This window comes from Arthrobacter sp. NEB 688 (genome assembly GCF_013201035.1).
Lineage (GTDB): Bacteria > Actinomycetota > Actinomycetes > Actinomycetales > Dermatophilaceae > Phycicoccus.
In genome coordinates this window covers 673,557-729,167 of record NZ_CP053707.1, presented here as the reverse complement: position 1 = coordinate 729,167, position 55,611 = coordinate 673,557, and the positions used below count along the sequence as shown (strand labels likewise).

Genomic DNA, 55,611 nt, shown 5'->3' with positions numbered 1-55,611 from the left:
GGTCGCCGACGGGGTCGCTCGCGCGGTCCCCGTCGTAGACGCTCTCGTCGAGGATGCCCTCGCGCTTGGCGACGATCGTCGGCACGAGCGCCTGCCCGGCGACGTTGGTCATCGTGCGCATCATGTCGAGCACCGGGTCGATGGCCAGCAGCAGGCCGACGCCCTCGAGGGGCAGGCCGAGCGTCGAGAGGGTGAGGGTGAGCATGACGACCGCACCGGTCAGGCCCGCGGTGGCCGCCGATCCGACGACCGAGACGAACGCGATGAGCAGGTAGTCGGTGAGCGACAGGTCCACCCCGAAGAACTGCGCGACGAAGATCGCGGCGAGGGCCGGGTAGATCGCGGCGCAGCCGTCCATCTTCGTCGTCGCGCCGAGCGGCACGGCGAACGAGGCGTACTCGCGCGGCACCCCGAGGTTGCGGGTGGTCACGTACTGCGTGACGGGCATGGTGCCGACCGACGAGCGCGAGACGAACGCCAGCTGCAGGGCGGGCCAGGCGCCGGAGAAGAACTTGCGCGGCGAGAGGCCGTGCAGGCGCAGGACGACCGGGTAGACGACGAGCAGGACGATGGCGCAGCCGACGTAGACGTCGATCGTGAAGACGGCGAGCGGCGCGAGGAGGTCCCAGCCGTAGGAGGCGACGGCGTTGCCGATGAGGCCGAGCGTGCCGAGCGGCGAGAGGCGGATGATCCACCACAGGACGGTCTGGACGACGGCGAGGAAGCTCTCGGAGAAGGCGACGAACGGCTCGGCCTTCTGGCCGGTCTTGAGGACGGCGACGCCGATGAGCAGGGCGACGACGACGATCTGGAGGACGTTGAACCCGAGGTTGACCGAGCCGTCGTCCCCCGTGCTGCCCTCGAGGCCGAGGATGTTCGACGGGACGATGCCCTGGAGGAAGTCGGTCCACGACCCGGTGGTGCCGGGCGCCGCGGCGGCCGAGCGGTCGACGCTCGTGCGCAGGCCGGGGTCGGTCAGGAGGCCGATGGTGATGCCGATGCCGACCGCGACGGCGGCGGTGATCGCGAACCAGAGCAGCGTCTGGCCGGCGAGGCGGGCGGCGTTGGTCACCTCGCGCAGCCGGGCGACGCTGACGACGATCGCGAGGAAGACCAGCGGCACGACGATCGTGCGCAGCAGGCTGACGAAGCTGCTGCCGATGACGTCGAGGGTGGTCGCGAGGCCGTCGACCGACCAGGTCCGGGCGACCCAGCCGAGCAGCGCACCGACCACGAGGCCGGCGATGATCTGCGCCCAGAACGGGAAGCGGGGCCGGCGGTGCGCGCGGGCCGGTGGGGCGTCGTCCGGGTGGCGGGCGTCGGTGGCGGTCGAGGAAGCCACGGGGTTCCTTCCGAGGGATGGTCTGCAGGGAGGTGGCGCGTCGTGGCGCCGGGGGTGCTGCTCGCGCGGTGGTGCTCGCAGGGCGGTGGTCGCACCCGAGGGGCGTCAACAGCGCCCCGGCGCGAGGGATTCCCCCGTCCGGCGTGTCGTCGAGGGTCGGGGCCCCGGCCCCTTCCGCGAACGTGTGTGAACACGCCGGTGATCCCCGGCGAGTTCACACACGTTCGCGCTGCGGGAGGGGGCGGCAGGTCAGGTGAGGGGCGCGAGGGCGGTGACGACGAGCACCGGCTCGCCGGCCTCGTCGGTCGCGGCGAGGTCGAGCTCGGCGGTGATGCGCCAGTCGTGGTCGCCGTCCTCGTCGTCGAGCACCTGCTCGACGACCCAGGTCCCCTCGCCCTCCTCGACCCGGAACAGCCCCGGGCCGCGGGCGGCGGGGCCGGTCGAGAGCTCGCCGTACTCGGCGAGGTACTCCGCCGCGGCGTCCCGCCACTGCTCGGCGGTCAGGCCGCCGTCGAGCGCGGCGAGCGCCTCGTAACGCCGCAGGGACAGCAGCTCGACACGTCGGAACATGCTCTGGCGCACCATGACCCGCAGGGCGCGTGGGTTGTCGGACAGCGCCCGGCCCTCCGTCGAGGGTCGGACCTCGGCGCCGGGCTCCTCGCCGTCGGGGTGCGCGAGGGACTCCCACTCGTCGAGGAGGCTGGAGTCGGTGTGGCGCACGACCTCGCCGAGCCACTCGACGAGGTCGTCGAGCTCCTCGGTGCGCGCGGAGTGCGGCACCGTCGAGCGCAGCGCCCGGTACGCGTCGGTGAGGTAGCGCAGGACGATGCCCTCGGCGCGCGCCAGCTTGTGGTGGGCCACGAACTCCCCGAACGACATCGCGCGCTCGAACATCTCGCGGACGACGGACTTCGGCGAGAGGTCGCGCGGGTCGACCCACGGGTGGCTCTGCCGGTACGTGCGCAGCGACAGCTCGAGCATCTCGGCGAGCGGCTTGGGCCACGTGACGTCCTCGAGGGCCTCCATCCGCTCCTCGTACTCCAGGCCGTCGGCCTTCATCGCGGCGACGGCCTCGCCGCGCGCCTCGAACTGCTGGGCCTGGAGCACCTGGCGCGGGTCGTCGAGGGTGGCCTCGATGACGCTGACGACGTCGAGGGCGTAGCCGGGCGCCGCGGGGTCGAGGAGCTCGAGCGCGGCGAGGGCGAAGGCCGACAGGGGCTGGTTGAGCGCGAAGCCGTCGTGGAGGTCGAGCGCCACCTGGAACGGGCCCTCGTCGTACCGGCGGCCCTCGCGGCGCAGGAAGCGCTCGAGCGGTGTCACCTCGCGCGGCTCGTCGGCCGCGGTCTCCTGCGGCGCGGTCGGTGCGGCGGCCTCGGACGCGGCCGGCGCCAGGCCCGCGGCGGCCAGGGCCTCGCCGAGCGCGCCCATCCCGCCGGCGTCGAGCGGCTGCGGGGCGGGCTCCGGCTCGGGTTCGGGCACCGGTTCGGCTGTGGCAGAGGCGGCCTCGGGCTCGGGCGGCAGCCACGTGTCGACGTGCGAGCCGTCGTCCGGCTCGACGACCCCGGCGCGCACGAGCGAGCCGAGCACCTGCACCGCGCGCTCGACGAGCCGCTCGCGCCGCTCCTCGCTCTCGTGGTTGTCGAGGACGAGGGTGTGCAGCGCGTCCTGCTGGCCCTCCCACTGGTCGAGGACGTTGAGGACCATCGCGTGCGTGACCCGCATCTTCGGCTGGAGCGGCTCGGGCGCCGCGGTCACGAGCTTGTCGAACGTGGCCTCGCTCCACGTCAGCACGCCCTCCGGCGCCTTCTTGCGGACGATGCGGCGCTCCTTCTTCGGGTCGCCGCCGGCCTTCGCGAGGGCCTTGCTGTTCTCGATGACGTGCTCGGGCGCCTGGACGACGACGTAGCCGACGGTGTCGAAGCCGGCCCGCCCCGCGCGGCCCGCGATCTGGTGGAACTCGCGCGCCCGCAGCACCCGCTGCTTGCGGCCGTCGTACTTGCTGAGCGACGTCAGCAGCACCGTGCGGATGGGCACGTTGATGCCGACGCCGAGCGTGTCGGTGCCGCAGATGACCGCCAGCAGGCCGCCCTGCGCGAGGGTCTCGACCAGGCGCCGGTACTTCGGGAGCATCCCCGCGTGGTGGACCCCGATGCCGTGCAGGACGAGCCGGCGCAGCGTCTGCCCGAAGCCCTTCCCGAACCGGAAGCCGCCGACGGCCTCCTTGAGCGCGGCCTTGCGCTCCGACGAGACGACGTCGACCGAGGCGAGGGCCTGCGCCTGCTCGACCGCGCCGGCCTGGGTGAACGAGACGACGTAGACCGGCGCCTTGTCGTCGCGCAGGAGCAGCGCGAGCGCGTCGTGCACGGGCATCAGCGACCACTCGTACTCGAGCGGCACCGGCCGCTGGACGCCGGTGACGGTGACGACCTCGCGCCGGGTGCGGCGCTGCAGGTCGCGCTCGAGCTCGGTGGTGTCGCCGAGCGTCGCGGACATGAGGAGCATCTGGGTGTCGGGCAGGAGGAGCAGCGGCACCTGCCAGGCCCAGCCGCGGTCCGGCTCGCCGTAGAAGTGGAACTCGTCCATGACGACGAGGCCGACGTCGGAGGCGTCGCGCTCGCGCAGGGCGTGGTTGGCGAGGACCTCGGCCGTCGCGCAGATGATCGGGGCGCCGGGGTTGACCGCCGCGTCGCCGGTGAGCATCCCGACGTTCTCGGCGCCGAAGGTCTCGACGAGGGCGAAGAACTTCTCGGAGACCAGGGCCTTGATGGGGGCGGTGTACCAGGAGCGGCGGCCGGTGGCCAGGGCCAGGGCGTGGGCCGCGACCGCGACGAGCGACTTGCCCGATCCGGTGGGCGTCGCGAGGACGACGTGCGCGTCCTGGGCGAGTGCGAGGACGGCCTCCTCCTGCGCCGGGTAGAGCGCGAAGCCGCGCTCGCCGGACCACTCGACGAAGCGGTCGAGCGCGGCGTCGGCGCCGAGGTCGCGCAGCGGGCCGTCGGCGGAGAGGCGGTCGGTGAGCGTCATCGCCGACGATCCTCCCACCTCCGACGGGGGTTCTCGTCGGCGCCCGCGGCTACCGTGACGCAGGACGAACGGAGCACCGATGACCGACGAGATCTTCTCCGCGTACCTCGGCCGCCGCAAGACGGCCTCGGACGCCTTCGTGGCCGGCGACGTCGGCCCGCTGCTCGCGGTCTCGACCGGCTGCGACCCCGCGACGATCCTCGGCCCGGGCGGCACCGTCGTCACCGGCGCCGAGGCCGTCAACGCGGCCAACGCCGACGGCGCGGCGCGGATGGCCGGGTCCGAGCGCAACGACCTCGAGACGCTGCACTCCGGCGAGGAGGGCGAGATCGCCTGGTGGGTGGGGGTCCAGCGTTCCGTCGTGTCGGTGGCGGGGCAGGAGGGGGCGGTGCCGATGGACCTGCGCGTCACCGAGCTCTACCGGCGCGAGGACGGCTCCTGGAAGCTCTTCCACCGGCACGCCGACCGCCTGCAGGAGTCCTGAGCCCGCAGGGACGGCGCTCCCGGATGCCTCAGCGCCGGCGCTCGACCTGCGAGGCGCCGACGTGCTCGGTCATCCACTCGACGACCGGCCGGACCGCCCGCCAGTCGGCGCGGACGTGCTCGAGCACCGCGTCGGTCGTCAGCCAGTCCGGGGCGCCGTGGGGGCGGGAGAGCACGAGGTGCTTGTGCCGCATGAGGTCCAGGCGCGGATGGTCCGCGGGGACGCCGCGCGGCCGTGTCGCGACGGCCTCGCCGCCGGTCTCCCACCCCTGCGCGACGAGCCGGTCGACGAGCGCCTGCAGCGCCTGCCCGGTGGGTGGGGCGTCGACGGCGGCGCGGTAGCGGGCGGTCTGGTCCGGGCCGGTCGGGTAGAAGCCACCGCCGGTCAGGAGGCCGGCCGCCGACACCTGGACGTACCACCCGATGCCCGGCACGGTGGCCGCCAGCGCGCCCTGGTGGTCCTTGTACGGGGACTTGTCGCGGCTGAAGCGCACGTCGCGGTTCGGGCGGTAGAGGTGCGCCGGCCCGAACTCGTCGGTCAGCGCCTCGGTGAGCCACTCCATCGGCTCGCGCACCGACTCCTCCCAGCGCGCCCGGTGCGCCTGCCACCACGGGCGGCTGTTCTCGACGGCGAGCTCCTCGAAGAAGTCGAGCGCGTCGAGCGGGATGCCGTCGCCGCTCACGAGGACGGGCCGTCGCCGCCGCCCGCCCAGGCGCGGACGACGAGCTGACGCAGCACCTCCGTGTCGACGGCCTCGAGCCGCTTGACGTACAAGCACCCGCTGCCGGTGCTGTGCGGTCCGAGCCGCGCGAGGAGGTCGGCCGGCGACCCGTCGGACGTCAGCCCGTAGAGCACGAGGGCGGCCCGGCGCGGTGCGAGGCCGACGGCGAACCAGTCGCGCTCGGTGCCGTCGGCGGTCCGGTAGGGGCGGTGCCCCAGGCCGACGATCGAGGGTCCCCACATCCGGGGGACGGCGCCCGTCGCGTCGACCAGCAGCGCGAGCGCCGCCTCGGCGTCGCGACGCCGGCGCTCGTCGGGGACCGACGCGAGGAACGCGTCGACGTCCCCGCCGTCGTCGGTCGTGCGGCGGTCGGTGACCACGGCTCCTCCGTTCCTCGGGGTGTCGACGGCGGGGATGTCCGGGCCGCGCCGTCGGCTGTCGCGTTGTCGCGCTGTCGCGCTGTCGAGCCTAGGGACCGCCGGCCCCGCTGTCGCCCCCTCCCGGCGAGGATGGACGGATGCCCGAAGGCCACACGATCCACGCGCTCGCCGGGCGGGTGCAGGACGCCTTCGCCGGCACGCCGGTCCGGTTCTCCTCGCCGCAGGGACGCTTCGCCGAGTCCGCCGCTGCCCTCGACGGGGCCTGCGTCGAGTCGGCCGAGGCGCACGGCAAGCACCTGGCGATCCACGTCGAGGGCGAGCAGGTCGTGCACGTGCACCTCGGGCTGTTCGGGCGCTTCGGGGTGCGCCAGCACCGGCGGGTCGACCGCGGCGAGCCGCCGACCGACCTCCCGGTGGCGGGCCAGGTCCGGATGCGGATGGTCAACCGCACCCACGTCGGGGACCTGCGCGGCCCGATCGTCTGCGAGCTCGTGACGCCGGCGGAGTGGCGCGAGGTGCGGTCCGGTCTCGGCGCGGACCCGTTGCGCGACAGCCGTCTCCCGGATGCGGTGCTCGACCGGCTCGGTCGCACCCGGAGGGCGATCGGTGCCGTCATCATGGACCAGTCGCTCGTGGCGGGCGTCGGCAACGTCTACCGCGCCGAGCTGCTGCACCGCCACGAGCTCGACCCCCACACGCCGGCCCGCGACGTGCCGACCGGCGTCGTCACGGCGATCTGGGACGACCTCGTCCGGCTCATGCCGCTGGGCGTGCGGGCCGGCCGGATCCTCGTGTCCGACGGCGACGTCGAGCGCGCCGAGGCCCTCATCGCGAAGGGAGGCGTCGGGCGCGTCCGGCCGCACTACGCCGTCTACCGCCGGCACGGGAAGCCCTGCCCGCGCTGCGGCGAGACGGTCGTCAAGGAGACGATGGCCGGGCGCAACCTCTTCCGGTGCCCCGGCTGCCAAAGCTGAGGTCGTCCTGGACCGTCAGCCGACGTGCGTGACGGTGACCCGGCCGTCCTCGACGTGCCAGCGCTGGTCGAGCCGGACGGTGTCGAGCAGCCGCCGGTCGTGCGTGACGAGCAGCAGCGCCCCGTCGTAGGCCTCCAGCGCCTCCTCGAGCTGCTCGATCGCCGGCAGGTCGAGGTGGTTGGTCGGCTCGTCGAGCACGAGGACGTTGACTCCGCGCGCCTGGAGCAGCGCCATCGCCGCCCGGGTGCGCTCGCCGGGGGACAGCTTGCCGACGATGCTCGCCACCTGGTCGGCGCGCAGCCCGAACTTCGCGAGCAGGGTCCGGACCTCGGCCTGGGTCATCTCGGGGACGGCCGCCTCGAAGGCGTCACCAAGCCGCCGGTCCTCGGCGAGGCCGGTGCGCGCCTGGTCGATGCCGCCGAGGGCCACCGACGCCCCGAGGCTCGCGCGGCCGGAGTCCGGCGCGAGGCGGCCGGTCAGCAGCCCGAGCAGCGTCGTCTTGCCGGCGCCGTTCGGGCCCGTGACGCCGATCCGCTCGCGCGCGGCCACCTGCACCGAGACCGGGCCGAGCTCGAAGTCCCCCAGCCGGATCGCGGCGTCGTCGAGGGTGGAGACGACCGAGCTCGACCGGGGCGCGCTCGCGATGCCGAACTGCAGGCGCCACTCCTTGCGGGGCTCCTCGACCTCGTCGAGCCGGGCGATGCGCGACTCCATCTGGCGGACCTTGCGGGCCTGCTTCTCGGCGGAGTCGGCCTGCGCCTTGCGGCGGATCTTGTCGTTGTCGGGGCTCTTGCGCATCGCGTTGCGGACGCCCTGCGAGCTCCACTCGCGCTGCGTGCGGGCGCGGCCCTCGAGGTCGGCCTTCGTCGCGGCGAACTCGTCGTAGGCCTCACGGGCGTGCCGGCGGGCGACCGCCCGCTCCTCGAGGTAGGCGTCGTAGCCGCCGTCGTAGACCGCCACGGCGTTCTGGGCGAGGTCGAGCTCGACGACGCGGGTCACGACGCGCGAGAGGAACTCGCGGTCGTGCGAGACGAGGACGACGCCCGCGCGCAGGCCGCCGACGAAGTCCTCGAGGCGCTGCAGCCCGGCGAGGTCCAGGTCGTTCGTCGGCTCGTCGAGGAGGACGACGTCGAAGCGGATGAGCAGCAGGGCGGCCAGCGCGGCGCGGGCGGCCTGCCCGCCGGAGAGGGCGGTCATCGGGGTGTCGGTCGGCAGCTCGAGCCCGAGGTCGGCGAGCACCGGGGCGAGTCGCTCCTCGAGGTCCGGGGCGCCGGTCGCCTGCCAGTGGTCGAGGGCGCGGGCGAACGCGTCACCGGCGGACGCGGGCGCGTCGTCGGCCGCCATCGCCGCGGCCGTCTCCTCCATCGCCGTCGTGGCCGCGGCCGCACCGGTGCGGCGGGCCACGTACCCCGCGACGCTCTCGCCGGGGACGCGCTCGTGCTCCTGGGGGAGCCAGCCGACGAACGCGTCGGCGGGGGCGGTGTGCACCGAGCCGGCCAGCGGCTCGAGGTCCCCCGCGAGGATGCGCAGGAGCGTCGACTTGCCGGCGCCGTTCGCCCCGACGACCCCGACGACGTCCCCCGGCGCGACGCTCAGGTCGAGGGACTCGAAGAGGGTCCGGTGCGCGTACCCGCCGGCGAGGCCCTTGGCCACGAGGTCCGCGCTCATGCGCCGATCGTAGGGCGGCGGGGCGGCCCGGCCGACCGCGCGGGTCGGCCGTCGCCCCGTCCTCGCGCCCGTCGCCCGTCCCCCGGCCGCTCTCCTCCGCGCGACCTGCGCTCCTGCGCGTGCGGTCGCACCCGGACCCGCGCAGGTCGCGCGGAGAAGGGGACCCCGGCTCCCCACGACCGGGTCCGAGGGTGTGCACTGGAGGGATGCGAGCCATCCACCTCTTCGGAGCCGGCGACGTCCGCGTCGTCGACGCACCCGACCCCGCCCTGCGCCGCCCCACCGACGCGGTCGTCCGTGTCCTGCGCTCCTGCATCTGCGGCAGCGACCTGCACCCCTTCCACAACGCGGAGCGCGACGAGGCCGGCCACCCCATCGGCCACGAGTTCGTCGGCGTCGTCGAGGAGGCCGGGGCCGAGGTCTCGACCGTCCGGCCCGGCGACTTCGTCATCGCCCCCTTCGTCGTCTCCTGCGGCACCTGCGAGTTCTGCCGCGCCGGCCTGCAGACCTCGTGCGTCCGCGGCGGCTGGTGGGGCGACACCGAGGGCAGTGGCGCGTCCGGCGGCCAGGGCGAGGCCGTTCTCGTGCCCTTCGCCGACGGCACCCTCGTGCCGGTCCCGGGCATCACCGGCGACACCGACGAGCGGATGCTCGCCTCGCTGCTGACGCTGAGCGACGTCTACGGCACCGGATGGCACGCCGCGCTGACCGGCAATGTGTCGCAGGGCAGCTCGGTCACGGTCATCGGCGACGGCGCGGTGGGGCTCCTGGCCGTCCTCGCGGCCCGGCAGCAGGGCGCCGAGCGCATCGTGCTCATGGGTCGGCACGCGTCCCGCACCGACCTCGGGCGCGACTTCGGCGCCACCGACGTCGTCGCCGACCGGGGCGAGGAGGGCATCGAGGCGGTGCGTGACCTCACCGACGGCGGCAGCCACGTCGTCCTGGAGTGCGTCGGGATGATGCCCGCCTACGAGCAGGCGCTCGGCGTCGTCCGCCCCGGCGGCACCATCAGCCGCGTCGGCGTGCCGCAGTACACCGAGGGGCCGGTCGGTCGGGTCCTGTTCAGCCGCAACGTGACCCTGACCGGTGGCGTCGCGCCGACGCGGGCCTACATCGAGCAGCTCCTGCCCGGTGTCCTCGACGGCACGGTCGAGCCCGGCCGGGTCTTCGACACGGCGATGTCCCTCGAGGACGGCCCCGCCGGCTACGCCGCCATGGACGAGCGGCGCGCGCTCAAGGTGATGCTCCGCCCCTGACCGTCGCGGGCCGGCGTCCGCGTCAGGAGGGCTCCGGCAGCCTGCCGCTGCGCGCGACGTCCGGGTCGGTGCACGACGAGAGGTCGAAGCAGCACGGCCGACGCTTGCCGTGGTCGATCTTGTCGATGCTCACGCCGACCCGCTTGGCGCGCGTCTCGGCGCTGCGGGTGGCGCCGACCCAGCGCACCCACTCCCAGCGGGCCATCGGCGTGATGTCCTCCCACACGTCGCGGATGTGCTGCGGCGCCTCGTCGAGCGCGCCGGCGAGGTCGGCGGGCACCTCGGGCTCGGGCCACTCCTCGGCGACGGCGAGCTCGAGCGCGACCGGCGCGTCGCCGGCGTCGGCGGCCCCGGCGGGCAGCCGGACCCAGTGGCCGCGCCGCCCGTCGGGCTCGACGACCGTCTCGAACGGGGCGCCGTCGAGCGTGCCCGTCACGGCGACCTGACCGCGCGAGGGCAGTGCCCGGCTGGCGTCCTCCGGCAGCCGCACGAGCCGGGTGCCGCCCACCGTCTCGGGGGTGCCCGTGAAGCGGACCGTCGTGCCGGTGCTCGTGGTCCTGCTCGTGCTCGTCGTCATGGGGTCATCCTCGCGGCTCCAGGACCTCCACGGCCAGCACCGTCGGCAGGTGCCGCGCCACCTCGGCCCAGCTGTCGCCCTCGTCGCGGCTGGCGAACACCGAGCCGCTGTTGGTCCCGAAGTACACGCCGGCGGGCTCCTGCCGGTCGCCGCTCATCGCCTGGCGCAGCACCGTGAAGAAGCACGACTCCTGCGGCAGGCCGTCACGGCGGGCCTCCCACGAGCGGCCGCCGTCGCGCGAACGCCACACGGCCGCCGCGGCATCCGGCGGGAAGCGACCCTCCATGTCGCCGTTGAGCGGCAGCGTCCACACGGTGTCGACGTCGCGCGGGTGCGCCCAGAGGGGGAAGCCGAACGTCGACGGCAGGCCCTCGGTCGCGGCGCGCCAGGTGGCACCGTCGTCGTCGGAGCGCCACACGCCGTAGTGGTTCTGCTGGTAGAGCACGCCGTCGTCGGCCGCGTGCTCGAGGTGGTGGACGCAGAGGCCGACCTGTCCGTCCGAGGGCCCGGCCGGGTGGTCCGCGGGCTCGTCGTGGGCGACGTCGGCGAGGTCGTTGCGGCGCTCCCACGTCACGCCGCCGTCGGTCGTCGCGAAGACGCCGGCCGACGAGATGCCGACCCACATCCGCTCGGGGTCACGGGGGTCGGCGACGATCGAGTGCAGGACCAGGCCCGCGCCGCCGGGGTTCCAGTCGGGGCGCGAGGGGTGGTCGCTCAGGCCCTTGACCTCGTACCAGGTGCGGCCGTCGTCGTCGCTGGCGAGCAGGACGGCGGGCTTGGTGCCGGCGTACAGGCGCTCGCCGACGCGGGCGAGCGACCAGACCTGCGAGAACCCGTCGCCGAAGGGCGCCGGCTCCTCGGTCCATCCGATCATCTCGGCGAAGCCCGGGTCGTTCGCGGCCCAGGCGTCCATCTGGCCGGTCGTCAGCTTGGCGAGCTCCCAGGTGTGGCCGGCGTCGTCGGAGCGCCAGACCCCGGCTCCGGACCAGTCGCCGCCGCCGCCGGCCCACATCGTGCCGGTCGCCGGGTCGCCGACGACGTGGTTGATCGGCCAGCCGTCGCAGTAGGGGCCGCGGACGCTCCAGCCGACGCGGTCGGCGTCGCCGTCGAGGACGAAGGCGCCCTTGCTCGTCCCCACGAGGAGGTGGATGGGTGCGTCAGGCACGGTCGGCTCCTTCTGCCGGGATCCCGCCCCGGGGGGTGGTGGGGCGGCGCCGTCCAGTGTCCCGAGGACGCGGGAGGGCGGCAAGGGTGGCGGCCGGGCGGCCTCGGTGAGCGCTCATGGACGGTCCGACCGGCGCCGGGGCCGGAACTCATCGGTCCGCCGCGCGATAAACCCGCACGTGCGGGCTTTTCGTGGTCGGGCGGAGGTTCGGACAGCGGTAACCCCGCACGTGCGGGCTTTCCGCGGTCGGGCGGAGGTTCGGACAGCGATAACCCCGCACGTGCGGGCTTTTCGCGGTTGGGCGCCGGTCCGGACAGCGATAACCCCGCACGTGCGGGCTTTCCGCGGTCGGGCGCTGGTTCGGAGCGGCGGATCCCGATATCCCGGCACGTGCGGGCTTGTCGTGGTCGGGGGGAGGTTCGGACAGCGATAACCCGGCACGTGCGGGCTTTCCGCGGTCCGGGGGCGGTCCGGTCAGCGATAACCCCGCACGTGCGGGCTTTCCGTGGGCCAGAGCGGGCACCGGCTCGGATGGCCCGGGCGCTCGGAGCCGATCGCGCGCCCGGCCGGGTGATGATCGGGGGGTGCCCCGGGCCACCGACGTCCCGGGGCACGCCGAGCGACGGGAGCGCACCGCATGGACCTGGACCTGACCGACGACGAGCGTGACATCCGGCAGTGGGTGCGGACCTTCGTCGAGAAGGAGGTGATGCCGCTCGAGCAGGACGTCCTCGCCCGCGAGCGGCGGCACGAGCGCGGCCTGCCCGCCGAGGAGCTCGCCCGCCTCCAGGCGACGGCGCGGGAGTCCGGCTTCTTCGGCGTCCTCACGCCCGAGGAGCACGGCGGGATGGGCCTGTCGGCGGTGATGGCCGCCCTCGTCGAGGTCGAGCTCGGTCGCTCGTTCGTGCCGTTCCGGTTCGCCGGCGACGCCGACAACATCCTCTTCCACGCCTCGCCCGAGCAGCAGGAGGCCTACCTGCGCCCGACGATCGAGGGCACGCGGCACAGCTGCTTCGCCATCACCGAGCCGGGCGCCGGCTCGGACGCGCGCGCCATCCGGACCAGGGCCGAGCGCGACGGGGACGACTGGGTCATCACCGGTGAGAAGACGTTCATCACCGGCGGGCACGAGGCCGACTTCGTCATGGTCTTCGCGGTGACCGACGCCGAGGCCCACCGCGAGGGGCGCACCGGCGAGTCGGTCACCTGCTTCCTCGTCGACCGCGAGCGCGGATGGACCTCGCACCCCATCGACACGATGGGCGAGTGGGGCCCGGCGGCGCTGACGTTCGACGGGGTGCGCGTGCCGTCGTCCGCGGTGCTCGGCGAGGTCGGCAAGGGCTTCGCGCTCGCGATGCAGTGGATCGGCAAGGGTCGCTACCTGCTGCCGGCGCGCGCCCTCGGCGGGTGCGAGCGGATGGTCGAGATGGGGATGGAGTGGGCGCGCAACCGCGTGACCTTCGGGCAGCCGATCGCCGAGCGGCAGGCCATCCAGTGGATGATCGCCGACTCCGCGCTGGAGATCGAGGCGCTGCGCTGGCTCGTCCTGTCGGCGGCATGGCAGGTGGATGCCGGGCGCGACAGCCGTCAGGCGCAGTCGATGGCCAAGCTCTTCGGCGGGGTGCGCGCCAACGAGATCGTCGACCGGATGCTCCAGGTCCACGGCGGCATGGGCTACACCCGCGAGCTGCCGCTCGAGCGCTGGTACCGCGAGCTGCGGCTGCTGCGCATCTACGAGGGCACCGACGAGATCCAGCGCCGCACCATCGCCCGCAACCTCCTCAAGGGTCACGCGAGCGTCCGCGGCCACCTCGGCTGACGCCGCGTCCCACCCGCACCACGCGTATCGGGTCACCCGATACGACCGCGCCTCACCCCGGAACCGTTCCGGGGTGAGGCGCAGGCTTCTCGGGTCACCCGATACGCGTGGGGTTCGCGAGGGGGGTCAGGCGGCGGAGAGGCGCTCCACCTCGTCGGGGGTCAGCCGCAGGTCGGCGGCCTTGACCGAGTCGGTGATGGACTCCGGCCGCGACGCCCCCGGGATCGGGAGGACGACGTCGGCCAGGGCGAGCTCCCACGCCAGCGCCACCTGGTGCGGCGAGACGCCGTGCGCCTGCGCGACCTCGGCGAACGCGCCGTGGTCGTCGCCGAGCCCGGACGCCTTCTTGATGCCGCCGAGCGGGCTCCACGGCAGGAACGCGATGCCGAGCTCGGCGCAGTGCCGCAGCTCGTCCAGCGAGGAGCGGAACGCCGGCGAGAACTGGTTCTGCACCGACACCAGGCGCCCGCCGAGCACCTCGTTCGCCTCGTCGATCTGGGCGACGGTCGCGTTGGAGATGCCGGCCATCCGGATGACGCCCTCGTCGAGGAGGTCGCGCAGCGCGCCGACGGACTCGGCGTAGGGGACCTCCGGGTCGGGGCGGTGGAACTGGTAGAGCCCGATCGCGTCGACGCCGAGGCGCTGCGCCGAGGCCTTCGCGGCCTGCTTGAGGTACTCGGGGCGGCCGTCCTGCGTCCACGAGCCGTCGCCGGGGCGCAGGTGCCCGCCCTTGGTCGCGACGAGGATGCTCGAGGCGTCGCCGCCCCACGAGCCCAGCGCCTTCGCGATGAGCGACTCGTTGTGGCCGACCTCGGTCGCGTCGCGGTGGTAGGCGTCCGCGGTGTCGACGAGGGTCACGCCGGCGTCGAGCGCCGCGTGGATGGTGCGCACCGAGCGCTCCTCGTCGGGGCGTCCCTCGATCGACATCGGCATGCCGCCGAGGCCGATCGCACCGACCTGCAGGTCTCCGAGCGTGCGCTGCTCCATGTCACCAGCTCCTTCGGTTCGGGGTGGGTGCGCACCGGTCGGGCGCGCACCACGTCACCCTTGGGCCAAGGAAGCGGCCGCGCTCGATGTTCCCGGCCGTCGAACCCGGGCTCTCAGCCGTGGAGCAGCCGCAGCAGGCGCGCCACCTCGGCGGCCAGCGCTTCCCGCCCAGGGCCGACGTACGTCCGCGGGTCGACGACGCGGGGGTCGGTGGCGAGCACGTCGCGGACGGCGGCGGTGAACAGGGCGTTGAGGTGGGTCGAGATGTTGACCTTCGTCATCCCGGCGCGCACGACGGCCGCGAGGCCCGCGTCGTCGAGGCCCGACGAGCCGTGGAGCACGAGGGGGACCGGCACCGCCGCGGCGATGCGCGCGACGAGGTCGGTGTCGACGGCGGCGTCGCGGGTCGTCATCGCGTGCGAGGTGCCGACGGCGACGGCGAGCGAGTCGACGCCGGTGGCCTCGACGAACGCCGCGGCCTCGCCCGGGTCGGTGCGGACGCCCGGGGCGTGGACGCCGTCCTTGCCGCCGACCTCGCCGAGCTCGGCCTCGACCCGCACGCCGGCGGCGTGGCAGTGCTCGACGACGGCGCGCGTCGTGGCGACGTTGTCCGCCCACGGGAGCCTCGACCCGTCGAACATCACGCTGTCGACGCCGAGCGCGACGGCCTCGTGGACGAGGTCGACGTCCTCGGCGTGGTCGAGGTGCACGACGACGGGGACGGACGCGTGCCGGGCGAGCGAGAGGGAGGCGAGGGTCACCGGCTCGAGCGCTCCGTGGAAGGTCGCGGTGTTCTGGCTGACCTGGAGGACGACCGGCAGCCCCGCCTCCTCGGCGCCGCGGACGATGCCCTCGGCGTGCTCGAGCAGGACGACGTTGAACGCGCCGATGCCGTGCCCGCCGGAGCGGGCGTGCGCGACGGCGTCGGTCATCCGAGGACGACCGAGCGGGTCAGCGAGCGAGGATGGTCGGGGTCGAGCCCGCGCCGCTCGGCGAGGGCGACCGCGAACCGCTGGGCCACGACGAGCGCGGCCATCGGGTCGAGGTCGTGGTGCACGAACCGGGCTCCGGTGGAGGCGACCTCGTCGGCCAGGCCCGTCGGTACGTCACCGAACGCCCAGACGAGGCGCCCGGGCTGCGCGATGGAGACCGGGCCGTGGCGGTAGTCCATCGCCGGGTAGGCCTCGGCCCAGAACTGCGCGGCCTCGCGGGTCTTCAGGGCGGCCTCGGAGGCGAGGCCGACGGTCCAGCCGCGGCCGAGGAAGGTGCACTGGTCGACGTCGAGCAGGTCGTCGACGTCGAGGTCGAGGGCCGCCCGGCAGTGCTCGACGGCAGGCGCGAGGTCCTCGCCGAGGTGCGCGCGCAGCAGCGCGAGGGCGCTCGTCGCGAACCGGGTCTGGACGACCGACTCCTCGTCGGCGAAGGCCATCCCGACGACCTGGTCGGCGGCCGCGGCCGCCGGGGAGTCCTCGACGGCGGTGACCAGGGTGGCCGGGGTGCCCTCGAGGGCGGTGAGCAGGTCGACCACCTCGGTCGTCGTGCCGGAGCGCGAGATGGCCAGGACGCGGTCGTAGCGGCGCCCGGTGGGGAACTCGCTGCCCGCGAAGGCGTCGGTCTCGCCGTGGCCGCCCTGCTCGCGCAGCGCCGCGTAGGCCATCGCGACGAACCAGCTCGTGCCGCAGCCGACGACCGCGACGCGCTCGCCCTCGCGGGGGAGCCGGTGGGCGACGGTGCCGGCCAGCGTCGCGGCCTCGAGCCAGCAGTCGGGCTGGGAGGCGATCTCGGTGGCGACGTGCGTGGTGGGCATGCGGGTCCCTTCGGCCGGGCGGCGGACGAGCGGATGTGCGCGAACGCCCGCCCATTCGATCAGAACCGCTCACGCGAGGGCAAGCCGACGCCGACGCGACACCGATCGCCCCCCTGGATGGCGTGGCCCCCGGTCGCGCACAGGGCGACTGACTGCCCATCCACCACCTCAGGAGGTCCGGGTCGGGCCCCGGGAGGTGGCGGATGGGCAGGAAGTCGGCGACGGGTCAGCCGCCGTTGCTCTTCCGGTTGGCCCAGCGCTCGCCGGCGTCTCCGCCCCAGGCGTCCCAGGCGACCCGGCCGGGGCTGGGGTAGCCCTCCGAACCGCGCCGGAAGCCCTTCGCGTCCTTGTCGACGCCGTGGCGCGAGAAGTAGTCGCGCATCCGCTTCAGGACGTCGGCGCTCACGTCCTCGCCGTCGGCGAGCTGGTGGGCGCGCTTGCGGCCGGTGTCGGTGAAGCCCTTCCCGGCCTTGCCGTCCTCGATCCACCGGACCGCACGAGCGGCGGCCCGCTGGACGTCCCGCGGGGGGACCGGGCTCACGAGTGCTTCTTCAGGGCCGACTCCTTGTGCGCCGCGGTGGCGCCGGTCTTGTCGGACTCGACGATGTAGTACGGGTCGTCGTCGGTCGGCTTGAACTTCTGCCCGTCGTGCTGGAAGTCGGAGGTCTTCTTCTCCTTGACCTTCCCGTGGGTCGTGCCCTGGGAGGTCCCCCAGGACACCTTGTCGCCGGTGCTGTAGGCCATGTCGGTCCCGTCCGCTCGTGTGCCGTCAGTGCTGTCGGTCTCCCGACCGTAGTCACCTCCACCGACAGGCGGACCGGGGCTGACCTGCTGCTTCGCACCTTCGACAGACGGTGTGCGAGAGGCCGCGCCAGTCACCCGCTCGATGCGCGCGCGGCGCGTCGCACGGCGTTCGCCGACCGTTCACGGATCGGCCCCGCGCTCCGGTGGCCGAGGTCGGACCCCGGTGTTAGGTTCGCCGCGCGACGGGGGCCGAGGGGCCGTTGACAGGCCGCCCCCCTCCCGTCCTGACCCAGGAGGATGCATGACCCGGACGCCCCTGTGGCGGCTGCTGACGGGGGTCGCCACGGGCGCCCTCGCGCTCGCCGCCCCGGTCGCCCTGACGCCCCCCACGGCGTCGGCTGCCACAGCTGACCTCTTCTTCTCGGAGTACGTCGAGGGATCGAGCAACAACAAGGCGGTGGAGGTCTTCAACGGCACCAGCGCCCCCGTCGACCTCACCGCCGGCCAGTACTCGGTCCAGGTGTTCGCCAACGGCTCGTCGACCGGCAGCGCCCCCATCGCGCTCGCCGGCACGGTCGCCGCGGGCGACGTGTTCGTCCTCGCGAACACCTCGGCCAACGCCACGCTCAAGCCCCTCGCCGACCAGCTGTCGGGCAGCGCGAACTGGAACGGCAACGACGCCGTCGTCCTGCGCAAGGGCGACGCCGTCCTCGACGTCATCGGGCAGGTCGGCACCGACCCCGGCAACGCCGGATGGGGCTCCGGGGACACGACGACCTTCGACCACACGCTGCGCCGGATGGCCACCGTCTGCGCCGGCGACATCGACGGCAGCGACGCCTTCGACCCCGCCGCGCAGTGGGACGGCTTCGCGCGCGACACCTTCGACGGCCTCGGCACCCACGCGGTGACCGGCTGCGGCGGCGACCCGACCCAGGACGAGGCCCCCTCGGTCCTGTCCACGACGCCGGCCGACGGCGGCACCGTCACCCCGCGCCAGCGCCTCGGCGTCACCTTCTCCGAGCCGGTCGCGCTCGCCGCCGACGCCGCGACCCTCGCGTGCTCCACCTCCGGCGACGTCGCCCTCACCGTCTCCGGCGGCCCCACCGACTACTCGATGACGCCCGCCTCGCCGCTGGCGGACGGCGAGTCCTGCACCCTCACCGTGGCCGCCGCCGGCGTCACCGACCTCGACCAGGTCGACCCGCCGGACACGATGACCGCCGACGTCACGCGCCGCTTCACCGTCGCGAGCTCCTGCGACACCGACTTCACGCCGGCCTACGCCATCCAGGGCAGCGGCGCCACGGCCGCCGTCACCGGCCCGGTCTCCACCGAGGGCGTCGTCGTCGCCGACTACCAGGGCCCCTCCCCGACCCTGCGCGGCTTCTACGTCCAGGACCTCGAGGGTGACGGCGACCCCGCCACCTCCGACGCCGTGTTCGTGTTCACCGGCAACGCCGACAACGCCTCCGTCGGTGACGTCGTCCACGTCACCGGCACCGCGGGCGAGAACCAGGGCCAGACCCAGGTCTCCGCGAGCAACGTCGAGGTCTGCGGCACCGGCTCGGTCGCCCCGACCGAGGTCGCCCTGCCCCTGACGAGCGCCGACGACCTCGAGCGCCACGAGGGCATGCTCGTCACCTTCCCGCAGGAGCTGACCGTCACCGAGCTCTTCCAGCTCGGCCGCTTCGGCCAGGTCACCGTCTCCTCGGGCGGCCGCCTCCAGCAGCCGACCAACGTCGTCGCCCCCGGCCCCGAGGCCAACGCCCTCCAGGCGAAGAACGACCTCAACCGCCTCCTCATCGACGACACGACCCAGGCCCAGAACCCGGACCCGATCGTGTGGGGCCGTGGCGGTCGCCCGCTGAGCGCCGAGAACACCCTGCGCGGCGGCGACACCGTCACCCGCGCCACCGGGGTCCTCACCTACACGTGGGGTGGGAACTCGGCCAGCCCGAACGCCTACCGCCTGCGGCCGGTGACGGCCGACGGCGCGGGCATCGAGTTCGCGGCCGCCAACCCGCGTCCGACCGCCGCCCCGAACGTCGGGGGTGACGTCCAGGTCGTCGGGATGAACCTGCTCAACTACTTCAACACCTTCACCGGGTGCACCGGTGGCGTCACGGGCGCCACGCTCGACTGCCGCGGCGCCGAGAACCAGGCCGAGCTCGACCGGCAGACGGCCAAGACCGTCGCGGCGATGACGACCCTCGACGCGGACGTCTTCGGCGTCAACGAGATCGAGAACGACGGCTACGGCCCGGACAGCGCGATCGCCTACCTCGTCGACCGGCTCAACGCGGCGACCGCCCCCGGCACCTTCGCCTACCTCGACGTCGACGCCCGCACCGGGCAGACCGACGCCATGGGCGACGACGCCATCAAGGTCGGCACGATCTACAAGCCGGGCGTCGTGACGCCCGTCGGCACGACGGCGGCGCTCAACTCGGCCGCCTTCGTCACCGGTGGCGACCCCGCCCCGCGCAACCGCGCCTCCCTCGCCCAGGCGTGGAAGGTCAACGCGACCGACGGCGTGTTCGTCACCGACGTCAACCACCTCAAGTCCAAGGGCTCGGCCTGCTCGGCCCCGGACACCGGTGACGGGCAGGGCAACTGCGCCGTCGTCCGCACCAACGCGGTGAAGACGCTCCTGGAGTGGCTCGGCACGGACCCGACCGGGACCGGTGACACCGACGTCCTCCTCGTCGGCGACTACAACTCGTACGCCAAGGAGACGCCCATCCGCACCCTCGAGGAGGGCGGCTTCACCAACCTCGTCGAGAAGTTCCAGGGCGAGGACGCCTACTCGTACGTCTTCGACGGGCAGTGGGGCTACCTCGACCAGGCGATGGGGTCGGCCTCGCTCGTCTCCCAGGTCACCGGGGTGGCGGACTACCACATCAACAGCGACGAGCCGTCGGTGCTGGACTACAACACCAACTTCAAGACCCCCGCCCAGGTCGCGTCGCTCTACGCGCCCGACCAGTACCGCGTCTCCGACCACGACCCGGTCATCGTGGGCCTCAGCCCGCGGGGTCCGCTCGCGGCGACGGCGGCCTTCGCCGACGCCTCGGTGCAGTGCGGCCGCGACAACGCCTCGCTCACCGTCTCGGTGGCCAACGCCGACGAGGCCACGACGGTCACCGTCGACTGGGGTGACGGGACGAGCTCGACCCGCGAGAACGCCTCGGGCGACGTGACGTTCGGTCACACCTACCGCACGGCCGGGAAGCACACGGCGACGGTCACCGTCACCGACGCCGCCGGCACGGTGGTGCGCACGAGCGCCGACGTCGTCGTCGACTACCGGCTCGACGTCCTGCCCCAGGGCACGCTGACCCTGCCCCGCGGGGTCACCGTCCCGGTCATCGCGGCCGTCCGCGACTGCACCGGGCTGCCGGCCCGGGGCATCGCCGCCCCGGTCGTCACGCTGACCGGCGCCGACGGCAGCACGGCCTCCAGCTCGACGATGCGGGCCGTCGGGCCGCTGTGGCTCGACACGGTGCGCACCAAGGGCCTGGCCAAGGGCACGTACACGCTGAGCGTGACCGTGCCGGCGACCGGTCAGACCGAGTCCTCGACGCTGCGCCTGCGCTGAGCGAGGACGGGGCCTGACCGGCCCGGTCCGCACGACGGACCCCCGGGTCGCCACGCAGGTGGCGGCCCGGGGGTCCGGTCGTGAGGGGTGCGGTCGCTCAGGCGCCGCGGCGCGGGCGGGCGCTCTGCGAGAACGACGCCGCCGAGCCACCGGGACGGCCACCGGCCGCCCCGCCACTCGAGGACGCGCGGCGGGGACCCGACCGGGCCGGGCGGCCGGAGGCCTGCCCGCCGGTGCGCGCCTGGCCCTGGGTGCCACGACCGGAGCCTGCGGTGGAGCCACCCCGGCCCGCGCCGGAGGCCTGGCCGCGGCCGGAGCCGCCGCCCTGGCCACCACGGGCGGACGAGGAACCGGTGCGCTGGCCGCGGGCCGGACGAGCGGAGCGCGAGCCCTGCCCGGAGCCACCCCGGCCGGAGCCGCCACGCCCACCGTCGGACGCGGGGGCGAGGACGATCCCGCCCTCGACGAACGAGCGCTCACCCGGCGCGAGCCGGCCGAGCATCGGGTGCTTGGCGTCGACCCGGGTCGTCGTCGGCTTGACGCCGGCCTTGCGGGTGAGGTCGCGGACGTCGCGCACCTGGTCGTCGGTCATCAGCGTGACGACCGTGCCGGAGGCGCCGGCGCGCGCCGTGCGGCCGGAGCGGTGCAGGTACGCCTTGTGCTCGACCGGCGGGTCGGCGTGGATGACGAGGGCGACCTCGTCGACGTGGATGCCGCGCGCCGCGATGTCGGTGGCGACGAGGGTCTTGGCGGTGCCGGCGTGGAAGGCCTCCATCGTCCGGGTGCGCGCGCCCTGGCTGAGGTTGCCGTGCAGCTCGACCGCCGCGACACCGGCCGCGTTGAGCTGCTTCGCGAGCTTCTTCGCGCGGTGCTTGGTGCGGGTGAAGACGACGGTGCGGCCGGGGGCGGCGGTGAGGTCGACGAGCACGGGCAGGTGGTCGTTCGCGTCGACGTGCAGGACGTGGTGGTCCATCTTCGCGACCGGCGACTGGGCCGAGTCGGCCTCGTGCGTGACGGGCTGGTGCAGGTAGCGCCGGGCGATGACGCCGATGCCGGCGTCGAGGGTGGCGGAGAACAGCATCCGCTGGCCGCGCGACGGGGTGGCGTCGAGGAGGCGCCGGACCTGCGGGAGGAAGCCGAGGTCGGCCATGTGGTCGGCCTCGTCGATGACGGTCACCTCCACGGCGTCGAGGGACACGTGGCCCTGGCCCATGAGGTCCTCGAGGCGGCCCGGGCAGGCGACGACGACGTCGACGCCCTTGCGCAGCGCGGTCACCTGCGGGTTCTGGCCGACCCCGCCGAAGACGGTGCGCGAGGTGAGGCCGAGGACGCTCGCCAGCGGCGTCATCGCGTCCTCGATCTGGGTCGCGAGCTCACGCGTCGGGGCGAGGATCAGCGCGCGGGGACGCTTGGACTGCCGACGGGTCCCGCTCTGCGAGAGGCGGGTCAGCAGGGGCAGGAGGAAGGCGACCGTCTTGCCGGAGCCGGTGCGGCCACGGCCGAGGACGTCCCGGCCGGCGAGCGAGTCGGGCAGCGTGGAGGCCTGGATGGGGGTCGGGGTCGTGATCCCGCCGGAGGCGAGCACGTCGACGAGGGGGGTCGGCACGCCGAGCGCGCCGAAGGAGGAGGTGGACACGAAGGGGTCTCCCGGGTGTGGGCGTCGCAGGTCCGCGGGCGGCAGCGACGGGGCTGGATGTTCTGCCGGGCGGGGCTCTGGGGCCGCGGCGCAGGTGAAGTGGACCGGGTCCGTCACGCAGGCATCGACATCGGAGAGAACGAGGGGCCCGAGGCAGAACTGGGCGGGCCGCTGGTCATCAGTCTACCGCCCGGTGGGTGCGTGCCCCGACCACCGGGGTCCTTCGGGGGGTCCCGGTCCGGCTCAACCGGCGTCGTGGAGGTGCGCCGCGCCGATGGCCCCGGCCCAGTCCCCGAGCTCGGCGCCGACGACCTCGAGGGCGTCGTCCGGGCCGCGTGTGCGCAGGGCGGTCCGGAGCGGGTCGAGGAGGACCGGACCGGCCTGGGCCATGCCGCCGCCGACGACGACGCGGCGGGTGCCGGCCGATGCGACGACGGGTGCGAGCGCCCCGGCGAGGACGTCCACGGCGTCGTTCCAGATGCGTTGTGCGACAGGGTCTCCGGCGACGACGGCCTCGGCGACCGTGCGCGCGTCCCCGTCCCGGCCGGCCTCGCGCCAGCGGCGACCGACGGCCCCGGCGCCGGTGAGGGCCTCGAGGCACCCGGCCCGTCCGCAGCCGCAGCGCGGCCCGGCGGGGTCGACGACGACGTGCCCGATCTCGCCCGACCAGGAGGAGCCACGGACGACGCGTCCGGCCGTCATGAGGGCGACCGCGATGCCGGTGCCGAGGGGGACGAACAGCACGTCGTCGGCCCCCCGGGCGGCCCCCAGCAGGTGCTCGCCGAGCAGGCCGGCCCGCACGTCGTGCCCGACGGCGAGGCGACCGGGCACGCGCCCGCGGACGGCGCCGAGGAGGTCGAGGTCGCGCCACCCGAGGTTGGCCGACCACTCCCCGATGCCCGCGCGCTCGTCGACGAGGCCGGGCACGACGACCCCGACCCGTGACGGTGCGGGGGTCGGCGACCCCTCGTTCGCGGCCCCGGCGAGCAGGCGCTGGACGCATCCCTGCACGACCTCGCCGAAGCGACGGGCCAGATCGGTGGGCGTCGGCTGCACGTCGCGCGCGACCACCGAACCACCCTGCACGAGAACGGTCTTGATGCGCGTGCCGCCGACGTCGACGCCGACGGCGCTGCCGTCGCCGCGACCCTCGCCGCTGCCGGTCGAGCGGCCGCGCGAGGCGGGTGCGCCGGGGTCGCTCACCGGGTCCTCCTCGTGCGCGAATGCGATGGGTTGGCGGGCCGATCGAGCATAGACGCACGCGCGGGCGGCGGCCTCGCCCTACGATGACCGCGTGAGCGACGAGGCCGGCGGTACCCGCACGCCGACCGCGCGATGGGCCTCCGTCCTCGACCTCCTGGCGACCCGCGGCCGGCTCTCGGTCACCGAGACCTCGCGCGAGCTCGGCGTCTCGGAGGCCACCGTGCGACGCGACTTCACCGAGCTCGCCCGCCGGCAGCTCGTGACCCGCCACCACGGCGGGGTCGTCGCCACGGCCGTCGCCTACGAGCTGCCCTACCGCTACCGCGCAAGCCAGACCGACGAGGGCATCGACCGCATCGCCGCGCGCGCCGCGGCCCTGGTCGGCCCCGGCGAGGTCGTCGCGCTCAACGGCGGGACGACGACGACGGCGACCGCCCGCGCCCTGACCTCCCGCGAGGACCTGGTCGGTGAGGACGGCCCGACGCTGACGATCGTCACCAACGCGCTGAACATCGCCGCCGAGGCGGTGCTGCGCCCGCACGTCCAGTGCGTCTCCCTGGGCGGGGTCGCCCGGCCGGAGTCCTACGAGGTCACCGGTCCGCTGGCCGCGCAGGTCATCGAGCAGCTGTGGTTCGACGTCGCCGTCGTCGGGGTCAACGCCCTCTCGGCCGTCGAGGGAGCGACCTGCCGCTTCGAGGACGAGGCCGCGGTCGTGCGCTCGATGGTCGAGCGCTCGCGGCGGGTCGTCGTCGTCGCCGCCGCGGCCAAGCTCGGGATGCGGACATTCGCCGCCATCTGCCCCGCGGAGCGCATCGGCACCCTCGTGACGACGGCGCAGGACGACGCCCCGGAGGTGGTCGCGCTGCGCGAGCGCGGCGTCGAGGTGCTCTGCGTCTGACCCCGCGCCGCCCGGGTGGCCGACCCGCCCGAGGTGCTGTTCACTGCTCGGGACAGCAGCCGCGACACACCGGGCGGATGAGCGTTCGTGATCACTTCGTTCACCTATCGCTCACAAACGTGCGCGTGTGTACAGTGGCAGGCGCCCGAGCCGGCGGGTGGTCGGAAGCCACGCGGCGAGCAGGGCCAGCACGCCGGACCTCCGGCTTCTCGACGAGGAGAGCGATGAGCAGCACGCGACGACACATCATGCTGGCCGCGACCGCGGTGACGGGGGCCCTGGTGCTCTCGGCCTGCGGCGGCGGCACGGGGGCCGGGCAGGCCTCCGGGGGCTCGGGGGACGGCGAGAAGGCCACCTCGATCACCCTCATGGCGGCCGAGTACTCCAAGGACAACACCAAGGCGTTCTGGGACTCCTTCGCGAAGGAGTACAAGAGCAAGTACGGCTACACGCTCAACGTCAACGTCGTCAGCTGGGACAACATCGACCAGCAGTCCTCGACGATGATCCAGAACAACCAGCCGCCGGACATCCTCAACCTCAACGCGTACGCCAGCTACGCCAAGGACGGCCTGCTCTACGACGCCGACGCGGTCCTCCCCTCCGAGGTCAAGTCCGACATCCTGCCGACGTTCGTCAAGTACGGCACCTACGACGGCAAGTTCTACGGCTTCCCCGACCTCTCCAGCGCCCGCGCGCTCTTCTACAACAAGACCCTCTTCGAGAAGGCCGGCATCACCGCCCCGCCGACGACGTGGGCCGAGCTCGAGGCCGACGCGAAGAAGGTCAAGGACGCGACCGGCGACGCCGGCTACGCGATGCCGCTCGGCCCGGAGGAGTCGCAGGGCGAGTTCTCGATGTGGCTGTTCAACAACGGCGGCGACTGGAAGACCGACGGCTCCTGGTCGATCAACTCCGAGAAGAACGTCGAGACGCTGACCTTCCTCAAGAAGCTCGCCGACGAGAAGCTCACCCAGTCCAACCCGGCCCGCACCAACCGTGCCGACGCCTTCGACCTCTTCAAGTCCGGCAAGGCCGGGATGGTGGTCGGCTTCAGCCCGCTCGCGGCGGCCCTCGACGCCGACAAGACGGTCGACTACGGGGTCGCGCCCTTCCCGTCCAACGACGGCTCGGAGAGCAAGACCTTCGGCGTCACCGACTACCTCATGGCCTTCAAGAAGAGCGGCAACCAGGACGCGGTCAAGGCCTTCTACGAGCTCTACTACGACAAGGCCCAGATCAACACCTTCATCGAGAAGGAGGGCTTCCTCCCGGTGACGACGTCCGGCCTGGAGTACTTCCAGAAGGACGACAAGCTCAAGGTCTACCTCGACACCCTGCCGAACGCGCGGCTCACCCCGACCGACGACCCCACCTGGGACAAGGTCAAGCTCGCCGTCCAGCAGAACCTCGGCTCCGCGATGACCGAGGACCCGAAGTCGGTCCTCGACAAGCTGCAGCAGTCGGCCGAGGCACAGGGCTGACGTGACGACGACCGACGACGTCCAGGCGCCGTCGGCCCGCACCACCCCCGGCGGTCCGCGCTCCTCGCGCCGGACCGCCGGGGTCGGTCGGGTCAGCGCGCCGGTCGCGCTGCTCTGGCTGGCCCCCGCCATCGCCCTCATCGTCGGCGTGGTGTTCTACCCGGCGGTCATGCTCTTCCGCGCCTCGCGCTCCGAGTACTCCATCACCGGGCTCTACAAGGGTGCGGCCGGCTGGGACAACTACGCCAAGGTGCTGTCCTACCCGGACCTGCCCGTGGTGCTGAAGAACACCGTCGTGTGGGTGGTCGCGGTCGTCGCCATCACGATCGTCCTCGCGCTGGCGCTCGCGCAGCTCCTCGTCAAGGACTTCCCCGGGCGCCGCTTCGTGCGCTGGGCGGTCATCGTGCCGTGGGCCGCCTCGCTCGTCATCACGAGCCAGCTGTTCGTGCTGCTCTACGACAGCAACTACGGCCTCATCAACCACGTCCTGACCGGGCTGCACGTCATCGACGAGCCGATCAGCTTCCTCGGCGACGACCGCTTCACGATGGCCTCGATGATCGTCGTCGGCGTCTTCGTGTCGCTGCCCTTCACGATCTTCGTCTTCATCGCCGGGCTGGCCGCCATCCCGGACGACGTCATGGAGGCAGCCGAGGTCGACGGCGCCTCGCCCTGGCAGCGCTGGCGGCAGATCACCTTCCCGCTGCTGCGCCCGGCGATGCTCATCGCGACGGTGCTCAACACGATCTACGTGTTCAACAGCTTCCCGATCATCTACACGCTCAACGACCGCAACCCGGGCTTCTCGCACGACACCCTCATCACGTTCATGTACAAGCTCGCGTTCAAGAGCCAGGAGAAGGACGTGGGGATGTCGGCCGCGACGGGCGTGCTCAACGTGGCGATCATCCTGCTCGTCGTCCTCGTCTACCTCAAGGTCGTCAACTGGCGGGAGGAGACCCGATGACGAAGACCCGCCGCCCCCGGCTCGTCGCGTTCACCGCGGCCGTCGTCGCGCTCGTCTTCCTCGCGCCGTACGTCGTCATGGTGCTCGACAGCCTCCGCACGAGCACCGACGTCAAGACGACCCCGCCGTCGTTCCTGCCGCGCGTGTGGCAGTGGGACACCTACGCGACCGTCATCGGCGACGGCCGCTTCCCGCACTGGCTGCTCACGTCGCTGCTCGTCTCGCTCGGCGCGACGGCCGTCGTCGTGGTCGTGGCGATCCCGGCGGCGTACATGACCGCGCGGCACCGCTTCCCGGGCCGTGGCGTCTTCCTGCTCGTCGTCCTCGTCACGCAGATGTTCGCGCCGACCTCGCTCGTCGTCGGGCTCTACCGGCAGTTCTTCGAGCTCAACATGATCAACACCTACGGCGCGCTCATCATCACGAACGCGGCGTTCAACCTGGCCTTCGCGATCTGGATCCTCCACGGGTTCTTCTCCTCGATCCCGCTCGAGGTCGAGGAGGCCGCGGCGCTCGACGGCGTCGGCCGGGTCGGGATGCTGCGCCGGATCATGCTGCCGCTGACGCTGCCCGGGCTCGTCACCGCGACGATCTTCACGTTCATCGCGGCGTGGAACGAGTACGTCGTCGCGCTCACCCTGATGATCGACGACGACAAGAAGCCGCTGACGGTCGGCTTCCGCTCGTACGTCACCGGCTACGAGCAGAACTGGGACCAGCTGTTCGCGGCGTCGGTCATCGCCGTCGTGCCGGTCGTCATCCTCTTCGCGGTCATCGAGAAGCACCTCGTCGGCGGCCTCACCGCCGGCTCCGTCAAGTAGCGCCACCCCGCAGCCCCGACCGGTTGCGCATCCACCACTTCCAGGAGCCGTCCGGCGGGGTGCGGAGATGGCGGATGGGCAAGAAGTCGGATCATCCGGGCCCTCACGTCCCGACTCATTGCGAGTTCCGCCGCTCGGCGCGCCGCTCCCACGGCGTGTCGGCGGCGGAACTCGCAACAAGTGGGATGGGTCAGGCGCCGAGGGGACCGGCGCTGCCACTTCGTGCTCCCGATGGTGGGCAACACGCCCACGCGGAGCCAGTCCCCTCTGCGTGTTGCCTCCTCTCGAGACGCGCGGCCCTCCGTCCCAACTCATTGCGGCCTCCTTCCCGACTGATTGCGAGTTCCGCCGCTCGGCGCGCCGCTCCCACGGCGTGTCGGCGGCGGAACTCGCAACAAGTGGGATGGGTCAGGGGCGCAGGGCGGGGAGGACGGCGCCGAGCAGGACCCATGTCGAGGCCGCGAGGACGAGCGCGAAGCTCGCCAGCCAGAGCACGCGCGGCACCCGGGTCAGCTGCGCGAGGACGGCGGGGTCGCTCGTGCCGGGGTCGCGGGCGCCCGCCACCGCCGCGAGATGGCGCCACGCCCCGACGACGAGGACGATCCCGACGCCGACGAGCACCTGTGCCTGCACCCGACCGGCGCCCGACCACCACAGCCAGGCCGTCGCCGCCCCGACCCCGAGCACGACGAGCACGGTGAGCGCCGAGCGCGAGCGCAGGAGGGCGACGACCAGGACGACGAGGACGGCCGCGAGCACCGGCGCCGCCCAGCCGCGCACGCCCAGCCAGGCGAGCGCCGCCCCGACGACCGCGGGCGCCGGGTAGCCGGCCCACGTCGTCGCGAGGCGCCCGGGCCCGCGCGCGGGGCCCACCGTCACCGCGTGACCCGACATGTCGCCGCGCAGGACGAACCCGGTGAACCGCCGGCCGACGAGCATCCCGACGACCGCGTGGCCGAGCTCGTGGACGAGGGTCACCCCGAGCCGCAGCACCGACCACACCGGCCCCACCCCGACGGCGACGACCGCCCCGACGAGGACGACGAGCACCGGCCGGCCGGAGAGGGCCACCTCCCCGACGGGCTGCACCCGCTGCCACACCTCGTCGACGTCCACGGTGACGGACCGTAACCGCCCGACCTGTGCCGCCGGTGGGAGGCCGCCGCCTGCCGGTAGCGTCGGCGGGATGAACGGCCTCGTCGACATCCACTGCCACGGCGCCGCCGGTGCCGAGCTCGGCTCCACGACCGAGGGCTCGCGCACCGCCGCGGCGCACCACCGGGCGGCCGGGGTCGAGCACCTCGTCGCGAGCCTCGTCTCGGCGCCCTTCGACGACCTCGTCGCGCAGGTCGCGACGCTCGGCCCGCTCGTCGCCGACGGCACGCTGGCCGGCATCCACCTCGAGGGTCCCTTCCTCGCGCACGGACGCCGCGGCGCGCACGACCCCGCCGCCCTCACCGACCCCGACCCGGCGCTCGTCGAGCGGCTCGCGGAGGCCGCCGCCCTCGCCGGCGCCCCGGACGCCCTGCGCCAGATGACGATCGCCCCCGAGCGGCCCGGCGCCGACCGGCTGGTCCGCGCCCTCGTCGAGCACGGGGTGCGGCCGGCCGTCGGGCACACCGAGGCAGACGCCGCCGTCACCGCGCGCACGCTGGCGACCGTCGCCGACCTCCAGGGCGCCCCCGCCCTCGTCACGCACCTGTTCAACGGGATGGCGCCGATGCACCACCGGGCCGGCGGGCCGGTCGCGGCCGCGCTGGCCGCGGCGGCCCGCGGCGACGCCGTCGTCGAGCTCATCGCCGACGGGGTGCACGTCGCGCCCGAGGTGGTCCGGATGGTCTTCGAGACGGTCGGGCCCGGCGGCATCGCCCTCGTCTCGGACGCGATGGCCGCGACCGGGCTCGGTGACGGGCGCTACCGGCTCGGGGGGCTCGAGGTCGAGGTGCACGAGGGCACGGCGCGCACGACCGACACCGGCTCGATCGCCGGCAGCACCTCGACGCTCGCCGACTGTGTCCGGTGGTGCCTCGAGGTCGTCGGCCTGCCCGAGGACGACGTCCTCGCCACCGCGAGCACGACCCCGGCGCGGGCCCTCGGGCTGCTCGTCTGACGGCGGCCCGCCGCGGCCCTCGACGCCCGCGCGCAGGGTGCGGGTGCATCAGGTGCCGGGGCGCCGGGCGTGCCTACAGTGGGGCATGGACTCGCTGCCCATCTTCCCGCTCGGCGGGGTCCTGCTGCCCGGCTCCCGGATGCCGCTGCAGCTCTTCGAGCCGCGCTACCTCGACCTCGCCCAGCACCTGGCCGCCGAGCCCGAGGAGGAGCGCCGCTTCGGCATCGTCCGGATCCGCCAGGGCCACGAGGTCGGCGAGGGCGCGGCGACCGACCTGCACGAGATCGGCTGCGAGGCCGTCGTCGACGCGATGGCCGTGGCGCAGGGCTCGGCCGGCGCGGTCGTGCACCTCGTCGCCCGGGGCGGCCGGCGCTTCCGGCTCGACGGCCTCGACGAGGGCGCCGGCACCTCGTTCCTCACCGGCCGGGTCTCGTGGCTGCTCGAGCCCGCCGCCGCGTCCGACCCCGACCTCAAGGCGCTGAGCGCGCGGGTGCTCGCCGCGCACGCGACCTACCTCGCGTCCCTCGGCGCCACCGCGGACCCGGTCGAGGAGGGCCGGGCGGTCGACCTCGCCTACCGCGTCGTGGAGCGGATGGTCCTCGAGCCGAGCGACCGCCAGCGGGTGCTCGACTCGGCCGACGCCGTGACCCGGCTGCGGCTCGTGCTCTCGCTCCTGACCCGCGAGACGGCCATCGTCCAGCGCTTCCGGGCGGTCCCGACGCCGACCGACCTCGGCGGGGCGTCCCTCAACTGAGCCGACCCCCGGCTCGTAGGCTGCCGGGCATGGACCTCGGGCACCTCCAGCGCGTCATCGAGCAGACCTACGGCGAGCGCGACCGCGCCCGGGGTGTGCCGAGCACCGTCGCGTGGCTGGCCGAGGAGGTCGGCGAGCTCGCGCAGGCCGTCCGCAAGGGCACGCACGCGCAGTGCGAGCACGAGTTCGCCGACGTCGTGGCGTGGGTCGCCTCCCTCGCGAACCAGACGGGGGTCGACCTCGACGCGGCGCTCGCGCGCTACGCCGACGGCTGCCCCAAGTGCCACGCGATGCCCTGCGCCTGCGCCTGAGCGAGCGGCTCCCGGGGTCGGGTCAGCCGGTGGGCAGCACGCGCGCCAGGTAGTCCTCGGTGCGCGACCACGCCGCGGCGGAGGCCTCGGCGTCGTGGTTGACGAAGTCGGGGTTGTCGAACGCGTGGTCGGCCCCGGGGTAGGTGACGACCTCGGTCGGTGCGTCGCCGCTGGTCACCGCGGTCGTGATGCGCTCGACGACGTCCATCGGGAGGTAGGCGTCGGACTCGCCGAAGACGTGGAGCGAGGGGGTCGACACGGACGGCACGGCCTCCACGAGCTGCGGCAGCGCCGACCCGTAGAACGAGACGAGGGCATCCGCCGGCGACTGCGCGACCACGGCGTACCCGAGCCCGCCGCCGAAGCAGAACCCGACGACGCCCACGCCGCCGGTCACGGCGTCGTCGTGGCGCAGCGCCCGCAGCGCCTGGGTCGCATCGGCGACGGCGGCGTCCCAGTCGAGGCGGCCGAGCAGCCCCATCGCCTCCTCGAGCATCGCGGGGCCGTCGGCGACCTCCGCGACGCCGAGGCGCCAGAAGATCTCGGGCGCGAGGACGACGTACCCCTGCGCGGCGAGGTCCTCGGCGCGGCGGCGGATGTAGGGGCTGACGCCGAAGATCTCCTGCAGCAGGAGGATGCCGGGGCCGCTGCCGCCCTCGGGGAGCCAGCGGTGGGCCGGCATCGTGCCGTCGGGGAGGGTGACGTCGACGCGCTCGCTCATGGGGTCAGTATGTCGAGTGCCGTCCGGTCGGCACCGTGGGCGGGCGTGCCGGAATCGTCGAAAGTGTCGATTCGTGCACGGTCGGCGTGGCCCGGGCGTGCATCAATCGTCGAAAGTGTCGATTCGCGCACGGTGGACGCTGCCCGGGCGTGCAGGAATCGTCGAAAGTGTCGATTCCTGCACGGTCGGGGGTCAGAGGTAGCGGCGCGCGGCGTCGAGGGCCTGGCGGACGTAGCCGCCCCCGAAGAGCACGGCGTGCAGCAGCAGCGGGTGCACCTGGTGCAGCTGCACCCGCGAGCGCCAGCCGTCGGCCAGGGGCGCGGCCTCGTCGTAGGCCGCGAGCAGCCGCTCGAGCCCCGGGGCGCCGAAGAGGGCGAGCAGCGCGAGGTCGCCCTCGCGGTGGCCGCCGTGGGCCGCCGGGTCGATGAGCACCGCGCCCTCGCGCGTCCACACGACGTTGCCCGACCAGAGGTCGCCGTGCAGGCGGGCGGGCGCGTCGGGGGTGTCGAACGCCCCGGACCCGACCCGCTCCGCGAGCCGTTCGAGCACCGCGACGTCGGCGTCGTCGAAGGTGCCGCGCTCGCGGCCCAGGCGTGCCAGCGGCAGCACCCGGGCCTGGCCGTAGAACGCGCCCCAGGTGCCCCACCGGCCCAGGCGCAGCGGGAGCGGCTCGCTGAGCGGCCCGAGCCAGCCGTCGCCGTCCCAGCCGTCGGGGCCGGCGCCCCATCCGCCGGCGCCCACCGCGTGGAGCGTGGCGAGGCCGCGGCCGAGGTCCTCGGCGGCCCGCGGGGTCGGGGGCGCGGCGTCGAGGAGCGGCAGCTCGAGGTGGTGCGGGCCGGCGTCGAGGACCTCGGCCACGGCGGCGCCGCCCGCGGCCCCGAGCCAGCGCAGCCCGGCGGCCTCCCAGGCGAAGTAGCCGGCGGGGGCCGCCGTCGAGGTCTTGCGGTACCGGCGCGGCATGCGTCCCATCGTGGCATCCGCGGGCCCTCGCACCCGGGCGCGCTGGGTATCCTGCACGTCGAGCAGACCGGGTGACCTCGGAGGATTCCCCTGATGACGAACACGTTGACCATCCCGCCCCCGGAGGACGAGGACACCGACCAGGGTGCCCTCATGGCCCGTCTGTCCGACGAGGTGAGCGGCGTCCTGGCGTCGATGGGCGAGCTGTCGGACTACCTCGAGCGCGTCGTCCACGCGGTCCGCCGGGCCATCGACGGCTGCGACGAGGTGGGCGTGACGGTCCTGTCCAACGACCGGCCGCACACCGCCGCCTACACGACCGTCCAGACCCTCGAGATCGACGCCGTCCAGTACGCGCTCGACGAGGGCCCCTGCCTCGAGGCCGCCCGCACCCGCGCCGAGCAGCACGTGAGCGACCTCTGCACCGACGACGGCCGCTGGCCGCTGTTCGCCCAGGCCTCGCGCGAGGACGGCCTGCGCAGCCTGTACGCCGTCCCGCTCGTCAGCGGCGACCAGTGCGTCGGTGCGCTCAACCTCTACGCCTGGGCCACCGACGCCTTCGACGGCCTCGACGCCGCCCTCGTGCGGGTCGCGGCGAGCCGGTGCGCGGACGCCATCGTCGCCGTCACCGCCCTCGACGGGATGCGCGAGCTCGCCGGCCAGCTCGAGCAGGCGATGGCCAGCCGCGCCGTCATCGAGCAGGCGAAGGGCGTCATCATGGCGCTGCGCGGCGTGCCCGAGCACGACGCGTTCGAGATCCTGCGCAAGACCTCGCAGGACCGCAACGTCAAGGTGCGCGTGCTCGCCGAGGACGTCGTCGCCGGGGCCCTGCGCCGGGGGCCGGCGACCGGCGGTGCGAGCGCCTGACGCGCGTGTCCTAGAGTCGGGTCATGGCGCGACCCCACGCCGCAGCCCTCGTCGAGGATGCCTACACCAGCCGCAAGGCGCGCTTTCTCGAGGCCCGCGGCTGGGTGACCCGGATCGTCCCGTCGACCGGCTACGGCAGCACGACCCAGCTGCGCGTGTTCGGCCGGGTCATCCACACCCGGGGCCGCCCCGAGGACGAGCCGACCGAGCCGACGTACGCCGCCCGGCTGCGCGCCGTCGAGTCCGAGACGCGCGGCTGGCGGGCCTTCTTCGCGACGCCGGCGGTCGAGGAGCCGGTGACCGTGCGGGTCAACGAGCGCCTCGTGAGCACCCGCACCGACCGCGGCGGGTTCATCGACCTCGTCGTGCGCGGCCACGGGCTGACGCCCGGCTGGCACCAGGTGTTCCTCTCCTCGCCGCGGGCCGAGACGATCGACGTGCCGGTGCTCGTCGTCGGCTCGCAGGTGACGCACGGGATCATCTCGGACATCGACGACACGGTGCTCTCGACGTCGCTGCCGCGGCCGATGATCGCGGCGTGGAACACGTTCCTGCGCTCCGAGGGCGCCCGCCGCCCCGTCGCGGGGATGGCGACGATGTACCGCGAGCTGCTCGCGGCGCACCCCGAGGCGCCGGTGGTCTACCTCTCGACGGGGGCCTGGAACACCGCGCCGCAGCTGACCCGCTTCCTCCAGCGCAACGGCTACCCGGCCGGCCCGATGCTGCTCACCGACTGGGGCCCGACGAACACGGGATGGTTCCGCTCGGGTCAGGAGCACAAGCAGGCCCAGCTGCACCGGCTGGCGCGCGAGCTGCCCAACGTGCGCTGGCTGCTCGTCGGCGACGACGGCCAGCACGACCCGCGCCTGTACACCGAGTTCGCGGCGGCCCGCCCGGACCGGGTGCGGGGCGTCGCGATCCGCGAGCTGACCGCCGGCGAGCAGGTGCTCTCGCACGTCATCCCCGTGGCGACCGACGACATCGCGCCGGCCCCGACCGAGCGGCTCGAGGTGCCGGTGGTCCGCGGCCCCGACGGCTACGAGCTGACCCGCCGGGTGCGCGGGCTCTGGGAGGGCGGCGTGCCGCAGCGGACGCTGCGCGAGTACGCGTCCACCGTCGTCACCTCGCCCGACGACCCGCCGGACTACCTCGTCGAGGACCCGGACGAGCGCTGACCGCCCCGGGCACCGGCGGCGGACGGTAGCGTCGGGGCATGCCCGAGCTGCCCGAGGTGCAGGCGCTGGCGGACTTCCTCCGGCAGCGCACCGACGGGCTCGTCGTCACCGGCGTCGAGCTCGGGAGCTTCCACGTCCTCAAGACGTTCACGCCGCCCCCGGACGCCCTCGTCGGTGCGCCCGTCGACGGCGTCTCGCGGCACGGCAAGTTCCTCGACCTCGACTGCGGCGGAACGCATCTGGTGTTCCACCTCGCCCGGGCCGGGTGGCTGCGCTGGTCCGACGCGATGCCCGCGACGGTGCTGCGGCCGGGCAAGTCGCCGATCGCGCTGCGGGTGCGGTTCGACGACTCCTCGGGCTTCGACCTCACCGAGGCCGGCACGCAGAAGCGCCTGGCCGCCTACGTCGTCAACCGCGTCGAGGACGTCCCGGGCATCGTCTCGCTCGGCCCCGACCCCCTGGCCGACGCCTTCACCGAGGAGGTCTTCGCCGGCATCCTCGCCGCGCACCGGATGCAGGTGAAGGGGCTGCTGCGCGACCAGTCGATCGTCGCCGGCGTCGGCAACGCGTACTCCGACGAGGTGCTGCACGTCGCCAAGCTGTCGCCGTTCGCGATCGCCGCGAAGCTCGACGCCGAGCAGGTGACCCGGCTGTACGCCGCGCTGCGCGAGACCCTCGCCCACGCCGTGGCGACGGCCTCGGGCAAGCCGGCCAAGGAGCTCAAGGACGCCAAGCGGGCCGGGATGCGGGTGCACGGCCGCACCGGCGAGACCTGCCCCGAGTGCGGCGACGTCGTCCGCGAGGTCTCCTTCGCCGACTCCTCGCTGCAGTACTGCGCGACCTGCCAGACCGGGGGCAAGCCGCTCGCCGACCGGCGCACGAGCAAGTTCCTCAAGTAGCGCGGACGCCGCGAGCGGTGCCGGGCGCGGCGTTTGCGATGCTGGGACGCATGAGCGACTTCCCCGACGTGCCGGTCTCCGCGGTCCCCGACGACGCGACCTTCCTGGACATCCGCGAGCAGGACGAGTGGGACCGGGGGCACGCCCCGCACGCGCTGCACATCCCGATGGCCGAGCTGCCGCAGCGGCTCGACGAGCTGGCGCCCTTCCTCGACCGCGACGAGCCGCTCGTCGTCACCTGCCGCTCCGGCGGGCGCGTCGCGCGGGTGCTGCCGTGGCTCGCGCAGCAGGGCTACGAGGTCGCCAACCTCGAGGGCGGGATGCGCGCCTGGCAGGACGCCGGGCGCCCGCTCGAGGCGACCGACGGCGCGCAGCCCCAGGTCCCCTGACCCCGGCGACCGACGCGCGCTACACCGCAGTAAGTGTCGCTGGAGCGACGGTTACTGCGGTGTAGCCCGGTGTCGACGGGGGACGGAGGGGGCGCGGGCCCGGTCAGGAGACGAGCTTGAGGCCGACGACGCACCCGACGATGCCGAGCACGAGCAGCACCCGCACGAGCGACAGCGGCTCCTCGCCGGTGGCCATCGCGACCGACACGGTGAGCACCGCGCCGATGCCCACCCACACCGCGTAGGCGGTGCCGACGGGCAGCTCGCGCATCGCCCAGCCGAGCCCGCCCATGCTCGCGGCGAGGGCGAGCACGAAGACGACGGCGGGGACAGGACGGCTCAGGCCCTCGGACCGGCCGAGGGCGGTGGCCCAGACGGCCTCGAGGACACCGGAGAGGACGAGGACGACCCACGACATGACGTGCTCCTGCGGGCCGTCTTGTCGCGTCACCGGGTACGGCACCCCTCGTCCGGGAGCCCGTGACGGGCCCTGTCGCCACTGTCGCACGCCCGCGTCGCGGGGGCAAACCACCGTCGATGCCCGAGTCTGCGGCTCTCTAGGGGAAGCACTAGACGGCGCCAGACGGCGGCATCGAGGCGCCGCCCGGGATGTCCTGACCCGCCGCTGACCGGCAGCGGACGAACCGCTGGGGCCCCGGCCACCCGCGGGCCACGGACGCTTCACGTGCTCCTCGTGCCGCGCTCGCCCGGAGGTCGTCGACCGGCGGGGAGGGTGGCGCGCATGACCACCACAGCCTCCCGCCGCACCCTCCTGCGCGTCGGCGCGGTCGCCGCCGCCGGTGCCACGACGACCCTCGCCGGCCCGCGCGCCGACGCCCGCCCGACCGCCGCCGCGGTCCTCCCCCGCACCGACCCGTTCACGCTCGGCGTCGCGTCGGGCGACCCCTCCCCGGACGGCTTCGTCCTCTGGACCCGGCTCGCCGTCGAGCCCCTCGCCGCCGACGGCCTCGGCGGGATGCCCGACCGCACCTTCGTCGTCGGCTGGCAGGTCGCGCGGGACGAGCGCTTCCGCCAGGTCGTCCGCTCGGGTGTGGTGGCCGCCCGACCCGCCCGGGCCCACGCCGTCCACGTCGAGGTCGGCGGGCTGCTGCCCGGCCGCGAGTACTTCTACCGCTTCCGGCTCGGCCGCTTCGTCACCCGCACCGGGCGGGCCACGACCGCGCCGGCGCCCTGGCAGTCGCCGGAGTCCCTGACGATGGCCTTCGCGTCGTGCTCCAACCTGCCGGCGGGGTGGTTCACCGCCTACGGGCACCTCGCCGACGAGCGGCCCGACCTCGTCCTGCACCTCGGCGACTACCAGTACGAAGGACCGGGCGACGGCGTCGGGCGCCACCACGCCGGCCCCGAGACGACGACGCTGGCCGGCTACCGGCAGCGGCAGGCGCAGTACAAGACCGACCCCGACCTGCAGGCGGCGCACGCCGCGGCCCCGTGGCTCGCCGTGTGGGACGACCACGAGGTCGACAACAACTACGCCGACGACGTGCCCGAGAAGGTCGCGGAGACACCGGGTTTCCTCGAGCGCCGCGCTGCCGCCTACCGCGCGTACTACGAGAACATGCCGCTGCGCCGCACCTCCGTGCCCCGCGGGCCGGACCTCCAGATGTTCCGGCGCGTGGCCTGGGGGTCGCTCGCGACCTTCCACATGCTCGACACCCGGCAGTACCGCTCCGACCAGGCGTGCGGGGACGGGTACGAGGACTGCCCCGACGCCGCCGACCCGGCGCGCTCGCTGCCGGGCCACGCGCAGGAGCGCTGGCTCCTCGACGGGTTCCGTCGCTCACGGGCCCGCTGGGACCTCCTCGGGCAGCAGGTCTTCTTCGGCCGCCGCGACAACGACCCCGGCGCCGCGACGACCGTGTCGATGGACGCGTGGGACGGCTACCCCGCGTCGCGCGAGCGGGTCACGCGCGGCTGGGTCGACGCCGGGGTGCGCAACCCCGTCGTCCTCACCGGCGACGTGCACGCCCACTGGGCCTGCGACCTCCACCTCGACGCGGGGGACCCCGACCGGGTCGTCGGGTCCGAGCTCGTCACCTCGTCCATCACCTCCGGCGGCGACGGCCACGACGAGGCCGACGGCGCCCACCCGTGGGCCGCGTGGAACCCCGACCTCCGGTTCTGGACCAACCTGCGCGGCTACGTGAGCACGACGATCACCCGCGACGAGCTGACCGCCCGGTTCCGCTGCGTCCCGGTCGTCACCACCCCCGGCGCCGACGTCTTCACCCGCGCGACCTTCGTCCTCGGCGACCGGGAGCGCGGGCTCGTCCAGGTGCAGGACGCCCCGATGGCGAGCGCGGTGGCCCGCGGCGCGGGCCGGTCGGACGCCGAGAAGATCGCCGACACCGTCCGCGAGGAGACGCACGGCAGCAGCTGATCGGCGGGAACGGCTGCGGCACAGATGGACCCGTCACCTCTCGACCGTGGTCGGGAGGTGACGGGTCCGCTCGGTGCCCGGGGTCAGGCGCGGAAGCCGTCGAACACGCGGTACATGAAGTCGGTGCCGCGCTCGAGGGCCTCGACGTAGATCCGCTCGTCGTTGCCGTGCATCCCGATCAGCTGGTCGTTGTCGATGACGTACGGGTAGACGCCGTACCCGGGGATGCCGCGCTCGCGCCACGGCCCGAGGCTCGTGCCGGCCTCGAACAGCGCCGGCGCGAACTCGGCCCTCGGGTAGGTGCGCCGGGCCGCGAGCTCGATCGCGTCGTAGAGCGGCGTGTCGAGCGAGGCCGGCTCGGTGGCCCAGGTCTCGTCGAGCTGGTCGAGGTAGTCGGCCTCGCTGACGCCCTCCGGCGCCCCGAGGCGGACCTCGATGTCCCTGCCGCGCAACGTGCGTCGCAGCCGGGCCACGAAGTCGCGCGGCTTCTCGCCACCGGGGATGCCCCGGCAGTTGACGCGGACGTGCGCCTCGGAGGGGATGACGTTCTCCTTGTACCCGGCGTCCTCGATGACGAAGGCGGTCGTCGTCCGCAGCAGCGCGGAGTGCAGGTACGGGTAGTCGGAGTACCGGACGACGAGGGCGGCGGCGCGCTCGCGGACCTTCGTGCTGCGCGTCGAGAGCATCATCCGGATCGCGTTCTCGAGGCGCCGGTCGTCGGTGGCGCGCGCGAGGGCCGAGAAGTAGGTGCGCGTGACCTTCGTGAGGTGCACCGGCGCGAGGTCGTCGCCGATGTCGGCCACGGCACGCGACAGCGAGACGATCGCGTTGTCCGGGATGGGCTTCGAGGAGTGCGTCGCGGTGCCGGAGGCGTAGAGGTCGAGGTTGAAGTACACCTTGTCCTGCCGCGTCACCGTGACGAGCATCGGCGTCGTGCCGTCGGTCTGCGCGAGGAACCAGCCGCCCTCGGTGAGGACCATCCCGGCGTCGAGCTTGTCCCAGTGGTTCTGCGCGAGCCATCCCGAGCCGTAGCTGCCGGCCTCCTCGTCGCAGTCGGTGAGCACGATGATGTCGCGCTCGAAGCGGTGCCCCTGCTGCACATGGCGCAGCAGGCCGGCGATCGACGCCGCGTTGGCGCCCTTCATGTCGAGCGCCCCGCGCCCGTAGATCTCCCCGCCCTTGACGACGGCCCCGAACGGGTCGACCGACCAGTTCTCGCGCTCGACCGGCACGACGTCGGAGTGGCCGAGCAGCAGCAGCGGCCGGGCCGAGGTCGTCCCCTTGATCCGGGCGAGGAGGTGCACGTTGTCGGGCTGCGGGGTCGGGATGATCTCGGAGCGCACCCCGGCCGCGTCCCACACCCCCTTGAGCCACTCGGCGTGCGCCCGCGTCTTGCCGCCCTGGCCGAAGTTCTGGGTGTCGAAGGAGAGCATCCGGCGCAGCAGCGCGAGCGGCGTCGGGGCCGCCCCGGTGGCGGGGAGGGCGGCCGGGCGCGCGGCCGCCCCGCTGCCGGAGACGAGGCCGGTCGCCGCGAGGGTCGCGGCGCCCCCGGCGCCGGCGAGGAGGGCGCGTCGGCCCAGGAGGCGGCGGGCGGCGTCGCCGCCGGCCGACGTGGTGCTGGATGGTCCGGTCGATGCGTGGTCGGTCATCGTCGTGGTCCTCACGTCGTTGTGTGGTGTCGTCGAGATGGTGTGGTGTCGTCGTGCGCGGGTCCGGGGCCGCCCCGACTGTTCCCCCGGGCCCCGGGTGACCCACGGGTAGGCCCTCCGGCGTCGGTGAACGGTCGCCGTGGTGGTGCGAGCGGTCGTCGAGGGCCCCGGCCGGGCTGACATGGGCGGTGCCATGTCAGGTCGCGACACGATCGCCGTGTCTGCGGATGTATCGGGTGAGGGCTAGAGAAGCCCATACGGTGTGATCGTGGACCCGATCCGGAACCCCTACGCGCCCGGCGCCGGCCAGCGACCCCCCGAGCTCGCCGGCCGCGACGAGCAGCTCGACGCCTTCGACGTCGTCCTCGAGCGCGTCGCCCGGGGCCGCCCCGAGCGCTCCGTCGTCCTCACCGGGCTGCGCGGTGTCGGCAAGACGGTCCTGCTCAACGCGCTGCGCTCGGCCGCGGTGCGCGCCGGGTGGGGCACCGGCAAGCTCGAGGCCCGGCCCGACCAGTCGCTGCGCCGGCCGCTGTCCTCGGCGCTGCACCAGGCGGTCCGCGAGCTCGGGCCCGCCGGGGGCGCGGGCGACCACGCGCTCGGGGTCATCCGCTCGTTCGCGCAGCGCGAGCCCGACACGGGGCGCACCGCGCGGTCGGCGCCGAAGCTGCGGGACCGCTGGAACCCCGGCATCACGGTGCCGGCGGTCTCGGGGCGCGCCGACTCGGGTGACGTCGAGATCGACCTCGTCGAGCTGCTCTCCGACCTCGGCGGGACGGCCGCCGACACCGGCCGCGGCATCGCCGTGTTCATCGACGAGATGCAGGACCTCGGCCCCGAGGACGTCTCGGCCCTGTGCGCGGCGGCCCACGAGATCAGCCAGACCGGGCTGCCCCTCATCGTCGTCGGGGCCGGGCTGCCGCACCTGCCCGCCGTGCTGTCCGCCTCGAAGTCGTACTCCGAGCGGCTCTTCCGCTACTCGCGCATCGACCGGCTGGACCGCGACGCGGCCGCCGCGGCGCTCGTCCGCCCGGCCGCGGAGGAGGGCGCGGAGTACGAGCCCGACGCGCTCGCCGCGATGTACCTCGCGACGGGCGGCTACCCGTACTTCATCCAGGCCTACGGGAAGGCCGTGTGGGACAGGGCGCCCGGCTCGCCCATCACCGTCGCGGACGTCGAGGTGGCCGCCCCGGAGGCCGAGGCCGAGCTGGCCGTCGGGTTCTTCGGGTCACGGTTCGAGCGGGCGACGCCGGGCGAGCGGGAGTACCTGCGGGCGATGGCCGAGGTGGCCGCGGCGGCCGGGGGCACCGACGACGCCGACGCCGTCCCGACCTCGGACGTGGCGGCCCACCTGGGCCGCAAGCCGCAGTCCCTCTCGCCGGCGCGCGACGCGCTGCTCAAGAAGGGCCTGATCTACTCCGGCGAGCGGGGTCTCATCGCCTTCACCGTCCCGCACTTCGGCCGGTACCTGCGCGACCACACCTGAGCCGCACCCGACCTGGCCGTCGAGGGCCGGCAGCGTGCATCGATCGTCGCTTTCGTCGATCGGTGCACGGTGGTTGCGGATGGCCGGCAGCGTGCGCCAATCGCCGCTTTCGACGACTTGTGCACGGTGGTTGCGGAGGGCCGGCACCGTGCATCGATCGTCGCTTTCGTCGAATGGTGCACGGGACGCAGGACGGGCACCGACCGCGCTCCGGAGTGCGCGCGAGCGGTGCCCGTCCAGCCGGTGGAGCGCCTACGTGCGGCGCATGACGTCGAGGAAGGTCCCGACCTCGGCGCGGAGCATCTCGGCCATCTGGGCCAGGCCCTGCCCGACCCGCGGGTCGAGCCCGTAGCCCTGGTCGCCCATCGACGAGTTGCCGTCGACGGCGTAGCGCAGGTCGTCGACCATCGGCGACATGTCGCGGACCATGCCGTGGACGGACTGGATCGCGTTGATGCTCCGGCCGGAGGCCGCGATCATCTCCTGGACCTGGTTGGTGATGTCCTCGGTCGACTTCGCCGTGGTCTCCGCGAGCGACTTCACCTCGGAGGCGACGACGTCGAACCCGCGCCCGGCGGTGCCGGCCCGGGCGGCCTCGATCTGCGCGTTGAGGGCGAGGAGCTTGGTCTGCGCGGCGACCGAGGAGATGAAGCCGACGACGTTCTCGATCTCGCGCGAGGCGCCGTCGAGGTTGGCCATCGTCGTCGTCGCGGCGTCGGCCTGGCCGACCGCGTCCTCCGCGTACCGGCCGAGGTTGGCGGCCGTGGCCGACAGCTCGGTGGAGGCGGCCGCGACCTGCTGCGACACGGCGAGGACGGTCTCCTCGAAGCGGTCGGCGAGCTCGAGGCGCTCGGTGACCGCGTTCTTGGAGCGGCTCTCGGCCTCGATCATCGCGGCGCGGGCGGAGTTGATGGCCCCGGCGCCGCGCAGGAACGAGCCGAAGAGGCCGGCGGGCAGCACCTGGCGGTAGTAGCGCCCCTCGATGATGGCCTCGAGCGCGCCGGTGACCTCGCGGGCGAAGGCGTCGGTGCGGTCGAGCGAGTCGTTGAGGGCGAGCCGCAGCCCGGTCACCTCGGGCCAGGCGTCCTCGCCCTCGATGCGGGTGAAGCGGGCCTCGGAGTCCCCGGCGGCCGCGGCGGCCGCGACCCGACGGGCCTCGGCGAGCGCCTCGCGCAGCACCTCGACCTCGCTGCGGCGGGCGGGGCCGCCCTTCTCCTTGGACGCACGCCGGCGCCCGGTGACGATGCTCATGCCGCAACCTCCGTCGCGAGGGACCAGACCCACTCGTCGTAGGTCATGCCGACCTGCTCGAGCCGTTCGTGCAGGAAGGCCAGACCCGCCGCGGACGCCTCGGTCGCGCGGCCGAAGGAGGCCTCGTGCGACCGGATCTCGCGGTAGAGCGGCTCGATGACGTTGAGGGCCGAACGGCTGGGCAGCCGCCGGTTGGAGTGGTAGCCGATGATCGAGCCGCGGGCGTCGAAGGTCGGCGTGACGTGGGCGAAGACCCAGTAGTGGCCACCGTCGCCGGCCATGTTGACGACGTAGGCGAAGAGCTCCTGGCCCGCCTGGAGGCGGTCCCAGAGCAGCTTGAAGACGCCGGCGGGCATGCCGGGGTGGCGGATGATGTTGTGCGGCTTGCCGAGGACCTCGGCCTCCTCGAAGGCCGAGACGCGGCAGAACACCTCGTTCGCGTACGTGATCCGACCCTGCAGGTCGGTCTTGGTCACGATGATCTCGTCGCGACCGAACGTGCGCTCGACGCCGCTGGGGGTCGTGCGTGTCGTCATGGGGGGACCTCTCTCCGGTGCAGCAATGTCCACCCCGCCCATCGGCCCCCGGCGACGGGTCCTCCAGCAAGATTGCGTCAAGAACCGCTCAGGATCCGGGCCTTGTAGGTTGGCCGGGTGCTCGGACGCCTGCTCATCGCCCTGGTCTCCGTCCTGCCCCGGCACGCGCTGAGCCGGGGTGCGGGATGGCTGGCCGGCCGGACCCTGCCGCGCCGCTGGCGCCCGGGCGTCCTCGGCGGGTTCAGCCGGGTCGTCGGCGCCGACCCGTCCGAGGCGGCCCTGCCGCTCGAGGAGTACCCGAGCCTCAACGCGTACTTCACGCGGACGCTGCGGCCGGGCCTGCGACCGGTGGCGGCCGGTGCCCTCGTCTCGCCCGTCGACGCCACCGTCGGCGCCTGGGGCGAGGTCGTGGGCGGCACGCTCGTCCAGGCCAAGGGGCACGACTACTCGCTCGCGGCCCTCCTCGCGGACGAGGAGTACGCCCGCGCCTTCGACGGCGGGACGTACACGACGCTCTACCTCTCGCCGAGCGACTACCACCGCATCCACGCGCCGCTCGACGGCAGCGTCACGGCCGCCACGTACGTCCCCGGCGACCTCTGGCCGGTCAACGGCGCCGCGGTCGCGAACGTCGCCGACCTCTTCGCGCGCAACGAGCGGATCGTCGTACGGATGGAGACCGCCGGCGGCCCGGTGGCCGTGGTCCCCGTCGGGGCGACGATGGTGGGGATGACGCGGCTGGCGTTCGACGACGTCCTGCACACCAACGCGCGGCGCCGCGAGGTGCAGCGCCGGACGTACGACGCGCCCCACCGCCTCGAGGCGGGTGATCCCCTCGGGCACTTCGAGTTCGGCTCGACCGTGGTGCTCGTGTGCTCCGCCGGTGCGGGCGCCGTCGAGCCGTTGGCCCTCGGGTCGTCCGTGCGGATGGGTCAGCGGATCGGCTCGGCTGCGTCTCGCTGACTCCTGCGCCACCGGGCGAGCCCGTGGCGCGAGCGGCCGTGTCTCGACCGGCGAGACCGGTTGTCGAACCGTGACGCGACACGCGGACCTACATAATTGATCGTTATAGCGTCGGAAAGATCACGTGATGACTGGTCGTGCTCGACGACCGGTCCCGTCCCGAGGAGACCTGATGACCGACACCACGACCGCCCCCGACCTCGCGCCCGTCGTCGCCGCCCTCGAGGAGGCCGTGACCGCGGACGCCGCCAACGCCGCGGCGCTCTTCCGGGTGCACGCCGTCGGCGGCGACGGCCCCACCTCGATCCGGGTCAACCGCCACTCCTTCGAGCAGGACGAGCCGGCCGGCTTCGGTGGCGCCGACTCCGCGCCCGGGCCGGTCGACTACGCCCTCGCCGGGCTGGCCTCGTGCCAGATCGTCGTCTTCAAGTACTGGGCGGCCAAGACCGGCGTCACCCTGGACCACATCGCCGTCGACGTCGACGGGGACTTCGACTTCCGCACGATGTTCGGCTTCGAGGGCGGCGGTCGCCCGGGCCTCACCGACGTGCGGGTCGCCGTGCGCGTCAGCGGACCGGAGGCGCCCGAGCGCTACGAGGAGCTGCAGCGGCTCGTCGACGCGCACTGCCCCGTGCTCGACCTCGTCGCCCACGCCACGCCGGTGTCGACGACCCTCACCGTGGCATCCTGACCGGGTGACGGACCGTACCTGGGGATTCCGGACCCGCGCGCTCCACGCCGGAGGCCCGCCCGACCCGGCGACCGGGGCCCGCGCCGTCCCGATCTACCAGACGAGCAGCTTCGTCTTCGAGGACACGACCGATGCCGCGAGCCTCTTCGCGCTGCAGAAGTACGGCTCGATCTACAGCCGGATCGGCAACCCGACCGTCGCCGCGCTCGAGGAGCGGATGGCGAGCCTCGAGGGCGGCATCGGAGCGGTCGCGGCGGCGAGCGGGCTCGCGGCGGAGTTCCTCGTGTTCGCGGCCCTGACCGGGGCGGGTGACCACGTCGTGGCGGCCGGCAGCCTCTACGGAGGGACGCTGACCCAGCTCGACGTGACGCTGCGTCGCTTCGGGGTCGAGACCACCTTCGTCCGCGGCACCGACCCGGCCGACTACGCCGCCGCGATCACGCCGAGCACCCGCTGCGTCTTCGTCGAGGTCGTGGCGAACCCCAGCGGCGACGTGGCCGACCTCGCGGGGCTCGCCGAGGTCGCGCACGCGGCCGGCATCCCGCTCGTCGTCGACGCCACGACGGTCACGCCATGGCTCTGCCGGCCCCTCGAGCACGGCGCGGACATCGTCGTGCACAGCGCGACGAAGTTCCTCGGAGGTCACGGCACGACCCTCGGTGGTGTCGTCGTCGAGGGCGGACGGTTCGACTGGGGGAACGGGAAGTTCCCGCGGATGACCGAACCGGTGCCCTCGTACGGGGGCATCGAGTGGTGGGGCAACTTCGGGGAGTACGGATTCCTCACCCAGTTGCGCAGCGAGCAGCTGCGCGACGTCGGCCCCGCGCTCTCGCCGCACTCGGCCTTCCTCCTGCTCCAGGGCGTGGAGACGCTGCCCCAGCGGATGGACGCCCACCTGGCCAACGCCCACGAGGTCGCGCGATGGCTCGCCGCCGACCCTCGCATCGGCTGGGTCCGCTGGGCGGGGCTCCCCGACCACCCGCACCACGAGCGGGCGCAGCGGTACACCCCCAAGGGTCCCGGTGCCGTCTTCTCGTTCGGCGTCCGCGGTGGACGGGAGGCCGGTGCGCGGTTCATCGAGGCGCTGCGCCTGTGCAGCCACCTGGCCAACATCGGGGACGCGCGCACGCTCGTCATCCACCCGGCGAGCACGACCCACCAGCAGCTGTCGGCCGCCCAGCTCGAGGCCGCCGGCGTCGGAGAGGACCTCGTCCGGATCAGCGTCGGGCTCGAGGACGTCGAGGACATCCTCTGGGACCTCGACCAGGCGCTCGCGGCCGCGTCCCGGAGCGGGTCGTGAGCGCGGGCTGGTCGTCGCCGTCGGCGCAGGAGCGACGCGCGGTCCTCGAGCGCACGCACAGCGTGGCCATCGTCGGCGCGTCGGCGAAGCCCTCGCGGGCGAGCTACTTCGTCGCGTCGTACCTGCTGTCCAGCAGCGACCTGCGGGTCTTCTTCGTCAACCCGGTCGTCGACGAGATCCTCGGTCATCCGGTGTACCCGTCCCTGACGGCGCTGCCGGAGCCGCCCGACCTCGTCGACGTCTTCCGCCGACCGTCCGAGGTGCCCGCCGTGCTCGACGAGGCGATCGAGGTGGGGGCCGGCTCCTTCTGGTTGCAGCTGGGCCTGTGGGACGAGGACGTCGCCCGCCGGGGCACGGAGGCCGGTCTCACGGTCGTCATGAACCGCTGCCTGAAGATCGAGCACGCCCGGTTCGCCGGCGGGCTGCACCTCGCCGGCTTCGACACCGGCGTCATCACCTCGCGCCGCCGCTGACGGCCCGGGTGCGGCGGTGTCGTCGCGCACCATGTCGCACGGGCCCAGCCGCGACCGCTCGTCCTGGGGTCGCGCGCCACCGCCGGGGGCCGACCGGGGTGGCACGGTGTCCCGGTCCGGCGTCGACGGAGCCGCCGGGAAACGGAGGCAGACCGATGACGTCCACACCGTCCACCGCCCGCGCGAACGCCCTCGGGCGCAGCCTGGTCCTCCTCGTGGCGCTCGCCGTCCTCGGGGCCGTCGGGCTCGTCGTCACGACCTCGCCCCCCGCGCGTGCGGCGGGGCTGACCCAGGTGACCGGGTTCGGCAGCAACCCCGGGGCCCTCACGATGTACAGCTACCGGCCTGATGGGCTGCCGTCCGGCGCACCGCTGGTCGTCGAGCTGCACGGCTGCACCCAGAACGCGTCGACGTACTTCGCGAACAGCGGCTGGCGCGAGATGGCCGACCGCCACGGCTTCGCCCTCGTGCTCGCGCAGCAGAGCAGCAGCAACAACTCCAGCTCGTGCTTCAACTGGTTCCAGGCGTCCGACACGGCGCGCGGCCAGGGCGAGGCGCTGAGCATCAAGCAGATGACCGACTTCGCGGTGTCCTCGTACGGCCTGGACTCCTCGCGGGTGTACGTGACCGGCCTGTCCGCCGGCGCGGCGATGACCGCCGTGATGCTCGCGACCTACCCCGACACCTACGCGGGCGGCTCCATCAACGCCGGCCTGCCCTACCGCTGCGCGAGCAGCACGCTCGACGCGTTCTCGTGCATGAACCCCGGCGTCGACAAGAGCCCGTCCGCATGGGGCGACCTCGTCCGCGCCGCCTCCCCCGGGTACACCGGCCCGCGCCCGCTCGTGTCCATCTGGCAGGGGACCTCCGACACGACGGTGGCCCCGATGAACGCCGGCGAGCTGCGCGACCAGTTCACGAACGTCGCGGGGGTCTCGCAGACGCCGACGAGCACGGGCACGGTCGCGTCGGGCGTGACCGTCGAGGACTTCGCGGGGCGCGTCCGCGTCACCCGGGTCCAGGGGATGGCGCACGGCACCGCGGTGGACCCCGGGACGGGCCCGGCGCAGTGCGGCACGGCGGGCGCGTACTTCATCGACACCTCGGTGTGCGCCGCCTCCCAGGACGTCCGGTTCTTCGGCCTCGACGGCGGGGGCACCGGGCCCACGCCCACCCCGACGGCGACGCCGACGACGTCCCCGACGGCTTCTCCCACGCCCACGCCCACCCCGACCGCCACCGCGACGCCGACCTGCGTCACGGCGACGAACTACGCGCACGTCACGGCCGGCCGGGCCTACCAGTCCGGCGGCTACGCCTACGCGACCGGCTCGAACCAGAACCTCGGTCTCTCCAACACCTTCTACAGCTCGACGCTCAGGCAGACCTCGACGGGCTACTGGGAGAAGTGCTGAGCCACAGCGGTTCCGCGTCGGCGGCGGGGTAGAACGGAGCATGCGTCTCCCCACCCCGCCGCCGCCCGGCGGTGACGACCCGGTCGCCTGGGTCCGCGAGCACCTCGGCCACCTCGTCCGCGAGGGCGCCGACGGCACCCGGCGGGGCGGCCACGTCGGTGGGCAGACCGCCGCCGACACCGCGCTCGCGACGCTCGACGTCAGCGGGTACGCCTCGCGGCGCAGCACCGTCCTCCCGGCGGAGCGCCGCGGCGCCAGCCGGATGTCCCCCTACATCCGCCACAACCTCGTGACGCTGCGCGAGGCGTGGGACGCCGTCGCCGACGCCCCGGCGCGCGACCGCACGAAGTACCGCGACGAGCTGCTCTGGCAGGAGTACGCCCGCCACCTCTACGCCCGCGTCGGCCGCGCCCTGGGTCGCCCGCTGCGGCGGGAGCAGCCCCGGACCCCGGACCGCTGGCCGACCCCGTGGCCCGACGAGATGGCGTGCATGGCCGCGACGACGGCCGAGCTCGTCGAGGACGGCTGGCTCGTCAACCAGACCCGGATGTGGCTGGCGTCCCAGTGGGCCGTGCGGGCCGGTGCGGACTGGCGGGTCGGCGAGGACGTCTTCTTCGCGCACCTGCTCGACGGCTCGCGGGCGGCCAACCGGCTCGGGTGGCAGTGGACGGTCGGCACCGGCTCCGGTCGTCCGTACGGGTTCAGCCGCTGGCAGGTCGAGAAGCGGGCGCCGTCCCTGTGCCGGTCGTGCCCTCTCGAGCAGGCGTGCCCTGTGCAGGGGTGGCCGGAGGAGTCGGTCGGCGCACCGGCCGACGGGCCCCCGCTCGGCCGCGGCCCCGTCCCCGCCGGGCCGGCCGAGGTCGAGGGCCGTGGCGCCGAGGAGGTGTGGCTGACCGCCGAGTCGCTGGGCGACGCCGACCCCGCGCTCGCCGCCGACCCCGACCGCCCGGCGGTGTTCGTCCTCGACGAGCCGTTGCTCGCGGGGCTGCGGCTGTCCGGCAAGCGGCTGGTCTTCCTCGCCGAGACGCTCGGCGACCTCGCGACCCGACGGCCGCTCGAGGTGCGGCTGGGGGACGTCGCCGAGGAGCTCGCCGGCCGCCGCCTCGCCGTCACCCACGCGCCGGTGCCGGGGTTCGCCCGTCGGGCGACCGCCGTCGACCCCGTCGAGGTGCATCCCTACCCCTGGCTGGTCCGGCCGCGGAGCGTCCCCGTGCAGTCCTTCACCGCGTGGCGGCGGGCCGTCGGGGCGCCCCGGTCCTGACCCTCAGAGGGGCGGGGTGTCGGGCCACCCCGTCGGCCGCGGCCGCCGTGGGTGGTCGTCGGTCGTCACGACCGTGGAGACTCGCGCCGGGCGGTGCACCTCGACGCGGCAGGCCGCCCGACCCCAGCGCTCGCCGCCGAGCCGCGACTCGAGCGCGTGCTCGAGGTCGCTGTGCGGGCCGTCGGGGACGACGACCCGCGGTGGGCAGGCCGGCGGCGGTGAGTGGTCGGGGTCGGGGAGGTCGCTCAGGGCGGGGTCGGCGCGATGGTCGGGCGGGTCGGTGCTGCGGACCCGTCCGGTGGGGTCGGTGACGGTGTAGGTCCCGTCCGGCGCGAGCAGTGTGCGCCATCCGGGTCGCTGCTTCGTGCGGTGGTGGCGGCGGCAGAGGCAGACGAGGTTGGCGGCGCTCGTCGGGCCGGCCGGCCACGGCACCACGTGGTCGAGGTCGCACCAGCGGGCGGCCACCGAGCAGCCGGGGAAGCGGCAGTGCCGGTCGCGCGCCCGGACGAGGCCGGCCAGGGCCGCCCCCGGGCGGTACGCGGGCGTGGCGAGGGCGTCGCCGTCGTCGACGAGGGCCCCGGTCAGCGGGTGGGCGTGGTGCTCGACCACCGTCGTGGTGACGGTGGACTGCTGCAGCACGAGGTCGGTCAGGGCCTTGGCACGCGCCCGGTCGATGCGCGCGCAGACGCCGTCCTCGAGGTAGCGCTGCGCGAGCGCGCCGACCGCGGCCCAGGCGCCGCACGCCTCCTCGCTGGGGAAGGTGCCGAGCCAGGTGTCGACACCGGGCTCGTCGACCCAGCGCCGCAGCCCCGATGCCTCGCGGGCCCGCCGGGCGCGCTGCCGGAGCAGGTCGGGGTCGATGGCCGCGAGCATCCGCCGTACCCGCCGACGCAGCCGCGACCCGTCCTCGCGGTCGAGCCACGGGTCGAGGGCGGCCACGACGGTCGCGCGGACCTCGGCCGGGCACTCCTCGAGCTCGCCGCTGACGACGTGTGCACGGTGGCCGTCGAGGCGGCCCTGCGTCATGGCGGTGTGCAGGCCGCCGAGACCGGTGCTCGTGGGCGTGCCCTCGGGGCCGTCCGCGGCCCGGCGCACGGCGTCCCGCACCCGCTGCTCGGCGGCGACGGCCGAGAGGCACAGGACGCCGGAGACGATCGCCGGTGCGTCGAGCGCCCGACGGACATCGCGGACGGTGCCGTCCTCGGCCCACTCCGGCTCGAGGGCCGCCAGCTCGACGACGACCTCGTCTTGGAGGGCCGTCGCCTCGTTGAGGAGGGACTGGAGGGCGCCCAGGGCCTCGACCCACTCGTCGCGGGTGCCGGTGCGGACCCCCGACGGACGCACGGGGGCGAGGGCATCGTGCGCCCGGCGCGTCGCGTCGAGCAGGTCCTGTGCCGTGCCGGTGGTGACCATGCGCTCCCCCTCCCCTCGTGCTGGCATCCTATCGAACACGCGATCGAACGACAAGGGTCCGAAGCATCTAAAGTGCTCTCGCGCAAAAGGATTCGTCCGCGAAGGAAACCGCCGGGTCAGGCGCCCGTCCACGCCTCCGGGAGGTGCCAGTCCGCCGACGGGTCCTCGCCGACCCGGCCGTCCACCGCCTCGCGGAGCAGGTCGGCGTGCCCGGTGTGCCGGCCGTACTCCTCGAGCAGGTCGAACAGCAGGCGCCGGATGCTCGCGTGCCGGCCCTCGCCGTCGGACGCGTGTGCCGCGCCGCCGAGCCCTCGCTCGGCGACGGCCTCGCGCACGCGCGCCCGGTTGCGCTCGACCGCGCCGTCGTAGAGGGCGTAGAGGTCCTCCGGCGGGTCGGACGCCGCGGACGTCATCTCCCAGTCGTCCTCGTCGTCCCAGCCGTTGTCGTCCCAGACGTCGGGCATCGGTGTGCCGGAGAGGCGTTGGGTCGAGTAGAAGTCCTCGACCGACGCGAGGTGCTTGAGCAGCGCGGCCAGGCTGAGGGTGGACGACGGGATGGTCGCGCGCAGCCCCTCAGCGTCGAGGCCGTCGACCTTGTAGCGGAACGTGGCGCGCATCCGGTCGAGGGACCCGAGCAGCTGCTCGGCCTCCGACCCGGCCAGCGGCGGCTCCCACGGCGGCGGGGTGGTGCTCACGCGAGGCGCTCCAGCATCCCGAGCGACCGCTGCACGACGAGCGCCGTGGCGTCGGCGTCGTACGCGGGCAGCGAGCTGTCGACGAACAGGTGGACCTCGCCCGGGTACACGAACAGCTCTGCGCCGGAACGTCCCTCGACGAATCCGCGCGCGGCATCGGCATCGCCCTCGGCGCCGAAGAAGGGGTCGTCGGCCATGCCGTGCACCTGCACGGGCAGCCCCTCGGGCCAGGCGCCGAAGTTCGAGGGGTCGGCGAAGGCCTCGTAGAGCAGCGCGCCGGCGACGCCCGGGTGGTTCTGCGCCAGCTGCTGGGCGGCCATCACGCCGAGGGAGATGCCGGCGACGACGAACCCCTCGTCGAGCCCCTCGGCGGCGGCGACCCCGCGAGCCCGCACCTCCGAGAACCCGATGGACCCCACGTACGCGGCCCCGTCGTCGATGGACCCGAACGTCCGCCCCTCGAAGAGGTCCGGGGTGTGCACGGTGTGGCCGGCGGCCCGGAACCGGTCGGCGAGGTCGACGACCCCGGGCGTCAGGCCCTGGATGTGATGGAGCAGCAGCATCGTGGTCATGCGCAGCACCGTAGGGGCGGTTGCGGACGGTCGGCGTCCGGATGAGGATGGGCGCGTGCGCCCCGACACCGGCCCGGCCGCCCGCGCCCTCATCACGATGGAGGCGATCCAGGACGAGCCCGGCATCACGGCCGACCGGCTCGCCGAGCGGCTCGGGGTGTCCACGAGGGCGGTTCGCCGCTACGTCGGCATCCTGCGCGACGCCGAGGTGCCGGTGGAGTCGACGCGCGGGCCGGCCGGCGGCTACCGGCTGGGCCGGGGCACGCGCCTGCCCCCGCTGGTCTTCAGCAGCGCCGAGGCGCTCGGCCTCGTCATGGCCGTGCTCGACGGGCACCACGCGGCGGCCGACCCCACGGACCCCGTCGGCGTGGCCGTCGCGAAGCTCCTGCGGGCGATGCCGCAGCACGTCGCCGACCAGGCCGACGTCGTGCGGCGCACCACCGCCGCCGCGCCCGACCGCGGCGCCGCGCGCCCCGACCCCGCCACCACCGTCGCGCTCGTCCGGGCGCGCAGCGAGAACCGCTGCGTCACCGTGCACTACCGCTCCGAGAACGGCCGCGAGTTCACGACCGACGTCGAGCCGTGGGCCGTCGTCGTGCGTCACGGCCGCTGGTACCTGCTGTGCCGGTCGCTGCGCTCGGGGTCGGTGCGGACCTACCGCGTCGACCGCGTGCACCGGGTCGACCTGCTGGAGAGCACCTTCCGCGTGCCGGACGACCTCGACCCCGTCGCCTCCCTCGAGGAACACCTGGGTGCCGGGTGGGAGCACCCGACGGAGGTGGTCATCCACGCGCCGCTGGAGCGCCTCGAGCACGTGCCGCGCACGCTCGGCCGGCTCGAGGCGGACGGCCCCGACCGGACCCGCCTGAGGGGGACGACGAGCAACGTGCCGGGGTACGCGAGCGACCTCGCGCACCTGCCGGCATCCTTCACGGTCGTCGCGGGGCCCGAGCTGCGGGCGGCGGTCGCGGACCTCGCGCACCGGCTGGCCGACGCCGTCGCCGAGCCTCCGCCGCCGCCCGCCTGAGAGAAGCCGCGTCCCTCCGGCGCGCGGGCCCCTGCCGCGTGCGGTAGGAACGTCGGCGTGACCACGCCCGACCAGACCTCGACGAGCGGCCAGAGCCAGCTCGGGACGAGCCTCAAGCCCCGCCACATCACGATGATCTCGATCGCGGGGGTGATCGGCGCCGGCCTCTTCGTCGGCTCCGCCACCGCGATCGAGCAGGCCGGCCCCGCCGTCCTCGTCTCGTACGCCCTCGCGGGCAGCCTCGTCGTCCTCGTCATGCGGATGCTCGGCGAGATGGCGACCGCCAACCCCGACACCGGCTCGTTCTCCGTCTACTCGCAGCGCGCCCTCGGCCGCTGGGCGGGCTTCTCGGTCGGCTGGCTCTACTGGTGGTTCTGGGTGCTCGTCATCCCCGTCGAGGCGACCGCCGCGGCCGACATCCTCAGCCGGATGGTCGGCCTCGACCAGTGGGTCTGGGCGCTGCTCGTCACCCTCCTGCTCACCGGGACCAACCTCGTCTCGGTCGGCAACTACGGCGAGTTCGAGTTCTGGTTCGCGCTCGTCAAGGTCGTCGCGATCATCGCCTTCATCGCGCTCGGCGTGCTCGCCATCCTCGGGCTGCTGCCGAACTCGGAGGTCAGCGGTGTCTCGCGGCTCTGGGAGCCGGACGGCTTCTTCGCCGGGGGCGGGGGCGCCATCATCGCCGCGATGCTCACGACGATGTTCTCGTTCATGGGCACCGAGATCGTCACCATCGCGGCCGCCGAGTCGCCCGACCCGGCCAAGGGCATCACCAAGGCGGTCAACTCGGTCATCTGGCGCATCTTCATCTTCTACATCGGCTCGATCGCGGTCATCGTCTCGCTCGTGCCCTACAACCAGCTCGAGGACGGCTCGTACCAGACCGTGCTGCAGGCCATCGGCATCCCCGGGGCGCCGCTCATCATGGACATCGTCGTCCTCACCGCCGTCGCGTCCTGCCTCAACTCCGCGCTCTACACCGCCTCGCGGATGGTGTTCTCGCTCGCGGCCCGCGGCGACGCCCCGAAGGCGATCGCCCGGGTCAACGCCAAGGGCGTGCCCGTCGTCGCGATCCTCATCTCGATGGTGCTGGGCTTCCTCGCGGTCGTCGGCAACTACGTGCTGCCGGACAAGATCTTCGGCTACCTCCTGGCGACCTCGGGCGCCATCGCCCTGTTCGTCTACCTCGCGATCGCCGTGAGCCAGCTGGTCCTCGGCCGCCGGATGCGCGCGACGGACGAGCTCCCGCCGGTGCGGATGTGGCTCTTCCCGGGGCTGACGATGGTCGTCATCGGGTTCATCGTCGTCGTCATCGGCCTCATGGCCTTCGACCCCGGCCAGCAGCAGGCGATCGCCTTCTCCGTCGTCTCGGCCCTCGTCATCGTGGCCCTCGGCGTGTACCGGCAGCGGCGCGCCGGCGACGGTCGCGACGCCGTCGAGCAGGAGCCGGCCGCCCGCGCCTGAGCCGTCGTCGGCCGCGCCCGGGGCTCAGGCCCCGGGCGCGCAGACGACGCCGCGGTTGCCGTCCGGGTCGGCGAGGACGACGAGCCGCGGCGCCTGGCTGTCGTCGACGACGCTCGCCCCGGCGGCGACGGCGGCGGCGATGCGCGGGCCCGCGGCCTCCGGGGCGACGTAGACCTCGACGTGGAACCGCTGCCCGGCCCGGTCCGGTGCGGGGTCGTCGAACCAGAGGTTCGGGATGCGCTGCGCCGCGTCGCGGACCTCGTCGCCCGGGGTGCCCCGGCCCCGGCTCGCGGCGTCGCCGGTGAGCAGCGCCGCCCACACGGGCGCGATGCCCGCGGGGTCCGGGGTGTCGAGGCCGAGCTCGAGGACGGAGACCGCCGCCGGGTCGGGCGTCAGCCCCTGCGCGGCCGCGACCTCCGTGATCCGGCGGGCCAGGTCGACGTCCTGCTGCGTCATCCACTCGACGACGTGCTCGGTGCCGTCGTCCTCGCGGTAGACCGCGTCGTCGCTGCTCGTCTTGAGGTCGACGACGCCCGGCGCGATCGCCACGCGCGGATGGTGGCCGACGGCGTCCCCGGCCTCGGCGACGGACGCGACGAAGCGGGCCGCCGCCGCGAAGTCGTCGACGAGGTAGCGGGCGTGCAGCCCCTGGGCCAGCCGGCGCCAGTCGTGCAGCGCGGCCGCGGCGATCTCGTCTCCCCCGAGCATGTCCATGGCCGTGGACCCTAGCCCCGATGCCCCCGCGGCGACACCCCCCGCGGCGGCGGCGGGTCAGGGCGCGACGAGCTCGAACACCTCGAGCGTCGTGCCCATGTACCGCGTGCTCGGGCCGAGGTGGCGCATCCCGAGCCGCCGGCAGACGGCCAGCGACGCCAGGTTGTCGGGGTGCACGACGGCCACGGCGCGGGGCAGCCCTCGGGCGAAGGCATCGTCGAGGACGAGGCGGGCAGCCTCGGTGGCGTGGCCGTGACCCCACGCACCGGGGTGCAGGTGCCATCCCACCTCGACCTCGGGCGGGTCGGTCGGCGGCTCCCCGGCGCTCAGGGGCACCGGCTTGAGGAGGAGGTTGCCCAGGCGGCGCCCCTCGTGGTCCGTCACGAGCCAGACGCCGTGGACGTGGTGGGCGCTGATGGCGCGCCGGCGGTGGACCGACGCGAGGGCCTCGTCGTGCGAGGTCATCGGTGTCGGCGCCGCACCGAGGTGGCGCACGACCTCCCAGCGACCCTCGAGGTCGAGGAGGAAGTCGGCGTCGGCGGGCTCCCAGGGCCGCAGC

The 55,611-nt window shown here is 74.1% G+C and carries 52 protein-coding genes and 1 riboswitch (2 of these 53 running past the window's edge); of the genes, 26 read left to right on the top strand and 26 right to left on the bottom strand.

Translation table 11 applies throughout. From position 1 onward, the window contains the following. Positions 1–1,342, bottom strand: the 5' portion of a protein-coding gene (locus tag HL663_RS03545) for a dicarboxylate/amino acid:cation symporter (RefSeq protein WP_173027096.1). 20 nt of this gene lie to the left of the window's left edge; the window shows 1,342 of its 1,362 coding nt (coding positions 1–1,342); its start codon is at positions 1,340–1,342; its stop codon lies off the left edge, out of view. Between the two features lie 249 nt (positions 1,343–1,591). Next, positions 1,592–4,366: a DEAD/DEAH box helicase gene (locus HL663_RS03540; protein WP_173027095.1), complete on the bottom strand. Its 2,775-nt coding sequence runs from the start codon at positions 4,364–4,366 to the stop codon at positions 1,592–1,594. Between the two features lie 79 nt (positions 4,367–4,445). On the opposite strand from HL663_RS03540, the gene HL663_RS03535 reads away from it, so the two are divergent. After that, a complete protein-coding gene (locus HL663_RS03535) occupies positions 4,446–4,850 on the top strand; it encodes a YybH family protein (RefSeq protein ID WP_173027094.1) in 405 nt (134 codons plus the stop codon). A 28-nt stretch (positions 4,851–4,878) separates the two neighbouring features. Here the strand turns inward: HL663_RS03535 and HL663_RS03530 are convergent, their stop codons facing one another. Next, entirely contained in the window at positions 4,879–5,532 is a 654-nt protein-coding gene (locus HL663_RS03530) for a DUF2461 domain-containing protein (RefSeq protein ID WP_173027093.1), read from the bottom strand. Further along, complete coding sequence (locus HL663_RS03525; protein ID WP_173027092.1) at positions 5,529–5,951, bottom strand: DUF1801 domain-containing protein; 423 nt, start codon at positions 5,949–5,951, stop codon at positions 5,529–5,531. The genes HL663_RS03530 and HL663_RS03525 overlap by 4 nt, the downstream gene beginning before the upstream one ends. A 137-nt stretch (positions 5,952–6,088) precedes the next feature. On the opposite strand from HL663_RS03525, the gene HL663_RS03520 reads away from it, so the two are divergent. Then, positions 6,089–6,925, top strand: a complete 837-nt coding sequence (locus HL663_RS03520) for an Fpg/Nei family DNA glycosylase (RefSeq protein ID WP_173027091.1) — start codon at positions 6,089–6,091, stop codon at positions 6,923–6,925. 15 nt (positions 6,926–6,940) lie between these two features. On the opposite strand, the gene HL663_RS03515 is transcribed toward HL663_RS03520, so the two are convergent. Further along, entirely contained in the window at positions 6,941–8,593 is a 1,653-nt protein-coding gene (locus tag HL663_RS03515; RefSeq protein ID WP_173027090.1) for an ABC-F family ATP-binding cassette domain-containing protein, read from the bottom strand. 206 nt (positions 8,594–8,799) lie between these two features. On the opposite strand from HL663_RS03515, the gene HL663_RS03510 reads away from it, so the two are divergent. Next, on the top strand, positions 8,800–9,849 hold the full coding sequence (locus tag HL663_RS03510) for a zinc-binding dehydrogenase (RefSeq protein ID WP_173027089.1): 1,050 nt from the start codon (positions 8,800–8,802) through the stop codon (positions 9,847–9,849). A gap of 22 nt (positions 9,850–9,871) precedes the next feature. Here HL663_RS03510 and HL663_RS03505 read toward each other — a convergent pair whose 3' ends face one another. Beyond that, positions 9,872–10,426, bottom strand: coding sequence for a YdeI/OmpD-associated family protein (locus HL663_RS03505; RefSeq protein ID WP_173027088.1), 555 nt, complete (start codon positions 10,424–10,426; stop codon positions 9,872–9,874). 4 nt (positions 10,427–10,430) lie between these two features. Further along, a complete protein-coding gene (locus tag HL663_RS03500; RefSeq protein WP_286175900.1) occupies positions 10,431–11,591 on the bottom strand; it encodes a WD40/YVTN/BNR-like repeat-containing protein in 1,161 nt (386 codons plus the stop codon). Positions 11,592–12,228: 637 nt separating this feature from the next. Between HL663_RS03500 and HL663_RS03495 the strand changes: the two genes are divergently transcribed. After that, on the top strand, positions 12,229–13,410 hold the full coding sequence (locus tag HL663_RS03495) for an acyl-CoA dehydrogenase family protein (protein WP_173027087.1): 1,182 nt from the start codon (positions 12,229–12,231) through the stop codon (positions 13,408–13,410). 126 nt (positions 13,411–13,536) lie between these two features. Here HL663_RS03495 and HL663_RS03490 read toward each other — a convergent pair whose 3' ends face one another. From HL663_RS03490 to HL663_RS03470, 5 genes are all read right to left on the bottom strand, one after another. Further along, positions 13,537–14,397: an aldo/keto reductase gene (locus HL663_RS03490; protein WP_173027086.1), complete on the bottom strand. Its 861-nt coding sequence runs from the start codon at positions 14,395–14,397 to the stop codon at positions 13,537–13,539. 113 nt (positions 14,398–14,510) lie between these two features. Beyond that, complete coding sequence (locus HL663_RS03485) at positions 14,511–15,329, bottom strand: class II fructose-bisphosphate aldolase (protein ID WP_173027085.1); 819 nt, start codon at positions 15,327–15,329, stop codon at positions 14,511–14,513. Beyond that, positions 15,326–16,204, bottom strand: a complete 879-nt coding sequence (locus HL663_RS03480) for an SIS domain-containing protein (RefSeq protein ID WP_173027084.1) — start codon at positions 16,202–16,204, stop codon at positions 15,326–15,328. The genes HL663_RS03485 and HL663_RS03480 overlap by 4 nt, the downstream gene beginning before the upstream one ends. Before the next feature lie 226 nt (positions 16,205–16,430). Beyond that, positions 16,431–16,745, bottom strand: a complete 315-nt coding sequence (locus HL663_RS03475) for a hypothetical protein (RefSeq protein WP_173027083.1) — start codon at positions 16,743–16,745, stop codon at positions 16,431–16,433. Beyond that, positions 16,742–16,948 (bottom strand): hypervirulence associated TUDOR domain-containing protein, encoded by a 207-nt coding sequence (locus HL663_RS03470; RefSeq protein ID WP_173027082.1) that lies wholly within the window; start codon positions 16,946–16,948, stop codon positions 16,742–16,744. Before HL663_RS03470 ends, HL663_RS03475 begins: the two co-directional genes overlap by 4 nt. Positions 16,949–17,249: 301 nt before the next feature. On the opposite strand from HL663_RS03470, the gene HL663_RS03465 reads away from it, so the two are divergent. Further along, a complete protein-coding gene (locus tag HL663_RS03465; RefSeq protein WP_216842666.1) occupies positions 17,250–20,549 on the top strand; it encodes an ExeM/NucH family extracellular endonuclease in 3,300 nt (1,099 codons plus the stop codon). Positions 20,550–20,646: 97 nt separating this feature from the next. Here the strand turns inward: HL663_RS03465 and HL663_RS03460 are convergent, their stop codons facing one another. Continuing rightward, entirely contained in the window at positions 20,647–22,185 is a 1,539-nt protein-coding gene (locus HL663_RS03460; RefSeq protein WP_173027081.1) for a DEAD/DEAH box helicase, read from the bottom strand. 243 nt (positions 22,186–22,428) lie between these two features. Continuing rightward, positions 22,429–23,388 (bottom strand): ROK family protein, encoded by a 960-nt coding sequence (locus tag HL663_RS03455; RefSeq protein ID WP_173027080.1) that lies wholly within the window; start codon positions 23,386–23,388, stop codon positions 22,429–22,431. 91 nt (positions 23,389–23,479) lie between these two features. Here HL663_RS03455 and HL663_RS03450 point away from each other — a divergent pair, with 91 nt between their 5' ends. From HL663_RS03450 to HL663_RS03435, 4 genes are all read left to right on the top strand, one after another. Further along, positions 23,480–24,286, top strand: a complete 807-nt coding sequence (locus HL663_RS03450) for a DeoR/GlpR family DNA-binding transcription regulator (protein WP_173027079.1) — start codon at positions 23,480–23,482, stop codon at positions 24,284–24,286. A gap of 224 nt (positions 24,287–24,510) precedes the next feature. Further along, a complete protein-coding gene (locus HL663_RS03445) occupies positions 24,511–25,770 on the top strand; it encodes an ABC transporter substrate-binding protein (RefSeq protein ID WP_286175898.1) in 1,260 nt (419 codons plus the stop codon). Between the two features lies 1 nt (position 25,771). Beyond that, on the top strand, positions 25,772–26,737 hold the full coding sequence (locus HL663_RS03440) for a carbohydrate ABC transporter permease (protein WP_286175897.1): 966 nt from the start codon (positions 25,772–25,774) through the stop codon (positions 26,735–26,737). Beyond that, complete coding sequence (locus tag HL663_RS03435; RefSeq protein ID WP_173027078.1) at positions 26,734–27,558, top strand: carbohydrate ABC transporter permease; 825 nt, start codon at positions 26,734–26,736, stop codon at positions 27,556–27,558. The genes HL663_RS03440 and HL663_RS03435 overlap by 4 nt, the downstream gene beginning before the upstream one ends. Positions 27,559–27,966: 408 nt before the next feature. Here the strand turns inward: HL663_RS03435 and HL663_RS03430 are convergent, their stop codons facing one another. Then, complete coding sequence (locus tag HL663_RS03430) at positions 27,967–28,674, bottom strand: M50 family metallopeptidase (RefSeq protein ID WP_286175896.1); 708 nt, start codon at positions 28,672–28,674, stop codon at positions 27,967–27,969. 70 nt (positions 28,675–28,744) lie between these two features. Between HL663_RS03430 and HL663_RS03425 the strand changes: the two genes are divergently transcribed. The 3 genes from HL663_RS03425 to HL663_RS03415 all read left to right on the top strand — a co-directional run bounded on the left by HL663_RS03425 (position 28,745) and on the right by HL663_RS03415 (position 30,733). Continuing rightward, the gene (locus HL663_RS03425) at positions 28,745–29,668 is read left to right on the top strand and encodes an N-acetylglucosamine-6-phosphate deacetylase (protein WP_173027076.1); all 924 of its coding nucleotides are present in this window, start codon (positions 28,745–28,747) and stop codon (positions 29,666–29,668) included. Between the two features lie 85 nt (positions 29,669–29,753). Continuing rightward, complete coding sequence (locus HL663_RS03420; RefSeq protein ID WP_173027075.1) at positions 29,754–30,422, top strand: LON peptidase substrate-binding domain-containing protein; 669 nt, start codon at positions 29,754–29,756, stop codon at positions 30,420–30,422. Positions 30,423–30,451: 29 nt separating this feature from the next. Then, positions 30,452–30,733, top strand: coding sequence for a MazG nucleotide pyrophosphohydrolase domain-containing protein (locus HL663_RS03415; protein WP_173027074.1), 282 nt, complete (start codon positions 30,452–30,454; stop codon positions 30,731–30,733). 22 nt (positions 30,734–30,755) lie between these two features. Here the strand turns inward: HL663_RS03415 and HL663_RS03410 are convergent, their stop codons facing one another. Continuing rightward, the gene (locus HL663_RS03410) at positions 30,756–31,454 is read right to left on the bottom strand and encodes a dienelactone hydrolase family protein (RefSeq protein WP_173027073.1); all 699 of its coding nucleotides are present in this window, start codon (positions 31,452–31,454) and stop codon (positions 30,756–30,758) included. A 192-nt stretch (positions 31,455–31,646) separates the two neighbouring features. Continuing rightward, a complete protein-coding gene (locus HL663_RS03405) occupies positions 31,647–32,414 on the bottom strand; it encodes a fructosamine kinase family protein (protein WP_173027072.1) in 768 nt (255 codons plus the stop codon). A gap of 93 nt (positions 32,415–32,507) precedes the next feature. On the opposite strand from HL663_RS03405, the gene HL663_RS03400 reads away from it, so the two are divergent. Genes HL663_RS03400 through HL663_RS03385 form a run of 4 tightly spaced genes read left to right on the top strand, consistent with a single transcriptional unit; the run spans position 32,508 to position 35,744 of the window. Further along, complete coding sequence (locus HL663_RS03400; RefSeq protein ID WP_173027071.1) at positions 32,508–33,281, top strand: GAF and ANTAR domain-containing protein; 774 nt, start codon at positions 32,508–32,510, stop codon at positions 33,279–33,281. A 23-nt stretch (positions 33,282–33,304) separates the two neighbouring features. Further along, complete coding sequence (locus tag HL663_RS03395) at positions 33,305–34,456, top strand: App1 family protein phosphatidate phosphatase (RefSeq protein WP_173027070.1); 1,152 nt, start codon at positions 33,305–33,307, stop codon at positions 34,454–34,456. 38 nt (positions 34,457–34,494) lie between these two features. Beyond that, a complete protein-coding gene (locus tag HL663_RS03390) occupies positions 34,495–35,355 on the top strand; it encodes an Fpg/Nei family DNA glycosylase (protein WP_173027069.1) in 861 nt (286 codons plus the stop codon). Positions 35,356–35,405: 50 nt separating this feature from the next. Next, entirely contained in the window at positions 35,406–35,744 is a 339-nt protein-coding gene (locus HL663_RS03385; RefSeq protein WP_173027068.1) for a rhodanese-like domain-containing protein, read from the top strand. 103 nt (positions 35,745–35,847) lie between these two features. Here the strand turns inward: HL663_RS03385 and HL663_RS03380 are convergent, their stop codons facing one another. Beyond that, entirely contained in the window at positions 35,848–36,162 is a 315-nt protein-coding gene (locus HL663_RS03380; protein WP_173029967.1) for a DMT family transporter, read from the bottom strand. Between the two features lie 10 nt (positions 36,163–36,172). Then, positions 36,173–36,238: riboswitch (guanidine-III (ykkC-III) riboswitch) on the bottom strand. Positions 36,239–36,486: 248 nt separating this feature from the next. Here HL663_RS03380 and HL663_RS03375 point away from each other — a divergent pair. After that, positions 36,487–38,145 carry an alkaline phosphatase D family protein gene (locus tag HL663_RS03375; protein ID WP_173027067.1) on the top strand — a complete coding sequence of 553 codons (1,659 nt, stop codon included), beginning with the start codon at positions 36,487–36,489 and terminating at the stop codon, positions 38,143–38,145. Positions 38,146–38,228: 83 nt separating this feature from the next. Here the strand turns inward: HL663_RS03375 and HL663_RS03370 are convergent, their stop codons facing one another. Next, complete coding sequence (locus HL663_RS03370) at positions 38,229–39,794, bottom strand: M20/M25/M40 family metallo-hydrolase (protein ID WP_173027066.1); 1,566 nt, start codon at positions 39,792–39,794, stop codon at positions 38,229–38,231. Positions 39,795–40,062: 268 nt separating this feature from the next. Between HL663_RS03370 and HL663_RS03365 the strand changes: the two genes are divergently transcribed. Continuing rightward, the gene (locus HL663_RS03365; RefSeq protein ID WP_173027065.1) at positions 40,063–41,277 is read left to right on the top strand and encodes an ATP-binding protein; all 1,215 of its coding nucleotides are present in this window, start codon (positions 40,063–40,065) and stop codon (positions 41,275–41,277) included. 252 nt (positions 41,278–41,529) lie between these two features. Here the strand turns inward: HL663_RS03365 and HL663_RS19080 are convergent, their stop codons facing one another. Continuing rightward, on the bottom strand, positions 41,530–42,528 hold the full coding sequence (locus tag HL663_RS19080) for a methyl-accepting chemotaxis protein (protein WP_216842664.1): 999 nt from the start codon (positions 42,526–42,528) through the stop codon (positions 41,530–41,532). Next, complete coding sequence (locus tag HL663_RS03355) at positions 42,525–43,064, bottom strand: PAS domain-containing protein (RefSeq protein ID WP_173027064.1); 540 nt, start codon at positions 43,062–43,064, stop codon at positions 42,525–42,527. The genes HL663_RS19080 and HL663_RS03355 overlap by 4 nt, the downstream gene beginning before the upstream one ends. Before the next feature lie 117 nt (positions 43,065–43,181). Between HL663_RS03355 and asd the strand changes: the two genes are divergently transcribed. The 6 genes from asd (at position 43,182) to HL663_RS03325 (ending at position 49,167) form a co-directional block, all read left to right on the top strand. Then, on the top strand, positions 43,182–44,027 hold the full coding sequence (gene asd, locus HL663_RS03350; protein ID WP_173027063.1) for an archaetidylserine decarboxylase: 846 nt from the start codon (positions 43,182–43,184) through the stop codon (positions 44,025–44,027). Positions 44,028–44,199: 172 nt separating this feature from the next. Beyond that, positions 44,200–44,718 carry an OsmC family protein gene (locus HL663_RS03345; protein WP_173027062.1) on the top strand — a complete coding sequence of 173 codons (519 nt, stop codon included), beginning with the start codon at positions 44,200–44,202 and terminating at the stop codon, positions 44,716–44,718. Between the two features lie 4 nt (positions 44,719–44,722). Next, a complete protein-coding gene (locus HL663_RS03340) occupies positions 44,723–46,018 on the top strand; it encodes an O-acetylhomoserine aminocarboxypropyltransferase/cysteine synthase family protein (protein WP_173027061.1) in 1,296 nt (431 codons plus the stop codon). Beyond that, positions 46,015–46,491: a CoA-binding protein gene (locus HL663_RS03335; protein ID WP_173027060.1), complete on the top strand. Its 477-nt coding sequence runs from the start codon at positions 46,015–46,017 to the stop codon at positions 46,489–46,491. Before HL663_RS03340 ends, HL663_RS03335 begins: the two co-directional genes overlap by 4 nt. Positions 46,492–46,646: 155 nt before the next feature. Then, a complete protein-coding gene (locus HL663_RS03330; protein WP_173027059.1) occupies positions 46,647–47,906 on the top strand; it encodes an extracellular catalytic domain type 1 short-chain-length polyhydroxyalkanoate depolymerase in 1,260 nt (419 codons plus the stop codon). A 40-nt stretch (positions 47,907–47,946) separates the two neighbouring features. Then, the gene (locus HL663_RS03325; protein WP_173027058.1) at positions 47,947–49,167 is read left to right on the top strand and encodes an FAD-binding domain-containing protein; all 1,221 of its coding nucleotides are present in this window, start codon (positions 47,947–47,949) and stop codon (positions 49,165–49,167) included. Between the two features lie 3 nt (positions 49,168–49,170). Here the strand turns inward: HL663_RS03325 and HL663_RS03320 are convergent, their stop codons facing one another. The 3 genes from HL663_RS03320 to HL663_RS03310 all read right to left on the bottom strand — a co-directional run bounded on the left by HL663_RS03320 (position 49,171) and on the right by HL663_RS03310 (position 51,847). Beyond that, on the bottom strand, positions 49,171–50,580 hold the full coding sequence (locus HL663_RS03320; RefSeq protein ID WP_173027057.1) for an HNH endonuclease signature motif containing protein: 1,410 nt from the start codon (positions 50,578–50,580) through the stop codon (positions 49,171–49,173). A 116-nt stretch (positions 50,581–50,696) separates the two neighbouring features. Then, positions 50,697–51,275 carry a mycothiol transferase gene (locus HL663_RS03315; protein ID WP_173027056.1) on the bottom strand — a complete coding sequence of 193 codons (579 nt, stop codon included), beginning with the start codon at positions 51,273–51,275 and terminating at the stop codon, positions 50,697–50,699. Next, positions 51,272–51,847 carry a dienelactone hydrolase family protein gene (locus tag HL663_RS03310; protein WP_173027055.1) on the bottom strand — a complete coding sequence of 192 codons (576 nt, stop codon included), beginning with the start codon at positions 51,845–51,847 and terminating at the stop codon, positions 51,272–51,274. The genes HL663_RS03315 and HL663_RS03310 overlap by 4 nt, the downstream gene beginning before the upstream one ends. Before the next feature lie 55 nt (positions 51,848–51,902). Here HL663_RS03310 and HL663_RS03305 point away from each other — a divergent pair, with 55 nt between their 5' ends. Further along, positions 51,903–52,874, top strand: a complete 972-nt coding sequence (locus tag HL663_RS03305; RefSeq protein ID WP_216842663.1) for a helix-turn-helix transcriptional regulator — start codon at positions 51,903–51,905, stop codon at positions 52,872–52,874. A 132-nt stretch (positions 52,875–53,006) separates the two neighbouring features. Then, the gene (locus HL663_RS03300) at positions 53,007–54,338 is read left to right on the top strand and encodes an amino acid permease (RefSeq protein ID WP_173029965.1); all 1,332 of its coding nucleotides are present in this window, start codon (positions 53,007–53,009) and stop codon (positions 54,336–54,338) included. Positions 54,339–54,362: 24 nt separating this feature from the next. On the opposite strand, the gene HL663_RS03295 is transcribed toward HL663_RS03300, so the two are convergent. Both HL663_RS03295 and HL663_RS03290 read right to left on the bottom strand, forming a co-directional pair. Continuing rightward, positions 54,363–55,052, bottom strand: a complete 690-nt coding sequence (locus HL663_RS03295) for a VOC family protein (protein WP_173027053.1) — start codon at positions 55,050–55,052, stop codon at positions 54,363–54,365. A gap of 57 nt (positions 55,053–55,109) precedes the next feature. Next, positions 55,110–55,611 carry the 3' portion of a GNAT family N-acetyltransferase gene (locus tag HL663_RS03290; RefSeq protein WP_173027052.1) on the bottom strand. The gene runs 29 nt beyond the window's last position, so only the last 502 of its 531 coding nucleotides appear in the window; its start codon lies off the right edge, out of view; its stop codon occupies positions 55,110–55,112.

Excerpts from the sequence above, each read along its gene's own strand:
- HL663_RS03345 (WP_173027062.1), top strand. The coding sequence starts at position 44,200 with ATGACCGACACCACGACCGCCCCCGACCTCGCGCCCGTCGTCGCCGCC.
- HL663_RS03515 (WP_173027090.1), bottom strand. The coding sequence starts at position 8,593 with ATGAGCGCGGACCTCGTGGCCAAGGGCCTCGCCGGCGGGTACGCGCAC.
- HL663_RS03445 (WP_286175898.1), top strand. The coding sequence starts at position 24,511 with ATGAGCAGCACGCGACGACACATCATGCTGGCCGCGACCGCGGTGACG.
- HL663_RS03415 (WP_173027074.1), top strand. The coding sequence starts at position 30,452 with ATGGACCTCGGGCACCTCCAGCGCGTCATCGAGCAGACCTACGGCGAG.
- HL663_RS03330 (WP_173027059.1), top strand. The coding sequence starts at position 46,647 with ATGACGTCCACACCGTCCACCGCCCGCGCGAACGCCCTCGGGCGCAGC.
- HL663_RS03470 (WP_173027082.1), bottom strand. The coding sequence starts at position 16,948 with ATGGCCTACAGCACCGGCGACAAGGTGTCCTGGGGGACCTCCCAGGGC.
- HL663_RS03405 (WP_173027072.1), bottom strand. The coding sequence starts at position 32,414 with ATGCCGCGCCGGTACCGCAAGACCTCGACGGCGGCCCCCGCCGGCTAC.
- HL663_RS03480 (WP_173027084.1), bottom strand. The coding sequence starts at position 16,204 with ATGCCCACCACGCACGTCGCCACCGAGATCGCCTCCCAGCCCGACTGC.
- HL663_RS03310 (WP_173027055.1), bottom strand. The coding sequence starts at position 51,847 with ATGACCACGATGCTGCTGCTCCATCACATCCAGGGCCTGACGCCCGGG.
- HL663_RS03295 (WP_173027053.1), bottom strand. The coding sequence starts at position 55,052 with ATGGACATGCTCGGGGGAGACGAGATCGCCGCGGCCGCGCTGCACGAC.
- HL663_RS03355 (WP_173027064.1), bottom strand. The coding sequence starts at position 43,064 with ATGACGACACGCACGACCCCCAGCGGCGTCGAGCGCACGTTCGGTCGC.
- HL663_RS03465 (WP_216842666.1), top strand. The coding sequence starts at position 17,250 with ATGACCCGGACGCCCCTGTGGCGGCTGCTGACGGGGGTCGCCACGGGC.
- HL663_RS03490 (WP_173027086.1), bottom strand. The coding sequence starts at position 14,397 with ATGGAGCAGCGCACGCTCGGAGACCTGCAGGTCGGTGCGATCGGCCTC.
- HL663_RS03535 (WP_173027094.1), top strand. The coding sequence starts at position 4,446 with ATGACCGACGAGATCTTCTCCGCGTACCTCGGCCGCCGCAAGACGGCC.
- HL663_RS03380 (WP_173029967.1), bottom strand. The coding sequence starts at position 36,162 with ATGTCGTGGGTCGTCCTCGTCCTCTCCGGTGTCCTCGAGGCCGTCTGG.
- HL663_RS03400 (WP_173027071.1), top strand. The coding sequence starts at position 32,508 with ATGACGAACACGTTGACCATCCCGCCCCCGGAGGACGAGGACACCGAC.
- HL663_RS03410 (WP_173027073.1), bottom strand. The coding sequence starts at position 31,454 with ATGAGCGAGCGCGTCGACGTCACCCTCCCCGACGGCACGATGCCGGCC.
- HL663_RS03390 (WP_173027069.1), top strand. The coding sequence starts at position 34,495 with ATGCCCGAGCTGCCCGAGGTGCAGGCGCTGGCGGACTTCCTCCGGCAG.
- HL663_RS03540 (WP_173027095.1), bottom strand. The coding sequence starts at position 4,366 with ATGACGCTCACCGACCGCCTCTCCGCCGACGGCCCGCTGCGCGACCTC.
- HL663_RS03375 (WP_173027067.1), top strand. The coding sequence starts at position 36,487 with ATGACCACCACAGCCTCCCGCCGCACCCTCCTGCGCGTCGGCGCGGTC.
- HL663_RS03520 (WP_173027091.1), top strand. The coding sequence starts at position 6,089 with ATGCCCGAAGGCCACACGATCCACGCGCTCGCCGGGCGGGTGCAGGAC.
- HL663_RS03320 (WP_173027057.1), bottom strand. The coding sequence starts at position 50,580 with ATGGTCACCACCGGCACGGCACAGGACCTGCTCGACGCGACGCGCCGG.
- HL663_RS03425 (WP_173027076.1), top strand. The coding sequence starts at position 28,745 with ATGAACGGCCTCGTCGACATCCACTGCCACGGCGCCGCCGGTGCCGAG.
- HL663_RS19080 (WP_216842664.1), bottom strand. The coding sequence starts at position 42,528 with ATGAGCATCGTCACCGGGCGCCGGCGTGCGTCCAAGGAGAAGGGCGGC.
- HL663_RS03510 (WP_173027089.1), top strand. The coding sequence starts at position 8,800 with ATGCGAGCCATCCACCTCTTCGGAGCCGGCGACGTCCGCGTCGTCGAC.
- HL663_RS03385 (WP_173027068.1), top strand. The coding sequence starts at position 35,406 with ATGAGCGACTTCCCCGACGTGCCGGTCTCCGCGGTCCCCGACGACGCG.
- HL663_RS03300 (WP_173029965.1), top strand. The coding sequence starts at position 53,007 with ATGATCTCGATCGCGGGGGTGATCGGCGCCGGCCTCTTCGTCGGCTCC.
- HL663_RS03505 (WP_173027088.1), bottom strand. The coding sequence starts at position 10,426 with ATGACGACGAGCACGAGCAGGACCACGAGCACCGGCACGACGGTCCGC.
- HL663_RS03495 (WP_173027087.1), top strand. The coding sequence starts at position 12,229 with ATGGACCTGGACCTGACCGACGACGAGCGTGACATCCGGCAGTGGGTG.
- HL663_RS03485 (WP_173027085.1), bottom strand. The coding sequence starts at position 15,329 with ATGACCGACGCCGTCGCGCACGCCCGCTCCGGCGGGCACGGCATCGGC.
- HL663_RS03325 (WP_173027058.1), top strand. The coding sequence starts at position 47,947 with ATGCGTCTCCCCACCCCGCCGCCGCCCGGCGGTGACGACCCGGTCGCC.
- HL663_RS03435 (WP_173027078.1), top strand. The coding sequence starts at position 26,734 with ATGACGAAGACCCGCCGCCCCCGGCTCGTCGCGTTCACCGCGGCCGTC.
- HL663_RS03370 (WP_173027066.1), bottom strand. The coding sequence starts at position 39,794 with ATGACCGACCACGCATCGACCGGACCATCCAGCACCACGTCGGCCGGC.
- HL663_RS03395 (WP_173027070.1), top strand. The coding sequence starts at position 33,305 with ATGGCGCGACCCCACGCCGCAGCCCTCGTCGAGGATGCCTACACCAGC.
- HL663_RS03420 (WP_173027075.1), top strand. The coding sequence starts at position 29,754 with ATGGACTCGCTGCCCATCTTCCCGCTCGGCGGGGTCCTGCTGCCCGGC.